39 protein-coding genes and 1 pseudogene are annotated in these 41,900 nt (G+C 59.4%); 18 read left to right on the forward strand and 22 right to left on the reverse strand.

Annotated elements, in window-relative coordinates; genetic code table 11:
* The 4 genes from ORL50_RS27890 to ORL50_RS27905 all read left to right on the forward strand — a co-directional run.
* Nucleotides 1-2,042 (forward strand): response regulator (locus ORL50_RS27890; RefSeq protein WP_266019843.1); only part of this gene is annotated, 2,042 nt, incomplete at its 5' end.
* Nucleotides 2,043-2,069: 27 nt separating this feature from the next.
* Entirely contained in the window at nt 2,070-3,062 is a 993-nt protein-coding gene (locus tag ORL50_RS27895) for a 2-hydroxyacid dehydrogenase (protein ID WP_266019845.1), read from the forward strand.
* Between the two features lie 77 nt (nt 3,063-3,139).
* The gene (locus ORL50_RS27900; RefSeq protein WP_266019847.1) at nt 3,140-3,574 is read left to right on the forward strand and encodes a hypothetical protein; all 435 of its coding nucleotides are present in this window, start codon (nt 3,140-3,142) and stop codon (nt 3,572-3,574) included.
* Nucleotides 3,574-3,978 carry an META domain-containing protein gene (locus ORL50_RS27905; protein ID WP_266019848.1) on the forward strand — a complete coding sequence of 135 codons (405 nt, stop codon included), beginning with the start codon at nt 3,574-3,576 and terminating at the stop codon, nt 3,976-3,978. The genes ORL50_RS27900 and ORL50_RS27905 overlap by 1 nt, the downstream gene beginning before the upstream one ends.
* Before the next feature lie 93 nt (nt 3,979-4,071).
* Here the strand turns inward: ORL50_RS27905 and ORL50_RS27910 are convergent, their stop codons facing one another.
* Nucleotides 4,072-4,539: a TlpA family protein disulfide reductase gene (locus ORL50_RS27910; RefSeq protein WP_266019849.1), complete on the reverse strand. Its 468-nt coding sequence runs from the start codon at nt 4,537-4,539 to the stop codon at nt 4,072-4,074.
* A gap of 113 nt (nt 4,540-4,652) precedes the next feature.
* Here ORL50_RS27910 and arsC point away from each other — a divergent pair, with 113 nt between their 5' ends.
* Genes arsC through ORL50_RS27925 form a run of 3 tightly spaced genes read left to right on the forward strand, consistent with a single transcriptional unit; the run spans nt 4,653 to nt 6,026 of the window.
* Complete coding sequence (gene arsC, locus ORL50_RS27915) at nt 4,653-5,006, forward strand: arsenate reductase (glutaredoxin) (protein ID WP_266019850.1); 354 nt, start codon at nt 4,653-4,655, stop codon at nt 5,004-5,006.
* Nucleotides 5,003-5,599 (forward strand): NAD(P)H:quinone oxidoreductase, encoded by a 597-nt coding sequence (gene wrbA / locus ORL50_RS27920; RefSeq protein ID WP_266019851.1) that lies wholly within the window; start codon nt 5,003-5,005, stop codon nt 5,597-5,599. The genes arsC and wrbA overlap by 4 nt, the downstream gene beginning before the upstream one ends.
* Nucleotide 5,600: 1 nt before the next feature.
* Complete coding sequence (locus ORL50_RS27925) at nt 5,601-6,026, forward strand: DUF2069 domain-containing protein (protein ID WP_266019852.1); 426 nt, start codon at nt 5,601-5,603, stop codon at nt 6,024-6,026.
* Nucleotides 6,027-6,113: 87 nt separating this feature from the next.
* Here ORL50_RS27925 and ORL50_RS27930 read toward each other — a convergent pair whose 3' ends face one another.
* A complete protein-coding gene (locus ORL50_RS27930) occupies nt 6,114-6,788 on the reverse strand; it encodes a DNA-3-methyladenine glycosylase I (protein WP_266019853.1) in 675 nt (224 codons plus the stop codon).
* A 40-nt stretch (nt 6,789-6,828) separates the two neighbouring features.
* Entirely contained in the window at nt 6,829-7,653 is an 825-nt protein-coding gene (ttcA, locus tag ORL50_RS27935) for a tRNA 2-thiocytidine(32) synthetase TtcA (RefSeq protein WP_266019855.1), read from the reverse strand.
* Nucleotides 7,654-7,924: 271 nt separating this feature from the next.
* Here ttcA and ORL50_RS27940 point away from each other — a divergent pair, with 271 nt between their 5' ends.
* Both ORL50_RS27940 and ORL50_RS27945 read left to right on the forward strand, forming a co-directional pair.
* A complete protein-coding gene (locus ORL50_RS27940) occupies nt 7,925-8,527 on the forward strand; it encodes a Yip1 family protein (protein WP_122839090.1) in 603 nt (200 codons plus the stop codon).
* Between the two features lie 150 nt (nt 8,528-8,677).
* On the forward strand, nt 8,678-9,172 hold the full coding sequence (locus ORL50_RS27945; protein WP_266019856.1) for a SprT family zinc-dependent metalloprotease: 495 nt from the start codon (nt 8,678-8,680) through the stop codon (nt 9,170-9,172).
* A gap of 66 nt (nt 9,173-9,238) precedes the next feature.
* Here ORL50_RS27945 and ORL50_RS27950 read toward each other — a convergent pair whose 3' ends face one another.
* On the reverse strand, nt 9,239-10,420 hold the full coding sequence (locus ORL50_RS27950) for a CaiB/BaiF CoA transferase family protein (RefSeq protein ID WP_266019857.1): 1,182 nt from the start codon (nt 10,418-10,420) through the stop codon (nt 9,239-9,241).
* A 143-nt stretch (nt 10,421-10,563) separates the two neighbouring features.
* Nucleotides 10,564-11,898 (reverse strand): dicarboxylate/amino acid:cation symporter, encoded by a 1,335-nt coding sequence (locus tag ORL50_RS27955; protein WP_266019859.1) that lies wholly within the window; start codon nt 11,896-11,898, stop codon nt 10,564-10,566.
* Nucleotides 11,899-12,235: 337 nt separating this feature from the next.
* Here ORL50_RS27955 and ORL50_RS27960 point away from each other — a divergent pair, with 337 nt between their 5' ends.
* Nucleotides 12,236-13,234, forward strand: coding sequence for an AraC family transcriptional regulator (locus ORL50_RS27960; protein ID WP_266019861.1), 999 nt, complete (start codon nt 12,236-12,238; stop codon nt 13,232-13,234).
* A 5-nt stretch (nt 13,235-13,239) separates the two neighbouring features.
* Here the strand turns inward: ORL50_RS27960 and ORL50_RS27965 are convergent, their stop codons facing one another.
* From ORL50_RS27965 to ORL50_RS27975, 3 genes and pseudogenes are all read right to left on the reverse strand, one after another.
* Nucleotides 13,240-14,586, reverse strand: a complete 1,347-nt coding sequence (locus ORL50_RS27965) for an ATP-binding protein (RefSeq protein ID WP_266019862.1) — start codon at nt 14,584-14,586, stop codon at nt 13,240-13,242.
* The gene (locus ORL50_RS27970; RefSeq protein WP_266019863.1) at nt 14,583-15,260 is read right to left on the reverse strand and encodes a response regulator transcription factor; all 678 of its coding nucleotides are present in this window, start codon (nt 15,258-15,260) and stop codon (nt 14,583-14,585) included. Before ORL50_RS27970 ends, ORL50_RS27965 begins: the two co-directional genes overlap by 4 nt.
* Before the next feature lie 115 nt (nt 15,261-15,375).
* A pseudogene (locus tag ORL50_RS27975) lies at nt 15,376-15,974 on the reverse strand (hypothetical protein).
* A 148-nt stretch (nt 15,975-16,122) separates the two neighbouring features.
* On the opposite strand from ORL50_RS27975, the gene ORL50_RS27980 reads away from it, so the two are divergent.
* Nucleotides 16,123-16,914 (forward strand): dienelactone hydrolase family protein, encoded by a 792-nt coding sequence (locus tag ORL50_RS27980; protein ID WP_266019864.1) that lies wholly within the window; start codon nt 16,123-16,125, stop codon nt 16,912-16,914.
* A 108-nt stretch (nt 16,915-17,022) separates the two neighbouring features.
* The gene (locus ORL50_RS27985; protein WP_266019865.1) at nt 17,023-17,748 is read left to right on the forward strand and encodes a 4'-phosphopantetheinyl transferase family protein; all 726 of its coding nucleotides are present in this window, start codon (nt 17,023-17,025) and stop codon (nt 17,746-17,748) included.
* Between the two features lie 3 nt (nt 17,749-17,751).
* Here ORL50_RS27985 and ORL50_RS27990 read toward each other — a convergent pair whose 3' ends face one another.
* The 3 genes from ORL50_RS27990 to ORL50_RS28000 form a co-directional block, all read right to left on the reverse strand.
* Nucleotides 17,752-19,362 carry an ATP-binding protein gene (locus tag ORL50_RS27990; RefSeq protein ID WP_266019866.1) on the reverse strand — a complete coding sequence of 537 codons (1,611 nt, stop codon included), beginning with the start codon at nt 19,360-19,362 and terminating at the stop codon, nt 17,752-17,754.
* The gene (locus tag ORL50_RS27995; RefSeq protein ID WP_266019868.1) at nt 19,359-20,072 is read right to left on the reverse strand and encodes a response regulator; all 714 of its coding nucleotides are present in this window, start codon (nt 20,070-20,072) and stop codon (nt 19,359-19,361) included. Before ORL50_RS27995 ends, ORL50_RS27990 begins: the two co-directional genes overlap by 4 nt.
* A gap of 328 nt (nt 20,073-20,400) precedes the next feature.
* Nucleotides 20,401-20,679, reverse strand: a complete 279-nt coding sequence (locus ORL50_RS28000; RefSeq protein WP_266019870.1) for a hypothetical protein — start codon at nt 20,677-20,679, stop codon at nt 20,401-20,403.
* 127 nt (nt 20,680-20,806) lie between these two features.
* Between ORL50_RS28000 and ORL50_RS28005 the strand changes: the two genes are divergently transcribed.
* Complete coding sequence (locus tag ORL50_RS28005; protein ID WP_266019871.1) at nt 20,807-23,701, forward strand: ribonucleoside-diphosphate reductase subunit alpha; 2,895 nt, start codon at nt 20,807-20,809, stop codon at nt 23,699-23,701.
* 234 nt (nt 23,702-23,935) lie between these two features.
* On the opposite strand, the gene flgE is transcribed toward ORL50_RS28005, so the two are convergent.
* The 6 genes from flgE to ORL50_RS28035 form a co-directional block, all read right to left on the reverse strand.
* Nucleotides 23,936-25,258 carry a flagellar hook protein FlgE gene (gene flgE, locus ORL50_RS28010; protein WP_266019872.1) on the reverse strand — a complete coding sequence of 441 codons (1,323 nt, stop codon included), beginning with the start codon at nt 25,256-25,258 and terminating at the stop codon, nt 23,936-23,938.
* Nucleotides 25,259-25,289: 31 nt separating this feature from the next.
* Nucleotides 25,290-26,015 carry a flagellar hook assembly protein FlgD gene (gene flgD, locus ORL50_RS28015; protein ID WP_266019873.1) on the reverse strand — a complete coding sequence of 242 codons (726 nt, stop codon included), beginning with the start codon at nt 26,013-26,015 and terminating at the stop codon, nt 25,290-25,292.
* Nucleotides 26,016-26,030: 15 nt separating this feature from the next.
* A complete protein-coding gene (flgC, locus tag ORL50_RS28020) occupies nt 26,031-26,477 on the reverse strand; it encodes a flagellar basal body rod protein FlgC (RefSeq protein ID WP_266019874.1) in 447 nt (148 codons plus the stop codon).
* A gap of 3 nt (nt 26,478-26,480) precedes the next feature.
* Nucleotides 26,481-26,888, reverse strand: a complete 408-nt coding sequence (gene flgB / locus ORL50_RS28025) for a flagellar basal body rod protein FlgB (protein ID WP_266019875.1) — start codon at nt 26,886-26,888, stop codon at nt 26,481-26,483.
* A 246-nt stretch (nt 26,889-27,134) separates the two neighbouring features.
* On the reverse strand, nt 27,135-27,962 hold the full coding sequence (gene cheR, locus ORL50_RS28030; RefSeq protein WP_266019876.1) for a protein-glutamate O-methyltransferase CheR: 828 nt from the start codon (nt 27,960-27,962) through the stop codon (nt 27,135-27,137).
* A gap of 46 nt (nt 27,963-28,008) precedes the next feature.
* A complete protein-coding gene (locus ORL50_RS28035) occupies nt 28,009-28,941 on the reverse strand; it encodes a chemotaxis protein CheV (protein WP_266019877.1) in 933 nt (310 codons plus the stop codon).
* An 84-nt stretch (nt 28,942-29,025) separates the two neighbouring features.
* Between ORL50_RS28035 and flgA the strand changes: the two genes are divergently transcribed.
* The 4 genes from flgA to ORL50_RS28055 all read left to right on the forward strand — a co-directional run bounded on the left by flgA (nt 29,026) and on the right by ORL50_RS28055 (nt 31,656).
* The gene (gene flgA, locus ORL50_RS28040; RefSeq protein ID WP_266019878.1) at nt 29,026-29,787 is read left to right on the forward strand and encodes a flagellar basal body P-ring formation chaperone FlgA; all 762 of its coding nucleotides are present in this window, start codon (nt 29,026-29,028) and stop codon (nt 29,785-29,787) included.
* 177 nt (nt 29,788-29,964) lie between these two features.
* A complete protein-coding gene (gene flgM, locus ORL50_RS28045) occupies nt 29,965-30,291 on the forward strand; it encodes a flagellar biosynthesis anti-sigma factor FlgM (RefSeq protein WP_122839076.1) in 327 nt (108 codons plus the stop codon).
* Between the two features lie 48 nt (nt 30,292-30,339).
* Nucleotides 30,340-30,807 (forward strand): flagella synthesis protein FlgN, encoded by a 468-nt coding sequence (locus tag ORL50_RS28050; protein ID WP_266019880.1) that lies wholly within the window; start codon nt 30,340-30,342, stop codon nt 30,805-30,807.
* A gap of 102 nt (nt 30,808-30,909) precedes the next feature.
* Nucleotides 30,910-31,656 (forward strand): flagellar brake protein, encoded by a 747-nt coding sequence (locus tag ORL50_RS28055; RefSeq protein WP_266019881.1) that lies wholly within the window; start codon nt 30,910-30,912, stop codon nt 31,654-31,656.
* Nucleotides 31,657-31,720: 64 nt separating this feature from the next.
* Here the strand turns inward: ORL50_RS28055 and ORL50_RS28060 are convergent, their stop codons facing one another.
* The 4 genes from ORL50_RS28060 to ORL50_RS28075 form a co-directional block, all read right to left on the reverse strand.
* Entirely contained in the window at nt 31,721-33,106 is a 1,386-nt protein-coding gene (locus ORL50_RS28060) for an MFS transporter (protein ID WP_266019883.1), read from the reverse strand.
* Nucleotides 33,107-33,176: 70 nt separating this feature from the next.
* Nucleotides 33,177-34,418: a glutamine synthetase family protein gene (locus ORL50_RS28065; protein WP_266019891.1), complete on the reverse strand. Its 1,242-nt coding sequence runs from the start codon at nt 34,416-34,418 to the stop codon at nt 33,177-33,179.
* A 198-nt stretch (nt 34,419-34,616) separates the two neighbouring features.
* Nucleotides 34,617-35,309, reverse strand: coding sequence for a sensor histidine kinase (locus ORL50_RS28070; RefSeq protein ID WP_266019885.1), 693 nt, complete (start codon nt 35,307-35,309; stop codon nt 34,617-34,619).
* Entirely contained in the window at nt 35,306-36,910 is a 1,605-nt protein-coding gene (locus ORL50_RS28075) for a tetratricopeptide repeat-containing response regulator (RefSeq protein WP_266019887.1), read from the reverse strand. Before ORL50_RS28075 ends, ORL50_RS28070 begins: the two co-directional genes overlap by 4 nt.
* 208 nt (nt 36,911-37,118) lie before the next feature.
* Between ORL50_RS28075 and ORL50_RS28080 the strand changes: the two genes are divergently transcribed.
* On the forward strand, nt 37,119-41,252 hold the full coding sequence (locus ORL50_RS28080) for a CheR family methyltransferase (RefSeq protein WP_266019889.1): 4,134 nt from the start codon (nt 37,119-37,121) through the stop codon (nt 41,250-41,252).
* A 10-nt stretch (nt 41,253-41,262) separates the two neighbouring features.
* On the opposite strand, the gene ORL50_RS28085 is transcribed toward ORL50_RS28080, so the two are convergent.
* The gene (locus ORL50_RS28085) at nt 41,263-41,802 is read right to left on the reverse strand and encodes a hypothetical protein (protein ID WP_266019890.1); all 540 of its coding nucleotides are present in this window, start codon (nt 41,800-41,802) and stop codon (nt 41,263-41,265) included.
* Nucleotides 41,803-41,900 lie beyond the last annotated feature (98 nt).

Genomic DNA, 41,900 nt, shown 5'->3' on the forward strand with positions numbered 1-41,900 from the left:
CCCTGCAAAACGCCCAGGAAGAACTGCAGCACAGCGTCGACCAGGCCACCGAAGACGTGCGGCAAAACCTGGAGACCATTGAGATCCAGAACATCGAGCTGGACCTGGCGCGCAAGGAAGCCCTGGAAGCGAGCCGAATCAAGTCCGAATTCCTGGCCAACATGAGCCATGAAATCCGCACTCCACTCAACGGCATCCTCGGGTTCACCCATCTGCTGCAAAAAAGCGAATTAACCCCGCGGCAACTCGACTACCTGGGCACCATCGAAAAATCCGCCGACAGCCTGCTGGGCATCATCAACGAAATTCTCGACTTTTCGAAGATCGAAGCCGGCAAACTGGTGCTCGACCATATTCCGTTCAACCTGCGCGATCTGTTGCAGGACACCCTGACCATCCTCGCCCCCGCTGCCCACGCCAAGCAGCTGGAGCTGGTCAGCCTGGTTTACCGCGATACGCCGTTGTCGCTGGTAGGCGACCCGCTGCGACTCAAGCAGATCCTCACCAATCTGGTGAGCAATGCCATCAAGTTCACCCGCGAAGGCACCATCGTCGCCCGCGCCATGCTCGAAGACGAGCATGAAGACAGCGTGCAGCTGCGCATCAGCATTCAGGACACCGGCATCGGCCTGTCGAGCCAGGACGTGCGCGCCTTGTTCCAGGCCTTCAGCCAGGCGGACAACTCGCTGTCGAGACAACCCGGCGGGACCGGCCTGGGCTTGGTGATTTCCAAGCGCCTGATCGAGCAGATGGGCGGCGAGATCGGCGTCGACAGCACCCCGGGGGAAGGCTCGGAATTCTGGATCAGCCTGAGCCTGCCCAAAACCCGCGACGACGCTGAGGATCTGCCCGGCCCGCCATTGCTGGGGCGCCGTGTTGCAGTACTGGAGAACCATGAACTGGCGCGCCAGGCCCTGCAGCACCAACTGGAAGACTGCGGCCTCGCGGTGACGCCGTTCAATACCCTGGAAAGCCTGACCAATGGCGTGACCGGAGTGCACCAGACTGAGCAAGCGATCGACCTGGCAGTGCTGGGCATCACCAGCAAAGACATGCCGCCCGAACGCCTCAACCAGCATATCTGGGACCTCGAGCACCTGGGCTGCAAAGTGCTGGTGCTGTGCCCGACCACCGAACAGACGCTGTTCCACCTGTCCGTTCCCAACCCCCACAGCCAGCTTCAGGCCAAACCGGCCTGCACGCGCAAGCTGCGCCGGGCCTTGTCCGACCTGGTCAATCCGCGCCAGATGCGCAGCGAGCCGGGCGAGCCATTGTCGAGCCGTGCCCCTAAAGTGCTGTGCGTCGACGACAACCCGGCCAATCTGCTGCTGGTGCAGACACTGCTCGAAGACATGGGTGCCAAGGTGCTCGCCGTGGAAAGCGGTTTTGCTGCCATCAAGGCAGTGCAGAACGAGACGTTCGACCTGGTGCTGATGGACGTGCAGATGCCCGGAATGGACGGACGCCAGAGCACCGAGGCGATCCGTCAGTGGGAAAGCGAACGGCACTGTACGCCATTGCCGATCGTCGCACTGACGGCCCATGCCATGGCCAACGAGAAACGTGCCCTGTTGCAAAGCGGCATGGATGACTACCTGACCAAGCCGATCAGTGAACGGCAACTGGCGCAGGTGGTGTTGAAGTGGAGTGGCCTGGCCCTGCGCAATCAGGGCCCGGAACGCGCGGGCGATCGACTGGCCGGGGCACCGGAACTGCAGGTGCTCGATCACGAGGAAGGCTTGCGCCTGGCGGCCGGCAAGGCGGACCTGGCGGCAGATATGCTGGCCATGTTGCTGGCGTCCCTGGAAGCGGACCGCGAAGCCATTCGTTTCGCCCGGGACATCGACGACCATAATGCACTGATCGAGCGAGTCCACCGGCTGCATGGCGCGACCCGCTACTGTGGCGTGCCGCAATTGCGCGCCGCCTGCCAGCGCAGCGAAACCCTGCTCAAGCAGCAAGATCCGCGCGCCTACAGCGCCCTTGAAGAACTCGACCGGGCGATCAATCGGCTGGCTGCCCAGGCCCGCATCAACGCCTGACCCAACGCAGATCAACAGGAGGATTGCATGCGCACCATTCTATTCAGCAGCCAGACCTACGACCGCGACAGCTTTCTCGCCGCCGAGCTCCCCGCCGGCATCGAGCTGCAGTTTCAACCCGCGCGCCTGAGTATCGATACGGTCGCCCTGGCTGAAGATCACGAGGTGGTCTGCGCCTTCATCAATGATGACCTGAGCGCCCCCGTGCTCGAACGCCTCGCTGCCGGCGGCACGCGCCTGATCGCCCTGCGCTCGGCGGGCTACAACCATGTCGACCTGGCTGCCGCCAAGCGTCTGGGGCTGCCCGTCGTGCGCGTCCCCGCCTACTCGCCGCATGCCGTGGCCGAGCACGCGGTGGCGCTGATCCTGGCGCTCAATCGGCGCCTGCATCGCGCCTACAACCGTACCCGCGAAGGGGACTTCAGCCTGCACGGCCTGACCGGCTTCGACCTGGTGGGCAAGACCGTCGGCGTCGTCGGCACCGGGCAGATCGGTGCGACTTTCGCGAAAATCATGCACGGGTTTGGCTGCCAGTTGCTGGCGTACGACCCCTACCCCAACCCGCAGGTCGAAGCCCTCGGCGCGCGCTACCTGAGCTTGCCGCAATTGCTCGCCGAGTCGCAGATCATCAGCCTGCACTGCCCGCTCAACGAACACAGCAAACACCTGATCAACCGCGAATCACTGGCGCACATGCAACCCGGCGCCATGCTGATCAACACCGGGCGTGGAGGCCTGGTGGACACGCCGGCATTGATCGATGCACTCAAAGACGGGCAACTGGGTTACCTGGGCCTGGATGTCTATGAAGAAGAGGCGCAGCTGTTTTTCGAGGACCGCTCCGACCTGCCGCTGCAGGACGATGTGCTGGCGCGGTTGTTGACCTTTCCGAACGTGATCATCACCGCCCACCAAGCCTTCCTGACTCGCGAAGCATTGGGCGCAATTGCCGCCACTACTTTGCAGAATATTGCCGCGTGGGCTGGCGGAACCCCGCAAAACCAGGTGGATGCCGGTTGAACCGGATCGAAGGTCAAAGGCCCACCACATGATCGGCGGATGTCCGTGCTAGCATGCCGCGCATATTTGGAGGACCCATGGTCGAACACGATTTCCGCTACACCCTGATGAACCCGCAACACACCCTCACCGAGTGCCGCGCCCTGGTGCCTGGCCGTTATCAGGTCACTGGCAACGGTGGCTCGATTCGCAACAACGACGTGCTGGTGGTGACGCTCAAAGGCAGTAAAGACCTGGCCATGCGCCTGACCGTCGAAACGGTTCGCCACCTGATCAACCCGCCCGGCCAATGGGTGGCGGTGGCCAGTGGTCCGGTGTTCGGCGAACTGGCGATCCACACTTGGAAGGTCAACTGCGACAGCTGCGCCAAAGAGCTGAGTTTCGAGTTTGCGGTGGACGCCAAGCTGGGCAACAAGGCGCAAAAGCCGGCTGCCACTGCACGGATCGCCGAGTTGGGCTGGAGCACGGTTGGGGAAAAACACCTGTGCCCGAAATGCCAGGAGCCTGCGTGATGAAACGCCTCGCCCTGACAGCATTGGTTGGCGCCGGCCTGCTGGGCTGCTCCGCGCAACCGGTGCAACTGCAACAGAATCGCAGCTACATTCTGGAGTGGATCGGCGAACGTCCCTTGATGGATTACAGCCACCTGACCATCACCCTGGGTGAAGACGGTCGCGCCTATGGCAACGGCGGCTGCAACCACTGGTTTGCTCCCTACACCCTGGAAGGCGACAAGCTGAGCTTCGGCAAGATCGGCAGCACACGCAAACTCTGCGGCCCGGCGTTGATGGAGCAGGAAACGCGTTTCCTCCAGGCCCTGGAAAACGTCCAGCGCTGGGATGTGTCGCCGATCGACCAGATGCGCTTCTGGCCAGCGCAAGGCAAACCACTGCGCTGGTGGCTTGAAGAGGGTTAAATCCTAAAAAGATCGCAGCCTTCGGCAGCTCCTACAGAGGCCGCTGAACACCGTAGGAGCTGCCCAAAGCTGCGATCTTTTCTTAGAGACCTCTCAATTCTTGGCCTGCAACGCCTCCAGCTTCGCCAACACCCCCGCCGCCGTCTGCTCACCCAGCAATTGCTCACGCACCTTGCCCTTGTCATCAATGATGTAAGTGACCGGCAACGCCTCACTGCGCGGCACCTCAAACAGTTCCGCCGGGTCCTGGGCCAGCACCGTGAACCCGATGCCCAGTTTCTCGCTGGCGCTCTTCAGCTCTTCGCCCTGCACATTATCGAAGTTCACCCCGAACACGCCGATGTTCCTGCCCTTGAGCTGCTCGGCCAAGGCATTCAGCTCCGGAATCTCGGTACGGCAAGGTCCGCACCACTCGGCCCAGTAATTGAGTACCAGCCATTGTTTGTCCAGACGCTCGGCAGCCACTTTCTGGCCGTTCTGGTCGATCCCGTAATCGTTGCCACATCCCCCCAGCAATAAAGTGCCGATGATCAACAGTGTCGCTGCCAGTCGTCTGTTCATGTCGTGATCCTTGTCGAAAAAGAATACTGCCGCGACCCATTGCCTCCCGAGGTTCTGGAATGCGCGCTGCACAGTTAGAATAGCCGCCACCTTACGCAAGATGCGACCCGCACATGACCGATCTGACGCTTTATCACAACCCGCGCTGCTCGAAATCCCGCGGTGCGCTCGAACTGCTCCAGGCCCGCGGCCTGACACCTGAGGTCGTGCGCTACCTGGAAACACCTCTGGACGCCACGCAAATCCAGAGCCTGCTGAAGAAGCTTGGCATCGGCGCGCGGCAACTGCTGCGCACTGGTGAGGATGAATACAAGACCCTCAACCTGGCCGACGCCAGCCTCAGCGAGGCGCAACTGATCGCCGCCATCGCTGGCCACCCGAAACTGATGGAGCGGCCGATTCTCGAAGTCGGCGACAAAGCCGTGATCGGCCGTCCGCCGGAGAACGTGCTGGAGTTGCTGCCGTGAGCGCGCCGTACATTCTGGTGCTGTATTACAGCCGCAGTGGCTCGACCAATGAAATGGCCCGGCAGATAGCCCGTGGCGTCGAGCAGTCAGGGATGGAGGCTCGCTTGCGCACGGTCCCGGCGATCTCCGCCGAATGCGAAGCCGTGTCGCCGGATATTCCGGACGAGGGCGCGCTGTATGCAAGTCTCGATGACCTGAAAAACTGCGCCGGCCTGGCCTTGGGCAGCCCGACGCGCTTTGGCAACATGGCCGCACCGCTCAAATACTTTCTCGATGGCACCAGCAACCTGTGGCTGACCGGCGCTCTGGTCGGCAAACCTGCGGGAGTATTCACCTCCACCGCCAGTCTGCATGGCGGTCAGGAAACCACGCTGCTGTCGATGATGTTGCCGTTGCTGCATCACGGCATGCTGATCACCGGCCTGCCGTACAGCGAGTCGGCGCTGCTGGAAACCCGCGGTGGCGGTACGCCTTATGGCGCCAGTCACCATGCCGGCGCCGATGGCAAAAGCGGCCTGAATGAACACGAAGTGGCACTGTGCAGGGCATTGGGCCTGCGCTTGGCCAAGACCGCGCAAAAGCTGGGGAACTGACGTGGCGAAAAAGCCGAAGGTGTTGCCGTCCATTGAGTGGCTGGAACCACGGGTTCGGGCCATGCGAGTCATCAGCCTGTTGTGCTATCTGGGGCTGGTCGGCCTGCTGTGTGTTTATTACCTGCTGATTGCCGACCTGCATGGCGCGCGGCCGTGGGTGATCCTGCTGATCGAGCTGGTGCCGCTGTTGCTGCTGGCACCGGGAATGATCCTGGGCAGCCCTCGCGGGCATTCGTGGATGTGTTTTGTGGTGAACCTGTACTTCATCAAGGGCGCATTGGCGGCGTATGACCCGAACCGGCAGCTGTTTGGCCTGTTGGAGATGGGTGCGAGCCTGGCGGTATTCTGCTCGGCGTTGATGTTTGTACGGTGGCGATTTCAGTTGAATCGCAAGTTGGCGGGTGAAGGCGAAATCTCTGTCGCCTGATGCACCGCCTTCGCGAGCAAACCCGCTCCCACAGGCGATCCGCCCCCCTGTGGGAGCGGGCTTGCTCGTGAAGGGTTCAACTCGGGCTCAATGATTCACCGTATAAGCCAGCATCATCGATATCTGGCTCATCGCCCGCCCACCACTCTGTTCATGCCACTGGTTGAACACATCCTGCACCAGAGCCAGATCGCGTTGACTGGTCGGGACCTTGTCGACGATCTTTTGCGCATTCAACCCCGCCACCACGTCATAGCTCGGCACAAATGTGTCCTTGCCGACCATTCGCAGGAATCGTGGGGCCGACAACCCGCCCAACTGATGCCCGCGTTTCTTCAGGAAGGTCCATAACCCGACGATGTCCGTCACTGGCCAATCGGCGATCAACTGACCAAAACTGCCATGCTCGTGGGTGACATCGAGGATGAACTGCGCATTACGCGGCACGCTCTTGAGTTTGCCCAGGTGCCGGATGATCCGCGCATCCTGCATCAGGCGCTCCAGATGTTCGGCACTCATAAGCACGACTTTTTCCGGGTCGAACTTGAAGAACACTTCCTCGAAGGCCGGCCATTTCGCATCCACCAGACTGTGCTTGAGCCCGGCGCGGAATACGCGCAGGGCCATGGTGGAGAGATAACGATCATCGCTGATCTTGCGCAACTGCGCGGGGGACTTGGGAACGGGCAGATGGGCTTCCAGTTCAGCTGCCGAACCGAAGCGGTTCAGGCAGTATTCGTGCAGCCACTTGTAATCGCGCATGCCCTCTCCTGAGGATTAAAAAGAAAAACCTGTGTTCTGGTCAGAGGTTGACGACGTTGACGAACCGCGAGGCAGCGGTTTCATCGATCTTGAGACTGGTGAAATCAAACAAGGTGCGATCCGCCAGCTGGGAGGGGATCACATTCTGCAGGCTGCGAAAAATGCTTTCGGTGCGCCCCGGGGTCTTGCGCTCCCACTCCTGCAGCATGTCCTTGACCACCTGGCGCTGCAGATTTTCCTGGGAGCCACAGAGGTTGCACGGAATGATCGGGAATTGCTTGAAGTCCGAATAAGCCTGGATGTCCTTTTCGTTGCAATACGCCAGCGGGCGAATCACCACGTTGCGCCCATCATCGGCGCGCAATTTAGGGGGCATGGCCTTGAGCGAACCATTGAAGAACATGTTCAGGAAAAATGTTTCGACAATGTCGTCGCGGTGATGACCGAGGGCCATCTTGGTCGCGCCAATTTCGTCGGCAAAGGTGTAGAGCGTGCCACGGCGCAAACGCGAGCACAGCGAGCAAGTGGTCTTGCCTTCCGGTATCAGCTCCTTGACCACCGAATAGGTGTCCTTTTCGACGATGTGGTATTCGACACCCAGTTCTTTCAGGTAAGCCGGCAGGACATGCTCAGGAAAACCCGGTTGCTTCTGGTCCATGTTCACGGCAACGATCTCGAATTTGATCGGCGCGACCTTCTGCAAATGCAGCAGCACATCGAGCATGGTGTAGCTGTCCTTGCCGCCGGACAGGCAAACCATCACCTTGTCGCCGTCTTCGATCATGTTGAAATCGGCGACAGCCTCCCCCGCCTGGCGGCGAAGACGCTTCTGCAGTTTGTTCTGGTTGACCGTGAGTGTGCCCATGACGCGAAATCCGTGAGGTGTGACGAAAGGCGGGCATTTTACGCAAAAACCCGGTCACCACGTAATACCCCGGTTTTGCTGCGAAACATAATGCGATTAGCCGACACATTTACAGCGCAATTTGCTCTAAGTCCCACCACCTGTGCGGTTAAGTCCTTTCTATACTGCGACATAAGGTCGCATGACTATCCAGACCTATCCCTTACTTGGCCACCTTGGCCCGTAGGCGCTCCACCGGGGGGCGATGGTAAAAACAAGAGGAGTGACTGGCATGATCCATCACGTAGTGGGGCTCTTCACCCACCCTGACCAAGAATGGAAGGAGATTCGTGGCGACCAGGAGGAAAGCATCAGCCACATGTATCTCACGCACACCCTGATTCTCGCGGCCATTCCGGCCGTGTCGGCATTTATCGGCACGACCCAGGTGGGCTGGGTCATCGGCAACCGGGCTCCGGTGATGCTGACCCAGGAAAGCGCGCTGTGGATGACGATCATGTCGTACCTGGCGATGCTCGGCGGCGTGGCCGTGATGGGCGCCTTCGTGCACTGGATGGCTCGTACGTATGACGCCAATCCAAGTCTGGCCCGTTGTGTTGCATTTGCGACCTATACCGCCACTCCGCTGTTCATTGGCGGCCTGGCGGCGTTGTATCCACATATGTGGCTGGGGATGATCGTCGGCACCGCTGCCATTTGCTACACCGTGTACCTGTTATATGTCGGCCTGCCGACTTTCATGAACATTCCATCGGACGAGGGTTTCCTGTTTTCGAGTTCGGTATTGGCCGTAGGATTGGTGGTGCTGGTGGCCATCATGGCATTCACGGTGATTGTCTGGGGACTGGGCGTGGGGCCCGTCTATACCAACTGACTTCGCATAAAAAAATATCTGCCAATACAGGCCGCCGTGAGGCGGCCTCTTAATGTGCGCAGTTTGATTTGCGACGACCATTCGGCGCCCGGACGATTCGCAAGCACCCGGGGTTGCGGCATACTCGACGTCTCTGGAGACCCATCAAGCATGCCCGAGCAACTCAATTCCCGCGTCGAAGATTGTTACCTACTCGCTGAATCCTTTTTCAAACGTCCATTCAAACGCCCCGTGGTGAGTCTCAAGCTGCGCGGTCAGAAAGCCGGTGTCGCGCATCTGCACGAGAACCTGCTGCGCTTCAACCCGCAGCTGTACCGGGAAAACACCGAAGACTTCCTCAAGCAGACCGTTGCTCATGAGGTCGCGCACCTGATTGCCCATCAACTGTTCGGCGACCGTATCCAGCCCCATGGTGAAGAGTGGCAGTTGATCATGCGCGGTGTGTACGAATTGCCGCCGAACCGTTGCCACACCTATGACGTCAAACGCCGCAGTGTGACCCGCTATATCTACAAATGCCCTTGCGTCGACAGTGACTTCCCGTTCTCGGCGCAGCGTCATGGGCTGGTAAGGCAGGGGCGTCGGTATTTGTGCCGCCGGTGCCGGAGCACCTTGGTGTTCAGTGGGGAGATGCGGGTCGAGTAGTTCTGTCTTGGAGCAACAGTCCCGTGGGAGCAAAGCTTGCTCGCGCCGATAGCGTGCTCAAGGCCGCTACACAACCACCTTGGCACGCCGCAGTTCTTCGATCCGCTGCACACTGAACCCCAACTCCCGCAACACCTCATCGGTATGCGCCCCTAGCTGCGCACCGATATGCCTGGGCTCAGGCAGGCCTTCGGAAAACTTCAGCGGGCACGCCATCTGCGCTTGGGTCGATCCATCTCCGCGGGGTACTTGCGCCACTACCTCGCGTGCCTGCAGCTGTGGATGGCGCACCGCCTCCCCCAGGCTCAACACTGGCTCAACGCACGCATCGAGCTCGGCAAACAGGGCGCTCAGTTCAGCGAAGTCGTGTTTTTCGAACTCGATCTTCAACGCGTCCTTGAGCTTTTTCTGATGTTCCGGTTGCGCGGACAATCCCAGTTTGGCCATTTCCTCCAGCCCCAGCGCCGTGCACAGCTGCTTCATGAAGGCCGGCTCCAGGCTGCCGACCGACAACCAACGCCCGTCACGAGACCTGTAGTAATCGTAGAAGCTGCCACCATTGAGTACCTGATTTTCCCGTGCTGGCTCCTCACCGCAGGCCAGGAACCCTGCACCCGACATCGCATTCAGGGTGAAAGCGCAATCGGTCATGCTGATATCCAGGTATTGCCCCTGCCCCGTCTGTTGTCGCGCAATGACCGCAGCCAACAGGCCGATCACGCCATGCAGCGAGCCTCCCGCGATATCAGCCACCTGCATACCCAACGGCAATGGCCCACTGTCGGCCCGGCCGGTATGGCTAGCCAGCCCCGCCAGCGCCAGGTAATTGATATCGTGGCCGGCGCGGTCCTTGTACGGGCCGGTCTGGCCATATCCGGTGATCGACACATAGATCAGCTTCGGGTTGATCGCCCTCAGGGCTTCATAACCCAGTCCCAGTCGCTCCATGACGCCGGGGCGAAACTGTTCGAGCAAGATGTCGTGGTCTTGCAGCAACTGCCTGATGACCTCCAGTGCTTCGGGCTGCTTGAGATCCAGCGCCAGGCTGCGCTTGTTGCGATTGAGGTAGGCGTGGCTCGCCGACACACCCTGGTCGTGGGGTGGCAGCACTCGCAGCAGGTCCATGCGAGTCGGCGACTCGATACGTAACACCTGCGCGCCCATGTCCGCCAGCAACAGCGAGGCAAACGGCCCCGGTAATAGCGTCGAAAAGTCGAGGATCTTCAGTGAAGCCAGTGGCCCGAGCATGAGTAATCTCCAGTGCGTTCCCCCAAGCCTAGGCAGACGATGGCAATGCAGCAATTACCGGATGCATCAGTTGCACTGACCGTTGCGCTCAAATCGCGCCCAAGAAAAAACCCGCCGAAGCGGGTTTTCTCATTGCATGAGCCTTACTTGACGTTGCTTGGAGCCGGACCTTCGGCTACGCCCAGGTCGTCTTCTTCACGCTCGTCGGCGATACCACGGCCGCCGGAAGCCAGTTCCGCCTGCAGCACATCGACGTCCAGTTCCTTGACCCACTTGGCCACGACCAGGGTCGCAACGGCGTTGCCCACCAGGTTGGTCAGGGCGCGAGCTTCGGACATGAAGCGGTCGATACCGAGGATCAGGGCCAAACCGGCAACTGGCAGGTGGCCAACGGCAGACAGGGTGGCGGCCAGCACGATGAAGCCACTACCGGTCACGCCAGCGGCACCTTTGGAGGACAACAGCAATACCACCAGCAGGGTGATCTGGTGAGTGATGTCCATGTGGGTGTCGGTAGCCTGGGCAATGAACACCGCGGCCATGGTCAGGTAGATGGCAGTACCGTCGAGGTTGAACGAGTAGCCGGTCGGGATCACCAGGCCTACCACGGATTTCTTCGCGCCCAGGCGTTCCATCTTGATCAGCATGCGCGGCAGCACCGATTCCGAAGAAGAAGTACCCAGCACGATCAGCAATTCTTCACGGATGTAGCGAATCACCTTCAGCACGCTGAAGCCGTGGGCGCGAGCGATACCGCCCAGCACAATCAGAATGAACAGCAGGCAGGTGATGTAGAAGCACGCCATGAGTTGGCCCAGTTGCACCAGCGAGCCTACGCCATAGGCACCGATGGTGAACGCCATCGCACCGAAGGCACCGATGGGCGCCAGCTTCATGATCATGTTGATGATGTTGAACATGACATGGGCGAAGCGATCGATGAAGTCCAGCAGCGGCTTGCCATAGGCGCCCAGGCGATGCAGGGCGAAACCGAAGATCACCGAGAACATCAGCACTTGCAGGATGTCACCGGTAGCGAACGCGCCAACGATGGTGGACGGGATCACATTCAGCAGGAAGCCAACGACGCTTTGATCAGCACCGGCCGCCACATACTGGGCGACTTTGGAAGCATCCAGAGTGCTGACATCGATGTGCATGCCGTTGCCTGGCTGCACGATATTTACCACCACCAGGCCAACCAGCAGGGCGATGGTCGAGACGATTTCGAAATAAAGCAGCGCGTAACCGCCGGTCTTGCCGACCGACTTCATGTTCTGCATGCCCGCGATACCGCTGACGACGGTGCAGAAAATGATAGGAGCAATGATCATCTTGATCAGTTTGATGAACCCGTCACCCAGCGGCTTGAGGGCAACGCCGGTCTGCGGATAGAAGTGACCGAGCAGGATGCCGATGGCGATGGCAACGATCACCTGGAAATACAGGGATTTGTAGATTGGCTGACGAGTCGTCATTGCAAAGTTCCTCAAGAGTGCCCGCTGACAACATCCATCTGTTGTCCATGACACCTGAATTGCGAACCCTCCTGCACTGGAGGGATTTGTTTTTTCGAGCTGCGCGGTGGCAGACATCTGTTGGTTACATCGCAAGGCCCGTGCCACCTTCACCAAACTGCCAGGAAGCCGTTGGCTACCAAGCCTTGCAAGTTTTCCAGTGTCACCGAGCGGTTACCTTGAGGTGGCGGATTCCCGCCCATCTCCACGACACCGTGCGGTAAATTGGCGGATATCCGCCTTGTTGCGAAACCAATCCGTGGCTACTATCCGCCGCTCAACGGACGGACCTCTCTCCATGCGCGAACGCACTATCGCCAGCCATTTCGCCCGTGCCGCCCTTGGTGGTGCGCGGCGACGCGGGTACGATTATTCAGCCCTGCTCCAGGAACTGGGCATCAGCCCAGAGCTGCTTGAAGAGCCCAGAGCGCGGATCGCTCCGGAACAGTTCACCCGCCTGCTTCAGGGCTTGTGGGTGGCGCTGGACGACGAGTTCCTGGGTTTCGGGCGAACAGTCAGCCGGCCCGGCAGCTTCGCGATGATGTGTCACGCCCTGATCCACTGCCGCAATCTGGATAAGGCTCTGCACCGCGGCTTATTGTTTTATAGCCTATTCCCCGACGGCCCGCGCCTGACCATCAGCCGCGAGGACGAAATGATTCGCCTGAGCCTGGACGATTCGCAGTTCTGTGACCCGGATCACTTCCTCAGCGAAAGCCAGCTGATGGTCTGGCATCGATTGGGCAGTTGGTTGATTGGCCAGCGCATCCGGCTGGAACAGGCGACATTCAGCTATCCGCGTCCCGACCACGGTGCTGAATATGATCTGCTGTTCTCCTGCCCCCTGGAATTTTCCGCCGAGCGCAGCAGCCTGGTTTTCCACAGCCGTTACCTGGCCATGCCGTTGCTGCAGGACGAGCGGACCCTCAAGCATTTCCTGCAGCGCTCGCCTGCCGACCTGCTGGCCCGCCCCGACGATGGCGACAGCCTGAGCAGCAGATTAAGACGCTTGCTTAGCCATGACAGTTCGCGCTGGCCCGACCTGGAAGCAGTGGCCGCGCACCTGAGCATCAGCCCGCAGACGCTGCGTCGACACTTGCGAGAGGAAGGCTCGAGCTTTCAGGGATTGAAGGATCAGCTGCGCCGGGACATCGCGATTTATCACTTGAGCCGCACAGACCTGTCGTTGCAACAGATCGCCGAGCAACTGGGGTTCTCCGAGCCGTCGGCGTTTCACCGGGCGTTCAAAAAGTGGACCGGGTTGACGCCGGGTGCCTATCGAGCACAGGAAAATTGAGTGCTCTAGACCACCGAAAAATGAATGCGGAACGCCGCCCCGCCCATGGGTGAATCGTCGAGAGTCAATTTGGCGCTGTAGCTTTCGATGATGTCCTTGACCACTGCCAGGCCAATGCCCTGGCCCGGATGCTGACGATCCAGGCGTTCACCACGCTGGAGAATCCGCGCGCGTTGATCTGCAGGCACACCTGGGCCGTCATCCTCGACGCATAGTTCAATGCCACCTTCGGAGTCGCGCAGGCTGACTCGCACTTCACCCAGGCATAGGCGATACGCGTTCTCCAGCAGGTTGCCCAACATCTCCAGCAGCGCCCCCTGCTCGATTGGCACATAGCAGGGTTCGGGCAGGTCAAAAGTCACCTGCACACGCTTGTCGCGATAGACCTTGTCCAACGTGTCACAGAGGCTCTGCAATACTGGTCGCAAGCGCACCTGATGGCGGACCAGGCCACTTTTACGCAGGCTGGCGCGTTGCAGCTGGTAGCCGATCTGCTGGCTCATGCGCTCGATCTGGGTTTGCAACACCCGAGCCTGATCGCGATTTTCAGAGCGTTGCGCCAGGTCTTCGCTCACCCCTTGCAGAACGGTCAACGGCGTTTTCAGGCTGTGAGCCAGGTCATCGAGGGAATCGCGGTAGCGACTGCGCTGCTCACGTTCACTGTGCAGCAAACGGTTAAGCGAGCCAGTCAGGCGCAGCAGCTCGCGCGGGTGCTGCTCGCTGAGGCTTTCACGGGTTCCGCCTTCGATTTCGTCCAGTTCCTGGCTCAGCCGACGCAACGCGCGCAAGCCCCAGGTCAGGCCAATCCACAGCAGCGCCAGCAGGACCAGCAATGCGGCGCCGAACCCCAGGTAGAGATTCTCCCGCAACCCTTCGAGGGTAACCTCATACTCACGTACCGGCTGCAGGGCGACGATGCTGAACGCTGCGCTTTTACCGCCGAGTAATTTGACCTCGACGTCATAGACGAAGAATTCCTGCCCATTGGCTTCACGAATCCTGGCGAACTCGTTGCCGCGCCCGTCGTAGCGGGGTGTGTAATTGATGTGTTCTTCCTGGGTTCCATTCGAACGCCAGACCAGGTGGCCATCGCGATCATAGATGTAACCCAGCAATCGGCCGTCAGTCAGGTTAAATCGCTCGTCGGGCAGTTGCGCCGGCATCCGCAAGCTGTTGTCTTCCACACGAGCGGCAGAAATCAACGTAGTCACGTCCGACGCAAGGCGCTGCTCGATGGAATCCTGCAATGCCAGACTGAAGGCGCCCTGCATCGCCGGCAGTAACGCCAGCATGAACAACACTGCCAGTATCGTGGCAGCGAGCATCAGACGAACACGTAGCGAACGAATCAAGTGCAGCGCTCGGTAAACAGGTAACCGAGGCCACGCACGGTATCTATCGGCTTAAAGCCTGCCGGCCCCTCAAGTTTGCGACGCAGTCTTCCCACCAGTACTTCAATGACATTCGGATCGCGCTCGTCGTCATCGGGGTAGAGCTGCTCCATCAAGCGATCCTTGGGTACCACCTGCTGATGGTGACGCATCAGATACTCGAGAATCCGATACTCGTAGGCGGTCAGTGCCAGCGGTTGCTCGTCCAGGGTCGCCTGTTTGCGATTGAGATCAAGCAGCAGTGGCCCAGCCACAATTGTTGACTGGGTAAAGCCACTGGAACGGCGCAACAATGCATTAAGTCGGGCGTCCAGTTCTTCGAACTGAAACGGCTTGACCACGTAATCGTCGGCACCAGCGGCCAGCCCTTCGACTTTGTCCTGCCAATTGCCGCGGGCAGTCAGGATCAGGATAGGAAAGACCTTACCCTGCGAACGCAACTGGCGGATCAGATCGAGTCCGCCCATGCCAGGCAGACCGAGGTCGATAATCGCCAGGTCGTAATTAAATTGCTCGGCCTGATACAGGGCCTCTTCGGCGTTGGCCACCGACTGCACCACATGACCATTGTCCGTGAGGCGGGTTTGCAAGTGATGACGCAACAGCGCTTCATCTTCGACAACCAGCAACTTCATTGCAGACTCCCTAGAAAACGAAAATCTCCAGGGGCACTGCGGTGCACCTCGAGGGCTAACGGGCCTGGTATAAACCTTATGAAAGGATCAACGCAGGCCCGTCTTTGAACGCATATTAGAAAGCGTAGTTGGCGGCCAGATACGTCTGGGCGCTGCTGGTCAGATTCAGCGAGCCCTGCTTGCTGCCGTTACGTTCGTTCATCTCGGTACTGGCATTGCTTCGCAGATAACGATACCCCAGTTCGAGCGACGTATTTTTCGAAACTTGTTGCAGAACTCCCACTTGTCCGCCCAAGGCATAGCCGATATTGCTGTCGCGACTGAAACCACCGGACTCCTGGGTCAGTTTGGTCAAGCCTGCAGTCGCACCGCCGAACAGTTTGGTGGAGTCGCCCAGTGGGTGAAAGAGATCAAAGCTGCCCAGCAGGTTTTCCTGACGCAGCTTGATGCCGTTGTGCGAGCCCGATACATTTTCATAGGTGCCATAGTAACGAGCCTGGTTACTCTGCTGTCCCAGGCGAACACCCCAAGTGCCGCTCTTGTCGATAGCGCCGTTGGCGTTCGGGTGGCCAAGGTTATCGTTCAGGGCATGGGATTTTTGATCTTGTCGCTGGTCTGTCCAAGAGTAAAGCTGGCGAAGTTGTCATTGGCCATGGCAGCGGTACTTGCGCCCATAACGGTGATCGCCAGCAGCAGTTTTTTGAATCCAGTCATTGGGTGTTTCCTTGTGTTGTTATGTGCTTGTTGGGTATGGGAGAAGATTACTCAGCTCGCCCTGAACTCCCCCTGAACACCTTCTGAACCTGGGCTGAACCAGATGGAACAGACTCTTTTCAATAACTGACTTGCGGGAGATGCAATCATGCGTATGTTTCTGGCCCTCGTATTAATTGCCTTGAGCGGGCTTAGCCAGGCGGCCATCAAGGCCCAGGAAATCCCCTACCAGAGCGCGGACGGCACCCGGCTCATCGGCTATTACGCCTACGACGACTCGATAAAGGGCCCGCGCCCGGGGGTAGTAGTGGTGCATGAATGGTGGGGCCTCAATGACTACGCCAAGCGCCGCGCCCGCGATCTGGCGGCCCTGGGCTACAGTGCCTTGGCCATCGACATGTATGGCGATGGCAAGAACACCGAGCACCCGAAAGACGCAATGGCGTTTATGCAGGCGGCCCTGAAGGACAGCTCGGCGGCGAGTGCGCGCTTTCAGGCGGGACTGGATCTGTTGAAACAACAACCGCAGACCGACCCACAAAAACTTGCGGCCATCGGTTACTGCTTCGGCGGCGCGGTGGTGCTCAACGCGGCCCGCCAGGGAGTACCGCTGGCGGGAGTGGTGAGCTTCCACGGCGCGCTGGCGACGCAGACGCCGGCCACTCCAGGCAAGGTCAAGGCGAAGATCCTGGTGGAGCACGGCGCATTGGACAGCATGGTCACTGCGGATAATGTCGCGGCGTTCAAGGCGGAAATGGACAAGGCCGGCGCGGACTATCAGTTCGTCAGCCTTGAAGGCGCCAAGCATGGCTTCAGCAATCCTGATGCCGACCGCCTGGGCCATGGCGATCATGGTGGGCCGGATATCGGTTACAACAAGGCCGCAGATGAAAAGTCCTGGGCGGACATGCAGGCGTTCCTGAAGAAGATCTTTTCTTGAACCAAGGCTGAGCAAGGCCTCTGTGGCGAGCCCGCTGGCTCGTCACGAGGCAGCCAAAAGGTTCTTCGACTCTACCCAGCCAGGAGGCAACCCGGCAAAATGCCAGACATGAACCATCCAACTGCCCTGCCCGCCTGCTGTACGCCGCTCGACGCTCATTGGCCGCTGCCGTTTGTGCTGCCCGAGACTGTCCTGCTGAGCACTCACTTCGACAGTACCCTGCTGGCTCACAACGACTTTGAACGCAGTGCCGTTGCCCCCCCTGCAAGCATCCAGCGCTCTGTCGCCAAGCGCCAGGCCGAATTTCTCGCCGGGCGAGTGTGTGCCCGGGCGGCACTGCAGCAGCTGGAGGGCCTCGATTTCATCCCGGCGATAGGCGAAGACCGGGCACCGGTATGGCCGGCGCACATCAGCGGGTCCATCACCCATAGCACCGGGCGCGCTGCTGCGATCGTCGCGAACAAGGCGCACTGGCGTGGCCTGGGCATGGACCTGGAAAATATCCTCAACCCGGAACGCGCCGAGCGGCTGGCGGGGGAAATACTGACTGCAGCGGAGTTGAAGCGCATGGCGGCTGGTCGGCGCGAGGATCTGGCGCTGCTGGTGACCCTGACGTTTTCGGTAAAGGAAAGCCTGTTCAAGGCACTGTATCCAATCGTGCAGCAGCGTTTTTACTTCGAGCATGCCGAAGTGCTCGAGTGGAGCGAGCGTGGTGAAGTTCGCCTGCGCTTGCTGACAGATCTGTCCAGCGAATGGCGCAACGGTTCACAACTGGACGCGCAATTTGCAGTGATGGACGGGCAGTTGCTGAGCCTGGTCAGCGTCGCGGCGTGATTGTCAGCGCTTTTCCTGATTGCGTGGCCAGCTCAGGCTGAAACAGGCTCCCCCCAGGCTCTTGCTCTTGCCGATCAGCGCGCGACCGTCGTGCCAATGAATGATCCGCCGGACGATCGACAAGCCCAACCCATGCCCGCCCGACGCTCGAGTGCGACTGTCGTCCAAGCGTAGGAACGGAGTGAAAATTCGCTCCCAGGCGATTTCCGGGACGCCCGGCCCGTCATCCTCGACGTCTATCCTGCAGCGCTGTTGTCCCACCTGATAGCTGACAGTGACCCTGGACGTTGCATGGCGCATGGCATTGCTCACCAGATTCTGCAAAGCCCGGTGCAGGTAACGCGGCTCGGCCTCGACCCACGCGTCATCGCAATCGGCGGCAGACAGGCACAGGCCTCGTTGCACCGTGACTTCGGCCCGTAGCGGCGCCAATTCCTCGATAACCTGATTCACCAGCGCATCCAGATCGATTCGCTGGAAGTTCAAGGCCGGCGAGCCCTGTTCGAGGCGCGCATAAGTGAGCATTTCGTCCACCAGCTTATCGAGGTCCTCGATGTCGTGGTCCATGCCTTCACAATACTTTTGCAATGCCTGGGGAGTCGTGGCGGAGCCGATCATTTCCAGGCCAAACCGCAGTCGCGCTACCGGCGTGCGCAGCTCATGGGACACCGCACGGACCAGTTCTCGCTGAATTGCCAGCAACTGCTGCAAGTGCTCGGCCATGCCATTGAAGGCCGACGCCAGGCGCCCTACCGAGTCTGCACCACGGGTCGGCACGCGGGTTTCCAGGCTGCCCTTGGCGATGCGAGTAGCAGCGGCCTCCAGACCACGCAAGCGGCGCTCCAGCTGGCGCACCAGCAAATACACGATCAGGCCGATGAGGCTCAAACCGAGGGCCGCGATCAATACCAGCCACTCTGGAGGGTATGGGTTCATCTGGTACAGCGGACCGATCTCCAGCACCCACGGCGTACCGACCATGCCGGCAAATACCCGGATTGAATCCCCGCCCTTGCCCAGCGCCATCACCGTGTCGCCCTCGGACACCCGGCGACTCTGGTCCTCATCCATGTCGGCTTGATCGACGGTGACCAGTCGCAGGTCGAAACCAAAACCCTTGTCTTTCTTCAACTGGGCGAGGCGCTTGGGTTGCTCAGCCACCGGAACGCGCACCAGCTCGTCAGCCAACAGGTAGATAGTCGCCCGGGCCAACTGCTCGCTGATCTGCTGCACCTCTCCGGTCAACATCAGCTGTTCCTTGTCGCTGACCAAGCGGTAGACCATCGCCGCGTGCGGCCCGGTCTGCTCCACCAGGGCCTGGCCGCGCAGCACGCGAGTTCGCTGGGTGAGGTCCAGATCAGTCTGGGCGAACGTCTTCAACGATAGCGGAATGCCCAGCAGGCGCTCCCAAACCAGCAGCGCACGATGGCGCTCGGTCTGGTTCATCGGTTGCAGGTTGTCGGCCATCAGCGAGAACGTGCCATGGGCCAGGCGCTCACGGTATTGCTCGCTACGCACCTCGTTAAGGAGGTGCAGGGCAAGCACGCCGAGCACAGCCACGAGGATCAGTGCGGCGCACATCCCGCCGTAGATTCGCAGGAAAATCGAGTTCACAGGGTGCAGGCTTCCGGCACGAACAGATAACCCTTGCTCCGGATGGTTTTGATCAAGCGTGGATGGTCCGGGTCGTCGCCGATTTTCGGGCGGATACGCGAGATGCGCACGTCGATGGAGCGGTCCTGGCCGTCATAACCAATACCGCGCAATGCGGTGAAAATTTCTTCCCGCGAAAGAATGCGACCGGCATTGTCTACCAGCAGCCACAGCAGATCGAATTCGGCACTGGTCAGTTCGATGCTGGCATCACGCAGCCAGGCTTCACGCAAGGCGTTGTCCACAATCAGCGGACCAAACTGCAGGCGGCGCTGTTTTTCCGGGGGAATTTCAGGACCTTCGCTGCGCCGCAACAACGCCTGGATACGTGCCAGCAACAGACGCGGGCGAACCGGTTTGCACACATAGTCATCGGCCCCAAGGTCCAGGCCCAGGATCTGATCGGTGTCGTCGGTACGGGCGGTCAGCATCAGGATCGGTCCGTCGTAGCGGTCGCGGACCTTGCGACAAATGCTCAAGCCATCCTCGCCGGGGAGCATCAGGTCAAGGATTACCAGGTCCGGCTGATCCTTGAGTATCCGCGCTGCGGCCAAGGCACCATCGCCTTCGATCGAAACGCGCAGGCCGTTGGCTTCCAGGTAATCGCGGGTCAGTTCGGCCAGTCGCTGGTCGTCCTCCACAATCAATACCTGCCAGGCTTCTTGCTCCACGGTGACCTCTACTTGCCGAAACGCTATAAGGAAGGATCCGCCCGTTTTTTTGTAATGAATGGGGTGGATAATAATGCGTGTGTACAGGCCGATTGTATAAACGGCGCACACCGAGAACACAAGCCGGCAAATGCGTTCGGATATGACCATTTTTTGTGGTAGGGTTCGCGCCCTTAAAAAACCACGGGGCAGTTTTTCGCCGGTAAAAAACCGTGACAAACGGTCCGATCCAGCAGGGTCGCGGGCTACACGCTGGTTCCAGGTTTCACGCACAATATACACACAGGTTTATCCACAGGTAGTACGTTGCAACACCCTCCAAAACGCACTATCTTGTAGCCCGACGCAAAAAAAACCCTACATGTAGGGTTTTGCAGAAAAAACCAAACACAAACCGGACATCAAATTCAAGCGCTTTTATCGCCTCTGTCTGGTTGATTTTTACGTATTTATGAAAGACCAGACCGTGCAAGCGGATGGCTACTGTTTTTGCGCAGAAAACGGCGAAAGCGGTACGGGTGTTGCAGTCCTCAACTGTCACCCAAATGGAATGCGGATTCAGGCTAAAGGCCGGAACCAAGACTTCGGCATGGAAGCGGCGCCCCAATAGCCCCCTTCCTGATCTGTCCCGAAGTTGTATACCCGGCGCCTCGCCGGTTGTAGTGCTTCAGGACAGAACGGTGGGCACCGTCATGGTGCCCAAACAAACATAGAGAATGTGGAGACAACCCCCCATGCAAACCGACACAACTCGCGAGAACCCGCAAGGCTCCTTGCCGCAGGCTGCTGATTCGACTTCGGATCTGTCCGCCACCGCGCCTGGCCAGCTGCGCGTGATCAAGCGTAACGGCACTGTCGTTCCTTACACCGACGACAAGATCACCGTCGCGATCACCAAAGCGTTTCTCGCAGTTGAAGGCGGCACCGCTGCCGCTTCGTCGCGAATCCATGACACCGTTGCGCGCCTGACCGAACAGGTCACTGCGACTTTCAAGCGCCGCATGCCATCGGGCGGCACCATCCACATCGAAGAAATCCAGGACCAGGTTGAACTGGCCCTGATGCGTGCCGGCGAGCAGAAAGTGGCGCGCGACTACGTGATCTACCGCGACGGTCGTTCGAAAGAACGCGCCGCCCACGCACCGGCCGAGGAAGCGGTCAACGCTCACCCGTCGATCCGCATCACCCGCGCCGATGGCACCTTTGCACCTCTGGACATGGGTCGCCTGAACACCATCGTCACCGAAGCGTGCGAAGGCCTGGAAGAAGTCGACGGCGACCTGATCCAGCGTGAAACCCTGAAGAACCTGTACGACGGCGTGGCCCTGACCGACGTCAACACCGCGCTGGTAATGACCGCCCGTACCCTGGTCGAGCGTGAGCCGAACTACTCGTTCGTGACCGCCCGCCTGCTGATGGACACCCTGCGTGCCGAAGGCCTGGGCTTCCTGGGTGTCGCCGAAAGCGCGACCCACCACGAAATGGTCGACCTGTACGCCAAGGCCCTGCCTGCCTACATCGCCAAGGGCATCGAATTCGAATTGCTGAACCCGATCCTGGCCACTTTCGACCTGGAAAAACTCGGCAAGGCGATCAACCACGAGCGCGACCAGCAGTTCACGTACCTGGGCCTGCAAACCCTGTACGACCGTTACTTCATCCACAAGGACGGTATCCGTTTCGAACTGCCGCAGATCTTCTTCATGCGCGTGGCCATGGGCCTGGCGATCGAAGAGAAGAACAAGGAAGATCGTGCGATCGAGTTCTACAACCTGCTGTCGTCCTTCGACTACATGTCGTCGACCCCGACGCTGTTCAACGCCGGCACCCTGCGTCCACAGCTGTCCAGCTGCTACCTGACCACCGTGCCGGATGACCTGTCCGGCATCTACCACGCGATCCACGACAACGCCATGTTGTCCAAATTCGCTGGCGGCCTGGGCAACGACTGGACCCCGGTACGTGCCTTGGGTTCTTACATCAAGGGCACCAACGGCAAGTCCCAGGGCGTGGTTCCGTTCCTGAAAGTGGTGAACGACACCGCCGTTGCCGTTAACCAGGGTGGCAAGCGCAAAGGCGCTGTCTGTGCCTACCTGGAAACCTGGCACATGGACATCGAAGAGTTCATCGAGCTGCGCAAGAACACCGGTGATGATCGTCGTCGTACCCACGACATGAACACCGCCAACTGGATCCCTGACCTGTTCATGAAGCGTGTCTTCGATGACGGCAAGTGGACCCTGTTCTCGCCGTCCGAAGTACCAGACCTGCACGACCTGACCGGCAAGGCCTTCGAAGAGCGTTACGAGTACTACGAAGCCCTGACCGAGTACCCGGGCAAGGTCAAGCTGTTCAAGACCATCCAGGCCAAAGACCTGTGGCGCAAAATGCTGTCCATGCTGTTTGAAACCGGCCACCCATGGCTGACCTTCAAGGACCCGTGCAACCTGCGCAGCCCGCAGCAGCACGTCGGCGTGGTCCACAGTTCCAACCTGTGCACCGAGATCACCTTGAACACCAACAAGGACGAGATCGCCGTCTGCAACCTGGGCTCGATCAACCTGCCGAACCACATCGTCAACGGCAAGCTGGACACCGCCAAGCTGGAACGCACAGTGAACACCGCCGTGCGCATGCTCGATAACGTGATCGACATCAACTACTACTCGGTGCCACAAGCGAAGAACTCCAACTTCAAGCACCGTCCGGTTGGCCTGGGCATCATGGGCTTCCAGGATGCGCTGTACCTGCAGCACATTCCTTACGGTTCCGACGCTGCCGTCGAGTTCGCCGACAAGTCCATGGAAGCGGTCAGCTACTACGCGATCCAGGCTTCCTGCGACCTGGCCGACGAGCGCGGCGCCTACGAGACGTTCCAGGGTTCGCTGTGGTCCAAAGGCATCCTGCCGCTGGACTCGCAACAGATCCTGATCGAACAACGTGGCCAGAAGTACATCGACGTTGACCTGAACGAATCCCTGGATTGGGCACCGGTTCGCGCCCGTGTACAGAAAGGCATTCGTAACTCCAACATCATGGCCATCGCACCGACCGCAACCATCGCCAACATCACTGGCGTATCGCAGTCGATCGAACCGACCTATCAGAACCTCTATGTGAAATCGAACCTGTCGGGCGAATTCACCGTGATCAACCCGTACCTGGTTCGCGACCTGAAGGCTCGTGGTCTGTGGGACTCGGTCATGATCAACGACCTGAAGTACTACGACGGTTCGGTTCAACAGATCGAGCGCATCCCGCAAGAACTCAAAGAGCTCTACGCGACTGCCTTCGAAGTGGACACCAAGTGGATTGTTGACGCGGCAAGCCGTCGTCAGAAGTGGATCGACCAGGCTCAGTCGCTGAACCTGTACATCGCTGGCGCTTCGGGCAAGAAGCTGGACGTGACCTACCGCATGGCCTGGTACCGTGGTCTGAAAACCACTTACTACCTCCGTGCCCTGGCCGCGACCAGCACCGAGAAGTCGACCATCAACACCGGTAAGCTGAACGCTGTTTCCAGCGGCGGCAACCACGGTGACGACTCGGTCCTGGCAGCGCCAGCCGGCCCTGCTCCAGTGCCGAAGGCTTGCGCCATCGACGAGCCGGATTGCGAAGCTTGCCAATAAGCTGAGCCCGTGAGCGCTGAAAGGCGCTTACCTGAAACCCCCGATCAGTCCTCTGGATTGTCGGGGGTTTTCTTTTGCCTGTAGGAGCGAGCTCGCTCGCGATGGTCGTCAACGATGGCTCTGGCCACCTGGCCACCTGCGGCGCCCTCCCATTCATCGCGAGCAAGCTCGCTCCTACAAAGGGTATAAAAAAACCCCTCTAATAAGAGGGGCTCATATGGAGCACTACAACCATCAAGTCATCTGAATAATGGTCTGCATCAAAGTGCTCTGAGTCGAGATCGTTTTGGCGTTCGCCTGATAGTTGCTCTGCGCCTTGATCAGGTCGACCAGTTCATTGGTCACGTTGACGTTGGACTCTTCCAGCGAGTTTGAGCGGATCGTCCCCAGGCTGCCGGTTTCCGGCGAATCATAGCCCGGGATACCCGAGGAGTAGGTCTCTTTCCAACTGGTGCCGCCTACCGCCTGCAAGCCTTGCTCGTTGGCGAAAGAGGCCAGCGAAATCTGGCCAATCGGCTTGGTCTGGTAGTTGCTGAAGTTAGCCAGCAATACGCCGCTACCGTCGATAGTCAGGTTGGTGATCTGGCCGGTGGCGTAGCCGTTCTGCACCGGAATCGACCGTGCAGTATCGGCGTTGTATTGCGTGGTGACGCCCATCCCGATGGTAATGCCATCCGGGTTGGCTGCAGCGCCGTTCGCCGTCCAGACGCCATCGGTGACGGTACCCGGAATCCAGTTGGTCACCTTCAGGTCATTGCTGATGGTCGCAGTCGGCGGTGTGGTCGGCGGAGTCACTGGGGTGCTGATTTGGGTCAGCTTGCCCGCTGAGTCAAAACTCAGGGTCGACGGCACCGGAGTGGATAGGCTGCCATCCATGTTGCGGCCATCGATCAGGGTGTAGTTGTCCCAGGTGTTAGGGCCGGTTTTGACCATGAATTGCTCCATGGTGTGCATGTTGCCCTGACTGTCGTAGATCGGCGTGTTGAATTTCTTGCTGTAGGTCTCAGTCTTGCTCGGATCGAACTTGTTCGTGGCGATCGTCTGGTCGATCACCTTATCGGTGGAGTTCAGGTTGATTGTCGACGACACCGAGTCGGTGGTCTTCGGCGCCAGGTTGGAAGTGTCGATGCGCAGGTCGGTCAACATGCCGTTCTGGATCTTGCCATTGGCATCCACACCATAGCCCTGCAGGCGCGCAGTGCCGTCGGTGTTGGTGACGTAGCCTTCGCTGTCGACCTTGAATGTACCGGCGCGGGTGTAGGACAGCGAACCGCTGTCGTTCAGCACAAAGAACCCGGAGCCATTGATGCCCATGTCCAGCACGTTGCCGGTATTGGTGATATCACCCTGGGTAAATTGCTGGGACACGTTGGCCAGGCGCACGCCACTGCCTACGGTCTTGCTCCCGGAACCCAGCTTGGTCGCCGAGTAGACGTCTTCGAATTCCGCGCGGGAGGACTTGAAACCTGTGGTCGCGACGTTGGCGATGTTGTTGCCGGTCACGTCCAGTTGTTTGTTGGCTGCAAAGAGACCGCTAAGGCCGATATTGAAAGACATGTTTCACTCCTTTATGCCGGGTTAGTCGGCTTTACATACCAATAGTTTGTACTTTGGACAGCGCGATGCTGCCCAGGCCCGCCAGGTTGAGCATCAGCTCGCCGCCGGTCTGGCTGATGGTCACACTGTTGACCGTGGCCGGCAGGTTGGTGACCAGTGAAACCGCCTGGCTGTCGATGGTGGTAGTCGCTGCGAAGGTGTACGTGCCCGACTCTACCGTCTTGCCGGAGTTGTCCTTGCCATCCCAGATAAAGCTCGCATTGCCGGCGACCTGGCTACCCATGTCGATGGTGCGCACGACCGTGCCGTCTTTGTCGGTGATCTTCAATGAGGCGGCCGGCACGGATGTCGGAATGACCACGGTGCCCGTCATGCTCTTGGAGGTATCGACCACGGCCTTGTCGCCCGGGGCAATCACCGAACGGCCCACCAGCGAAGAGGCCTGCAGTGCCTGCGACGAGTTGTAGTTGCCGGCGATGCCGCTCACGGTGTCGTTGAGCGTGGTAATGCCTTCCAGACTGCTGAACTGCGCCAACTGGGCGACGAACTCACCGTTGTCCTGGGGCTCCAGCGGGTTCTGGTTCTTCAGCTGGGTGACCAGCAATTGCAGAAACGCATCTTTGCCCAAAGCCTTCTTGCCAGCGGCACTGCCGGCCGCCGAGGCCAGGCCATCGTTAGTGGTGGCGGTGTTCTTGACGGAGGAGTTGGCCAGAATGTCGTTGAGGCTCAAGCTGCTTGTCGTATCGGTAACACTCATCTGAGTCGCCCCTTATCACTGACCGAGCGTCAGGACCTTCTGCATCATGGTTTTGGCGGTGTTCATCATTTCGGCGTTGGTCTGAAACGACCGACTCGCGGAAATCATGTCAGCCATTTCCTCCACGACGTTGACGTTCGGGTAGTAGACGTAGCCCTTGGCGTCAGCAGCCGGATGGTTGGGTTCATAGCGAGCTTCGAGGTTGCTCTGGTCCTCGACCACCCCCAGTACCTGTACACCCTGGCCGGCCGCGTCCTGGTTTTCGAACAAGGAACCGCCACTGCCGCCGCTCTGCGCACCCTGAAACATGGTGGCAAATACCGGGTGGCGTGCGCGGTAAGTCTGGTCAAGGCTCGAGGACACGGTCTCGGCGTTGGCGATGTTACTGGCGACGGTGTTGAGGCGAGTGGTCTGGGCACTCATGCCGCTACCGGCAATGTTGAACACACTGGACAGGGACATGATTTATTCTCCACGCAAGGCTGAAATCAGCCCTTTGAATTTGCTGTTGAGCAGCGTGAAACTGGCCTGGAAGTTGACCGAGTTTTGCGCGTAGTTCGACTGTTCGAGCTGGGCGTCCACGGTGTTCTGATCAATCGATGGCTGCATCGGCGTGCGGTACAACAGCGACTCGTCGCCATTGCCCAGCCCCTGAGCCTCGATGTGCCGGCTGTTGGTCATGTTCAGCGCAAACCCGCCACCCTTGGTTTTTTCGCTCTGCTCGGCCAGCACTTTGGAAAAGTCCAGGTCTCGCGCCTTGTAGTTCGGGGTGTCGGCGTTGGCGATGTTGTTGGCCAGGACTTCGGCACGCTGGGCGCGGAAATTCAACGCCTGTTCGTGGATGCCGAGCGCTTTATCGAAGCTGATGCTCATGTCGGGAAACCTTTGGGTGACCTGATTTTTCGTACCTTGAACTTAGCAAGCGCCGTGCCAATCGCAGAAAGCCCGTAAACCGGGGCTTTGCGCGGTACAGGCACCGCGGCAACGACAGAAAAGCGGCAATGGGTTTCCGCTGTCTGCCGCTTTTCTGCCGCTTATTCCCCCTACGTGATGCAAAGCAGCCGGCATAAAAAAACGGGAGTCCCTGAGGACTCCCGTTTTTTAGACCGGCGCGTTGCATCACTTCGCCTGATAAATAATCCCTGGGCTGCACTGAACCATCTTGTAATGATCCGGCAATCCATTCAGCGCCTCGGAAGCACCCAGGAACAAATACCCACCCGGCTTCAACGTACTGTGAATCCGCAGCAAAATGTCCTTCTTCACCTCCGCGGAAAAGTAGATCAACACATTGCGACAAAACACGATGTCGAACTTGCCCAGCGCCGCGTAGCTATCCAGCAGGTTGAACGAGCGGAACTCCACGCGGCTCTTGATCGGCGCCTTGATTGCCCAGCGTCCCGGCCCTTTCGGATCAAAATAGCGCTGCAGGCGTTCCGGCGACAGGCCGCGGCCGATTGCCAGGCTGTCGTACTCGCCAGTCTTGCAGTTGGTCAACATGGTGCCGGAAAGGTCGGTGGCAACAATCTGCACGCCCATCTTCAGTTGCCCCAGGTTGACCCGCTCGAACTCATCGATCGACATCGACAACGAGTACGGTTCCTGCCCGGACGAGCAGGCTGCCGACCAGATCCTCAGGCGCTGTCCAGGAGCCGCCTTGATCGCTTCAGGCAGCACCTTGTTCTTCAGCACTTCAAACGGATAAGTGTCACGAAACCACAAGGTTTCGTTGGTCGTCATGGCATCCACCACCATCTCGCGCAAACCACTGCGCGGCTGGGTCTGGATGCGCTGGACCAGCTCACCCAGGGACTTGATGCCTTGCAGCTCCATCAGTTTGTTGAGGCGGCTGGACACCAGGTACTGCTTGTTTTCACCCAGCAGAATGCCACAGGCTTTTTCCAGGAATACCCGGAACTGTTCGAAATCCAAATTACCCGTAGACAATGGTGCCGCCTCTTAACTCGTATTGATCACCAGGAGCAAAACGCCCCTAGCTGATATCTGCTGCTTTGATCCGGTCGACTACCCGGGATGCCAGGTCATCAGGTCGGAATTTGGCCAGGAAGTCATCGGCACCGACTTTCTTGACCATCGCCTGATTGAACACACCCGACAACGAAGTATGCAGGATGATATGAAGCTTTTGCATGCGTGGGTCGTTGCGGATCTCGGCGGTCAGGGTATACCCGTCCATTTCCGGCATCTCGATGTCGGAAATCATCATCAGGAACTCTTCTTCGGGCTTTTTCCCTTCATCGACCAGCTTGCGCAGGTAATTCAGGGCCTGGCGACCGTCGTTCAACGCCACCACTTCGACGCCGACCGTTTGTAGACAACGGGAAACCTGCTTGCGTGCCACCGACGAGTCATCGACCGTCAGTACCCGCAGCGACAGCGCCTTGTGCTGGGTCTCGACGTCCACCACTCCGACGGAAATCGCTTCCGGCGTGGGTGCCACTTCCGCCAGGATCTTCTCCACGTCGATAATTTCGACCAACTGATTGTCGACCCGGGTCACAGCCGTCAGGTAGTGATCGCGGCCTGTGCCCTTGGGTGGCGGATGGATCTCCTCCCAGTTCATGTTGACGATGCGCTCCACCGAGCGCACCAGGAAACCCTGGGTCTTGGTGTTGTACTCCGTGATGATCACAAAGGGATTGCTTTGATCCAGCAACCGACCGGCACCGGTCGCCATTGCCAGATCGAGAATCGGAATGGTTGCCCCCCGAATACTCGCTACACCGCACACGACAGGATTGGATTTGGGCATCAGGGTCAGCTTGGGGCATTGCAGCACCTCGCGAACCTTGAATACGTTGATCCCATAGAGCTGCGGGCCGTCGAGACGGAACAACAACAGCTCCAGGCGATTCTGCCCTACCAGTTGCGTGCGCTGGTTTACCGAATCCATTACTCCAGCCATGCCCAGACTCCCTAACACCAACGCTTAAGTGTGTTGCGACGCACATTCATTGCTAAACGGCACGGCGCTTGCTTTTTAACTCTTATGAGCACAGAACCGACATTTTTCCGACGCCTGACCGTACATTTGCGCACATTGCTGGGCGCGACGGCGGCCGCCTGCCTGTTCAACGCTGGCAGCCCTGCCCTTGCTGACACGGTTACCTTGCCTGACATGCTTATCGGCGTGACCCAGGGGTTTCTTGAATTCACCGTTGAAGACTATCTGGCGACCAGTCAAACCGAGGGTCGATATGAAATCGAAGTCAATCAACTCGACCCACGCCTGCGCATGCCGATGTGCGACAGGGAATTGACAGCCAGCCTCGAAAGCCCCGCCCGCCCCCTGGGACGCGTGACGGTCAAGGTTCGTTGCGAAGGCGCAGCGCCGTGGACAGTGTTCGTACCGGCTCAGGTCCGCCTGTTTCGTGAGGTGGTCACCGCCACCCGCCCGTTGCGCCGCCTGGGGGTGATCGAACCGGAAGACGTGATGCTGCGCGAGCGCGACATCAGCTTGATCAGCCAGGGCTATCTGACTTCCCTCGACCAGGCGATCGGGCAGAAGCTGACCCGACCAATGGTCGCCGATCAACTGGTCACCCTGGTGAACATCGAACAGGCTGAAGTTATCAGCAAGGGCGACCAGGTGGTGATCACCGCCCGCAGCGGTACGCTAAGCGTACGGATGCCGGGCGAGGCCCTGTCCAATGGCGGACTGCGCGATCAGATCCGCGTGAAAAACCTCAACTCCCAGCGAGTCATCAAGGCGCAAGTGATCGCGCCCGGCCAGGTGGAAGTCGCCATGTAGGACGCCCGGCCGCTGAAGCAGCCTCTGAAGAGATGGCGCACCCTGCGACTGTTCCCTAAACTAGAGCGTGCAGGGGCCAGCGCTGACGCGCGCAAGCTCATTGATAAATGGGCCTAAAGTTTTCTTGGGTATGGCCGAAAACATGGCAAGCGTCCAAATACCCAGAGGTTTTTTATCATGGTCATCGATTTCAACCGATTAAATAGCTCTCCGTCACTTACGGGCAGTACACGTACCAGCGCCAGCAAGGAAGCGGCCGAAAACGCCAAAGCTGCGCCGCTGAATACCCCGGCACCGGAAGCCACCACCGTTAAAAGCGGGGAATCGGTACATCTCAGTAATGAGGCCCAGCAGTTGCAGAAGGTCACTGACAAGCTGCGCGATCAGCCTGAAGTCGACAAAGCCCGTGTGGCCGAGTTGAAAGCAGCGATTGCCGATGGCAGCTATAAAGTCGACAGCAACCGCGTAGCCAGCAAACTGCTCAACTTCGAAGCCCAGCGCTAGGCCCCGGCCTGCGCCAGGCTTTTGGACGCTTAAAACCCAAGGCCAGCCATGCACGATACAAATTTACTGCAACTGATCATCGACGACTTTGCGCCAGCGCAACAATTGCTCGAGTTATTGCAAACCGAGTCCCTCGCCTTGCATGGTCGCGACATGCGGCTGCTCGAAGACATTCTGGCGCAAAAGCAGGCACTGATCATCTTGCTGGAACAGCATGGCCGCAAGCGCAGCGAAATCCTTGCCAGCCTCAACCTGCCGCTTAACCGCCAGGGGCTGGAGCAACTGGCCAGCCAATCGAGCGTTGGCGATCGGTTGTTATCGCAAAGTGATGTGCTGACCGACCTCCTGGCCCAGTGTCAGGACGCCAATGTACACAATGGCAGGTCCATCATGATGCAACAGGCCGCCACAGCCACCCAGCTGAAAATCCTCCATGGCGGCGACACACCAGCGCTTTACGATGCGCGCGGTTCAACCTCCACCCTGGCGAAACGAGGCCCCCTCAGCCAGGCCTGAACCTGGTGACGAGCCCGCAATATCCCGCACTATCAAGACGAGAAACATGCTGGCAGAATGCTGGCTAGCCGCTGTCAAATTTTGTCTGGAGATTGATGAACCGTGTTCAATGCCTCAAGCGCGGAAGATGCTCCGCAGCCACCCAAGGTGCTCACTACGCCCCTTGAGATCTCCGGCACCCTACGTCAGCTGCAGGACAGCCACGACCCGCTGATCATCACGTTTCACGAGCGCACCCAGCGCTTCCAGAGCTATCTGGTGGGTATCGACCGTGAAAACGGCAGCATGTCCCTGGACGAAATGATCCCCCGTGATGGCGAACGTTTCCTGCTGGCCGGCGAACCGTTCAAGGTCGAAGGCTTTCACGACGGCGTGCGAATCGCCTGGGAAAGCAACGGCGCGCTGACCATCGACGAGTCCGGTGGCAGCCGCTGCTATCACGGCCCCCTGCCGGATGAAGTGGTGTATCACCAGCGCCGCAACGCCTTCCGCGCCGCATTGAAGCTGGCGCAACTGGTGGATGTCGACCTGGACGGTGAAAAGCTCAAGGCACCAATCAAGGGCAAATTGCTGGACATCTCCGCCACCGGCTGCAAATTGCGTTTTGACGGCGACATCACCGCCAGCCTGCAACTGGGCCAGGTCTATGACCGGTTCGCGGCTGCCCTGCCCTTTGGCAAAATGACCGCCCCCGTCGAGCTGCGTTACCTGCATTTCGAAGAGAAAATCTCCACCACCTTTGCCGGGGTGCGTTTTCACAATATGAGCGGCCTGGTTCAGCGCCAGGTCGAGCGTTTCGTCTATCAGCTTCAGCGTGAAGCCCGGCGATTCGATAAAGACGACCTCTGATACCGGCGGCAATAAAAAACGGGCAGTCCCTTGCGGTCACTGCCCGTTTTTTTATGCGCCCATTTTAGGGACGCGCCTCGGTGAAGCTTTGTTCACGCCCTTCATCCGGGTCGTCGGGTGAAGATTCATCGGTTTCGGGCTTAGGATCAGGTTCCGGCTCAGGCTCAGGCTCAGGCTCCGGTGGAACCGGATTCTGCATCTGGTCCTGCACCACCTGCTCATCCACCCGCGGATCGAGCGCCGCGACCAATGGCGAGCTCGACATACTGTCCGGCATCGCCACGTGGTGCAGCGGAGCGTCGTCCACCTGATGCAGGTTGGTCACCGCTTTCGGGCGGATCCGCCACACCAGCACCAACGCGAAGAAGCTGAAGAACGCATACAGCATCTGACTGCCGAACAGCTTCATCAACACGCCTGCCACTAATGGCCCGATGCTGGCGCCAACGCCATAGGTCACCAGCAGCATCGCGGTCAGCGAAACCCGCCGATCACCTTCAACGTGGTCATTGGAGAAGGCCACGGCCAGCGGATAAAGGCAGAACTGCACCAGCGAGCAGAAGAAGCCGGCGATGAACAGCACCTCCAAGGGTACTTGCTTGAGGATCGCCAGCGGCAACGCGGTCACCGCCAGGGTGAACGCAAAGCAGCGGATCAACAACGCCCGGTCATAACGATCAGACAGCCAGCCCAGCGGCCACTGCACCAGCAGGCCGGCAAAAATGCAGCTACCCATGAACAGGCCGACCTGCTCGGTGGACAGCCCCTGCTGGGAGGCATAGAGCGGCGCCAGGCCGTAGAACGAGCCGACGATCAGGCCCGCGCCCAGCACCGTGCTCAATGACTGCGGCACCCGCTTGATGAAGAATCGCGGCTCCATCGGCGCCGGATGCAGCGGCGCCGGGTGAATCCGTCGGGTCAGGGCCACCGGCACCAGGCACAGGGCGAAACACAGGGCCACCAGCATCAGCAGCTCCAGGCCCAGCGCCGGGTGCATGACCAGAATCAACTGACCCAGCACCAGCCCCAGGTAAGAGGCAATCATGTAGCCGCTGAACACCAGGCCGCGCTGCTTGGCTTCGGCTTGCTCATTCAGCCAGCTCTCGATGACCATGTATTGGCACATCATGCCCAGGCCGACAATCACCCGCAGGAACAGCCAGGCGGGCAGCCAGTCGATCAGGCCATGGCCGAGCACCGCTGCGCCGACGATCCCGGCACAGGCAGCATAAGCGCGGATATGCCCGACCCGGGCGATCAACCGGTGGCCGATTTTGCCACCCAGCACCAGGCCGAAATAGTTGGCCGCCATCAAGGCACCGACCCACAGGCTATCGACATTGTCGGCGGCCAGGCGCAGGCCCAGATAGGTACTCAACAAGCCCGAGCCGATCAACATCATCAGCGAGGCGAAATAAAGCGCTCGAAAGGATTTCCAGATTTGGCGCATCGGCGTTCCGAGCGGCTCCTTGCAGTAAGTGTCGGGCTATCCGAAAAGATAGCCCGATGGCGCTGATTCGTCAGGCCTGGGCGGCCAGGACACGACGCTCCCAGGGAGTAATTTCGTCAAAGAAGCTGGTCAACTCAAGGGTCTTCGAAGCGACGTAGCCTTCGATGAACTCCTTGCCAAACAGTTCCTTCGCCAATTGACTACGTTTCAGACGCTCGAGAGCGGCATGCAAGGTACAGGGCAACGAAAGATTATCCGGCACCTCGAACTCACCCTGGATAGGCTCGCTCGGTTCCAGTTGATTTTCGATGCCATGCAGCCCGGCAGCGAGGCTCGCGGCAATCGCCAGATAAGGGTTGGCATCCGCTCCCGGCAAGCGGTTCTCGACCCGTCGGGCGAGCGGCGAACTGGCAGGAATGCGCAAGCCGGCCGAGCGATTGTCGTGGGACCAGCAGGCATTGTTCGGCGAAGCAAACGGATGGCACAAGCGCTGATAGGAGTTCACATTCGGCGCAAATAACGCGGTGAAGTCCGCCATGCCCGCCTGCTGCCCCGCGATAAAGTGACGGAACAGCGCAGTTGGCTCCCCCGCCGGGTCGCTGAAGACATTGTTGCTGGTGCCGATCTCGACGATGCTTTGATGGATATGCATCGAGCTGCCGGGTGTGTGTGCCAGCGGTTTAGCCATGCATACCACGATCAAGCCATGTTTGAGCGCCACTTCCTTGAGCAGGTGCTTGAACAGGAACGTCTGGTCGGCCAGCAGCAAGGGATCGCCATGCAGCAGATTGATTTCGAACTGGCTCACGCCCATTTCGTGCATGAAGGTATCGCGGGGCAGGCCAAGCGCGGCCATGCATTCGTAGACTTCACTGAAGAAGGGCCGCAAGCCATTGTTGGAGCTGATACTGAACGCGGATTGGCCGTCTTCGCGGCGACCGTCCAGGCCCAACGGTGGCTGGAACCCCAGCGTCGGGTCTGGGTTGGGCGCGAACACGAAAAACTCCAGCTCGGTCGCCACCACAGGTGCCAGGCCGAGGGACGCATAACGGGCGATAACCGCCTTGAGCTGGCCACGGGTCGACAGGTTCGAGCTTTCACCACTGAGCTCATCGGCATCACAAATCGCCAGCGCACGAGGGTGCTTGCTCCAGGGCAGGCGATGGATTTGCGCAGGATCCGGAACCAGCGCCAGGTCGCCGTCATCGCTGCCGTAGAAGCGCGCAGGCGGATACCCGCCCATGATGCATTGCAGCATCACTCCCCGCGCCAGTTGCAGGCGGCGACCTTCGAGGAATCCCTCGGCGGTCATCACCTTGCCACGTGGCACACCGTTCAAATCCGGAGTGACACATTCGATCTCATCAATGCCCGTCAGTCGCTGAGCGAGTGAGCGCTGGCCATCGGTTGTCATGACGCAATCCTTGTTATTGTGCGAGCCGCAAGGGCAACCCGTACAAAATAGGCTCCGCGTGTTCGGAATATCAAGCAGCGTCAGGCAAAAAGAATTTCAGGGCAGATAAAGGCTGAACAAACCGCCGCCCAATGAACCGCCATTGCCGATCTCGGTACGCCCTTGCACGCCATTACGCTGATGCAGCGCAGCGATCCGCCCGGCGAAGTACAGGCCCAATCCGGTACTGCCGGTGGAGTGGTTGATTCCCTGCATGTAATCGGCCTGACGCTCGATCATCTGCGGCGAGTACCCCTCGCCATCGTCATTGACCGTGATCACCAGCTGCCCGGCCGCATCACTGACGCTGATCAGCACCGCGTGGCGAGCGTAACGGATGGCGTTGTTGATGCAATTACCCAGCACCGAGGCAATCAGCTCGCGGTCGAAGAAGCCCAGGGGGCTCAACGGGTCGACTTCGAAGGTCGCCATGATGCCGCGGCTGGCGAACACATCCTGATGACAGGCCAGCTGCGCCTCGATGAAATCGTCCAGCTCATGGTAGGCCGGCTGCAACGGCAGCTGGTTGATGCCCAGCTTGTACAGCCCCAACAGCTGCACCAGCATGCCATTAAGGTGGGCGAATTCGAATTCGATCACGCCCTGCTCCGGTGCCTGCCGCGCAGGCTCGGGCAAACGTGCAAGCCATTGGCTGTGCGCCTGCATCAGCATGGCCAGGGAGTTCTTCATGTCGTGCACGGTGGAAGCAATTACCGTGGAAAAGTCCAGTGCCGGTTCGTTCTGGTTCATGCGCCGAACGCCTTGATTTTCAGTTTCTGGTAGCGCGGGAAGCGCGGATCGGAGTCGGGCATCAGGCCGACCATTTTCAGGCAGGTCTGGCACTCGACGAGTTCAACTGAAGGCACACTGGTATCGGTGCCGTGCAGCAACGACTGCGCCATGTTCAGCGCAATGCTGATGTTCTTCGGCTGCAGCCCCAGGGCCTTGCGAAACACTGCCCGGGCTTCCACCAGGTTGCCGGTCTTGTACACCCGCACGCCCTGGCGATTGAGGTCGGCGGCCAGGTTGCCCGAATTGAGAATGGCCGGATCATCGGTCAGCTTGGCGATACCCTTCATCACCGTCGGATCGTCGCCATAGATTTCCGCACAGTTTTTCAGCATCGAAGCGCCTGCGTCGGGCTGTCCGAGCATCTGCAGCTGCTTGGCCACCAGCAACGCCGCCTCGGCGCTCATGAACTGTTCCATGCCATCGAGCCGCTGCATGGCTTGTTCGGTGAGTTTTTCGGCGGTTTCGGCATCGTTGAGCAGCAGGCTGGTGGCCTTCATCAGGCGTGCGCGGATCTGCAGGCCAGGATCGGATGGGTTGTCCTTGGCCACGGCGCTCAGCGTCGTGTTGATCTCCAGCCGGGTGCGAGTATCCAGGCCCTTGTCGCTGCCTTTGCTGATCAAGGCATGGGCCAGGCCGAGATTGCTCTCGGCATCCTTGAAACGTGATTGGGCCCCTTGTGCCACCGCCTGGCGATACGCCTTGGAAGCCGTCTCGAAATCCTCGTTGACCATCGCCAGCTTGCCCAGTTGCGCCTGGCGACGCACCGCCAGGGGCGACAGGCGGATAGCATCTTCCAGTACCCGCTGGGCGCCTTGGGTATTGCCTTCGGCCACCAGCACATCGGCCATGCCGTCGTAGAGCGCAGGCATCATCGGAAATGCTTTCAGGGCCTTTTCGTACACGCCCTTGGCCTGGGTGATCTGCCCGCGCTTGAACAACAACTTGCCCAGGCCGGCGAACGCCCAGGGCAACGGCCGATCGGCGATGATGCTGTCGTAGAGACGCTCCAGCGCCTCGTTCTGATTCAAGTCGCGCAGCGCATCAGCTCGGTAACGCAGGCACAGCGGCGAGTAGCGGATGTCCTGCTTGCACAAGGCAATGCAGGCGTTGAGCACTTCCAGCGGTTTACCGCGATCGAGGGCCTGCAGGATCGGCTTGAGCAAGGTCTTGCGCTGTACCAGTCGCTCCAGGCGCTGGGCCAGGCCGGATCGGTTGAAAGGCTTGGTCAGGTAAGCATCGGGCTCATGCTCCAGGGCGCTCAACACCATGGCCTGGCTGGTTTCGGCAGTCACCATCACGAACACGCTTTCATGGCTGATCAACTTCTCGACCATCAGGTCTTCGAGCACCTGTTGACCGTTTTTCTTGCCGTCGCCCAGGTGGAAGTCCTGCAGGATAAAATCGTAGGCCTTCTGCGAACACATGCGCAGCGCCTGCTCGCCGGTATCGGCGGTATCCACGTCCTTGATTCCCAGTTCCCGAAGCATCGAGCGGACTGAACTGCGGAAATCCGAAAAATCATCGACGATCAGGAAACGCTTTTGGTGATACGACAGCATCGAGGATTTCCAGGCAGTTTGAGAAAATGACATAGGCCGTTCGGGTTATCGGCCACAAGTGCAGTTCTCTTGAGAGGCGCGATGCTCGTGTGCGCGGTAAAAAATAAGCGGTGCAATCAAAAAAAACAGGATTATCCTGAATCTCTGACATCCGCTTTCCAGCCAACAGTCACTCGGCGGCCACCGAACACCGCCTAAGGCAGAAGACATGACCTCCAATCCCGAGCACTCAGCCACCAACGCGCCTGCGCGCAGGGCGTTGAGTCCCAGCACCCTGGATTTTCCAGTGGTGGGGATCGGTGCCTCGGCGGGCGGTTTGCAGGCCATCAAGCTGTTTTTCGAAAACATGCCCCAGGACAACGGCATGGCGTTTGTGATCGTGCTGCACTTGTCGCCGGACCATCAGAGCATCGCCGACAAGATCATCCAGGAATCGACCAAGATGCCGGTCCTGCAGGTGACGCAAACCGTGCCCATCGAGAAGAACCAGGTCTACGTGATCGCGCCGGGCCAACGCCTGGCCATGAACGACGGCCTGCTGGAAGTCAGTGCCGCAGACCCGCAGGAAGGCCGCCATTCGCCCATCGACCTGTTCTTTCGTGACCTCGCCGATGTACACCGCGAGCGTGCCTTTTGCCTCGTCCTTTCGGGCACCGGCACCGACGGCGCGGTGGGCCTGTCGCGCATCAAGGAACAGGGCGGAGTCACCCTGGCCCAGGCGCCGGAAGACGCCGAGTTCGACGGCATGCCCCGCGCCGCCATCGATACACGGATGGTCGACCTGGTGCTGCCGGTAGTGGAGATGCCGCAAAAGCTGCTGGAACTGTGGCGCAACTCCCGAGAGATTCGCTTACCCTCGACTAACGACCCGCAATTGCAAGCCATTGCTTGCATATCTGAACGTGATGCACTGGTGGCCGAGCAACTGCTGTTCGACATCCTGATCCAATTGCGCACGGGCACCGGCCACGACTTCAAGCACTACAAGCGCGCTACCGTGTTGCGCCGAATTGAGCGCAGGATGCAGGTCACCGGGCAGCCGGACCTGGCCGGTTATTACCACTATCTGCAAAACAATCCGGAAGAAACCACGGCCCTGCTGGCGGACATGCTGATCGGTGTGACCAACTTCTTTCGCGATCGCGAAGCCTTCGAAGCACTCGAACGCGAGGTGGTGCCGCAACTGGTGAGCGCCGTATCCTCTGCCCGCCCGGAAAAAGAGGAAATTCGCATCTGGTCCGCCGGCTGCTCCACCGGCGAAGAAGTCTACAGCCTGGCCATGCTGCTCACCGATCAACTGCAGGTCGATGCCAGCACCGCGTCCCTGCAACTGTTTGCCACCGATATCGATGAACGAGCCATCAGCGTTGGCCGGGCGGGTCTATATCCGCAAGCCATCATCACCGACGTGCCGCCAGCACGCTTGCGGCACTATTTTGCCAAGGAAGATGACCACTACCGGATCCGCAAGGAAATTCGCGAGAAAGTATTGTTCGCCAAGCACAGCCTGCTGTCCGACCCGCCGTTTTCGCAGATCGACTTGATAGTCTGCCGTAACCTGCTGATCTATCTCGATCGCGAAGTGCAGCGTGAAATCCTGCAGATGTTCCACTTCGCCCTGCGCCCCGGTGGCTTCCTGTTTCTCGGCTCCTCGGAGAGCGCGGACGCCTGCAATGAGCTGTTTGTCCCGGTGGATAAGCGCAACCGGATTTTCCGCGCCAAGACCGGCACCGCCAACAGCCGGCGGACGCCAACGATGCCTCGCGGCGGCTATGTGCGCAGCAACGTGTCACGCGAGGCACCGCAGAGCAGTGTGCAGCGCAAATCGTCTTTCGCCGACATCCACCAACGCGCGCTCGAGCAGTCGGCTCCACCGAGCGTGATCGTCGATGCCAATGCCGACATCCTGCACATGAGCGAGAGCGCCGGGCGTTTCCTGCGTCATGTGGGCGGTGAGTTATCGCGCAATCTGTTGACGCTGATCTTGCCCGAGCTGCGCCTGGAGATCCGCACGACGCTGTTCCAGGTTCAACAGAGTGGCCTGTCGGTGAAATCCCGAGAAGTACCGATCACCCGCGATGATCGGCGATACTTCATCGACCTTGTGGCGCATCCCTATAAGGAAGAAGACTCCGACGGCGAGTATGTCCTGGTGATCTTCGAAGAAGTGGAAGTCGACCCTATGGAGTTGGCTGCCACCACTGTGCTGCAGACGGAAAGCCAGGTGCTGTCCAACCTTGAGCGCGAACTGCAACGAACCAAGCTGCACTTGCAGGACACCATTGAGCAATCGGAAGTCTCCAGCGAAGAGCTCAAGGCCTCGAATGAGGAAATGCAGGCGATCAACGAAGAACTGCGCTCGGCCACCGAAGAGCTGGAAACCAGCAAGGAAGAACTGCAGTCGATCAACGAAGAGCTGCTGACGGTCAACTTCGAGCTGAAAACCAAAGTCGAAGAAACCGACAAGATCAACGATTACCTGACCAACCTGATCGCCTCGACCGATATCGCCACGGTGTTTGTCGACCGCAGCATGCGCATCAAATGGTTTACCCCACGCGCCACCGAGATTTTCAGCATGCTGCCGGTAGACACCGGACGCTCCCTGCTCGACATCACTCATCGACTCGATTACGAAAATCTCGCCGGCGATGCAGCCTTGGTGTTCGAGTCGCTGAACATGATCGAGCGCGAGGTTGTCAGCTCCGAGGGGCGCTGGTATATCGCCCGGCTGCTGCCCTACCGCTCCAGCGAAGATCATATCGACGGCACCGTGCTGACATTCATCGATATCACCAAACGCCGTGCCGCCGAAGAAGAACTGCGCCTGGGCGAAGAAAGGATGCGACTGGTCGCTGAAAGTACTCGCGACTACGCCATCATCACGCTGGACGAACTCGGCGTGATCACCAGCTGGAACAAGGGCGCCGAGCTGATCTTCGGCTATGGTAAAGCCGAGACTGAGGGTGCCTATTACGACTTTATCTTCCCGGATGAAGACCGTGCCGCCGGCGTGCCTGCAAACGAGCTATTGGCCGCCCGTACTCTTGGGCGCTGCGAAGACGAGCGCTGGCATCAGCGCAAGGACGGCAGCCGTTTCTACTGCAGCGGCGAAGTCACGCTGCTCAAGGGCGATATCCTTAAAGGCTTCGTCAAGATCGCCAGGGACCTCACCGGTCACAAACGCCAGACGGAGGCACAGAGCCAGGAACTGGCGAAGACGCGCAATACCAATTACCTCAAGGATGAGTTCTTCGCAGTCATGTCCCATGAGCTCAAGCATCCGCTGAACCTGATCCAGCTCAACGCCGAATTGTTGCGTCGCCTGCCGATCACTCGCACCGCTCCTCCTGCCGCGAAGGCGATCAATACCATTTGTGAAGCGGTCACCAGTCAGGCGCGGATCATCGACGATCTGCTGGATGTGGCACGAGTCAGGACCGGCAAGCTCAGGCTCAAACCCGTCGCCGTAGACTTGTGCAAGGTCCTGCGTGATATCTACACCGTGGTGCTTAACGAACAGCATGATGTGACGGTAGAACTGCTGATACCGACCTCAGCGCTGTTCATCCAGGCTGATCCTACTCGTCTGGAGCAGATCATCTGGAACCTGGTGAACAACGCCTTGAAGTTCACCCCGCCCAAGGGTCGAGTGCAGTTGATCGCCAGTGAGGCCGGGAAAATGGCGCGCCTGGACATCAAGGATAACGGCGCCGGGATTGCCGCGGAAAACCTGGAGCATGTGTTCGATTTGTTCGGCCAGGCCGAGAAGCAGCATGCCACTCACAACCGGGAAGGGCTGGGAATCGGTTTGTCACTGGTGCGTCAGTTGGCCGAGGCACAACGCGGAACGGTTGAAGTGCATTCTGGCGGATTGGGTACCGGGTGCACCTTTACCGTGTACCTGCCGCGGCTGGAGAACGAGCAGGAACTGGACTTGCCGCAGGAAACCGAGAAAGAGAACGGGCGACTGAGTGGTTTGACCATCCTGCTGGTCGACGACTCTCCTGACGTGCTCGACACCTTGAAGATGCTGCTGGAGATGGAGGATGCGCAGGTTATCGCTTTTAATCATCCAGTGGCGGCGCTGGACGCGGCTCGAAGCACGGTCTTCGACCTGATGATTTCGGATCTGGGCATGCCGGTAATGAACGGCCAGGAGTTGATCAGCGCCCTGCGTCAGCTGCCGCTGGTCAAGGACGTGCCGGCCATTGCATTGACGGGTTATGGAGCCCAGAACGACGTCCAGAAGTCCCGACAATCAGGGTTCAACCAGCACATCGGCAAACCCGTGTCCTATGATGAGCTGATTGAAACCATCGAAGGGTTGCGACGCATCTGAATTAATGCCGCTAACGCAGGTAGGCCCGCTGCACGCAGACGCGACGATCTATGGCCTGCTTGAGTCGCTCCTTGTGCTCGGCCCACTCCTTGGCGTCAACCTTGGTTGAACGCATCAACTCGAGCATGGCGGCCTTGGCTGCCATGTACTCCGACCAGGCATCGCTGGACTTGAGCCGCAAGGCATCACGCTCATTTATTTCCATCCGGCGAAGAGCCCTGACTGACTCATCGGTTATGACCGTACTCAAGGACAACTGTGCCTTGTGGGGCGCGACGAACTTACGCGAGTCGATCACTATCTCCCGCGCCCGTTGCGCCCCCCATTTTAATGCCAGGCAGCCGTGCTCAGCGCCTTGCCGATCGTGAAACTCTTCGCAGACAACCCAGCCCTCCGTGTCGTAGACACCAATGAATACCTGGGTAATGCCTTCGAGACTGACCCGCGCCTGGACCTCAATCTGCACTCCATCGCCGAGAACTTCTTCGTGGGTGTACAGCGGCAGCCGCCGATTGATCCATAACCAGTATTTGGGGCCTCTGCGTCGCATCGTGCGTGCTCCATGAACAATGTCTGGAGTAAGGCACAACCCTGGAGGAGTTTCCAATGCTGGTCGTCGGGGAGTTTTATCGAGCAGATTTTCCTGCG

The sequence above is a fragment of the Pseudomonas sp. RIT-562 genome (assembly GCF_026241895.1).
Lineage (GTDB): Bacteria > Pseudomonadota > Gammaproteobacteria > Pseudomonadales > Pseudomonadaceae > Aquipseudomonas > Aquipseudomonas mandelii_F.

Bases quoted from the DNA above. Each gene is read 5' to 3' on its own strand.
- ORL50_RS28070 (WP_266019885.1), bottom strand. From the start codon at position 35,309: ATGAACCAGAACGAACCGGCACTGGACTTTTCCACGGTAATTGCTTCC.
- ORL50_RS27950 (WP_266019857.1), bottom strand. From the start codon at position 10,420: ATGCTCGGGCCACTGGCTTCACTGAAGATCCTCGACTTTTCGACGCTA.
- ORL50_RS27910 (WP_266019849.1), bottom strand. From the start codon at position 4,539: ATGAACAGACGACTGGCAGCGACACTGTTGATCATCGGCACTTTATTG.
- flgB (WP_266019875.1), bottom strand. From the start codon at position 26,888: ATGAGCATCAGCTTCGATAAAGCGCTCGGCATCCACGAACAGGCGTTG.
- flgA (WP_266019878.1), top strand. From the start codon at position 29,026: ATGAGCACAGAACCGACATTTTTCCGACGCCTGACCGTACATTTGCGC.
- ORL50_RS28065 (WP_266019891.1), bottom strand. From the start codon at position 34,418: ATGACCGCCGAGGGATTCCTCGAAGGTCGCCGCCTGCAACTGGCGCGG.
- ORL50_RS27980 (WP_266019864.1), top strand. From the start codon at position 16,123: ATGCGTATGTTTCTGGCCCTCGTATTAATTGCCTTGAGCGGGCTTAGC.
- ORL50_RS28085 (WP_266019890.1), bottom strand. From the start codon at position 41,802: ATGCGACGCAGAGGCCCCAAATACTGGTTATGGATCAATCGGCGGCTG.
- ORL50_RS27970 (WP_266019863.1), bottom strand. From the start codon at position 15,260: ATGAAGTTGCTGGTTGTCGAAGATGAAGCGCTGTTGCGTCATCACTTG.
- ORL50_RS28080 (WP_266019889.1), top strand. From the start codon at position 37,119: ATGACCTCCAATCCCGAGCACTCAGCCACCAACGCGCCTGCGCGCAGG.
- flgM (WP_122839076.1), top strand. From the start codon at position 29,965: ATGGTCATCGATTTCAACCGATTAAATAGCTCTCCGTCACTTACGGGC.
- arsC (WP_266019850.1), top strand. From the start codon at position 4,653: ATGACCGATCTGACGCTTTATCACAACCCGCGCTGCTCGAAATCCCGC.
- ORL50_RS27945 (WP_266019856.1), top strand. From the start codon at position 8,678: ATGCCCGAGCAACTCAATTCCCGCGTCGAAGATTGTTACCTACTCGCT.
- ORL50_RS28005 (WP_266019871.1), top strand. From the start codon at position 20,807: ATGCAAACCGACACAACTCGCGAGAACCCGCAAGGCTCCTTGCCGCAG.
- ORL50_RS27900 (WP_266019847.1), top strand. From the start codon at position 3,140: ATGGTCGAACACGATTTCCGCTACACCCTGATGAACCCGCAACACACC.
- ORL50_RS28075 (WP_266019887.1), bottom strand. From the start codon at position 36,910: ATGCTGTCGTATCACCAAAAGCGTTTCCTGATCGTCGATGATTTTTCG.
- ORL50_RS28035 (WP_266019877.1), bottom strand. From the start codon at position 28,941: ATGGCTGGAGTAATGGATTCGGTAAACCAGCGCACGCAACTGGTAGGG.
- ttcA (WP_266019855.1), bottom strand. From the start codon at position 7,653: ATGGGCACACTCACGGTCAACCAGAACAAACTGCAGAAGCGTCTTCGC.
- ORL50_RS27955 (WP_266019859.1), bottom strand. From the start codon at position 11,898: ATGACGACTCGTCAGCCAATCTACAAATCCCTGTATTTCCAGGTGATC.
- ORL50_RS27940 (WP_122839090.1), top strand. From the start codon at position 7,925: ATGATCCATCACGTAGTGGGGCTCTTCACCCACCCTGACCAAGAATGG.
- flgE (WP_266019872.1), bottom strand. From the start codon at position 25,258: ATGTCTTTCAATATCGGCCTTAGCGGTCTCTTTGCAGCCAACAAACAA.
- ORL50_RS27985 (WP_266019865.1), top strand. From the start codon at position 17,023: ATGAACCATCCAACTGCCCTGCCCGCCTGCTGTACGCCGCTCGACGCT.
- ORL50_RS27895 (WP_266019845.1), top strand. From the start codon at position 2,070: ATGCGCACCATTCTATTCAGCAGCCAGACCTACGACCGCGACAGCTTT.
- flgC (WP_266019874.1), bottom strand. From the start codon at position 26,477: ATGTCCCTGTCCAGTGTGTTCAACATTGCCGGTAGCGGCATGAGTGCC.
- ORL50_RS28060 (WP_266019883.1), bottom strand. From the start codon at position 33,106: ATGCGCCAAATCTGGAAATCCTTTCGAGCGCTTTATTTCGCCTCGCTG.
- ORL50_RS27930 (WP_266019853.1), bottom strand. From the start codon at position 6,788: ATGCGCGATTACAAGTGGCTGCACGAATACTGCCTGAACCGCTTCGGT.
- ORL50_RS28050 (WP_266019880.1), top strand. From the start codon at position 30,340: ATGCACGATACAAATTTACTGCAACTGATCATCGACGACTTTGCGCCA.
- flgD (WP_266019873.1), bottom strand. From the start codon at position 26,015: ATGAGTGTTACCGATACGACAAGCAGCTTGAGCCTCAACGACATTCTG.
- ORL50_RS27905 (WP_266019848.1), top strand. From the start codon at position 3,574: ATGAAACGCCTCGCCCTGACAGCATTGGTTGGCGCCGGCCTGCTGGGC.
- ORL50_RS27960 (WP_266019861.1), top strand. From the start codon at position 12,236: ATGCGCGAACGCACTATCGCCAGCCATTTCGCCCGTGCCGCCCTTGGT.